Origin of the sequence: Vibrio pomeroyi (genome assembly GCF_024347595.1) — a bacterium.
Lineage (GTDB): Bacteria > Pseudomonadota > Gammaproteobacteria > Enterobacterales > Vibrionaceae > Vibrio > Vibrio pomeroyi.
Genome location: NZ_AP025506.1, coordinates 2,883,569 through 2,941,239, shown reverse-complemented (window position 1 = coordinate 2,941,239; position 57,671 = coordinate 2,883,569). Strand labels below are relative to the sequence as shown.

Annotated in this window: 41 protein-coding genes and 1 pseudogene (1 of these 42 cut by a window edge); 23 read left to right on the top strand and 19 right to left on the bottom strand. The window is 45.2% G+C overall.

The genetic code is table 11. The features are described from left to right. The 5 genes and pseudogenes from OCV12_RS12815 to OCV12_RS12795 form a co-directional block, all read left to right on the top strand. A protein-coding gene (locus tag OCV12_RS12815; protein ID WP_239848347.1) for an AAA family ATPase crosses the window boundary here: on the top strand, positions 1-233 show its final stretch. It extends 982 nt beyond the left edge of the window; only the last 233 of its 1,215 coding nucleotides appear in the window; its start codon lies off the left edge, out of view; it ends in the stop codon at positions 231-233. A gap of 174 nt (positions 234-407) precedes the next feature. Then, positions 408-1,718, top strand: a pseudogene (locus tag OCV12_RS12810) (CpaF family protein); the annotation flags it as partial. A gap of 10 nt (positions 1,719-1,728) precedes the next feature. Further along, entirely contained in the window at positions 1,729-2,694 is a 966-nt protein-coding gene (locus OCV12_RS12805; RefSeq protein ID WP_261884815.1) for a type II secretion system F family protein, read from the top strand. Positions 2,695-2,697: 3 nt separating this feature from the next. Next, entirely contained in the window at positions 2,698-3,669 is a 972-nt protein-coding gene (locus OCV12_RS12800; protein WP_261884814.1) for a type II secretion system F family protein, read from the top strand. After that, entirely contained in the window at positions 3,666-4,682 is a 1,017-nt protein-coding gene (locus OCV12_RS12795; RefSeq protein ID WP_261884813.1) for a tetratricopeptide repeat protein, read from the top strand. Before OCV12_RS12800 ends, OCV12_RS12795 begins: the two co-directional genes overlap by 4 nt. Positions 4,683-4,782: 100 nt before the next feature. Here OCV12_RS12795 and chrA read toward each other — a convergent pair whose 3' ends face one another. Beyond that, the gene (chrA, locus tag OCV12_RS12790) at positions 4,783-5,928 is read right to left on the bottom strand and encodes a chromate efflux transporter (protein ID WP_261884812.1); all 1,146 of its coding nucleotides are present in this window, start codon (positions 5,926-5,928) and stop codon (positions 4,783-4,785) included. Between the two features lie 101 nt (positions 5,929-6,029). Between chrA and OCV12_RS12785 the strand changes: the two genes are divergently transcribed. Next, on the top strand, positions 6,030-6,959 hold the full coding sequence (locus OCV12_RS12785; RefSeq protein ID WP_261884811.1) for a LysR family transcriptional regulator: 930 nt from the start codon (positions 6,030-6,032) through the stop codon (positions 6,957-6,959). On the opposite strand, the gene OCV12_RS12780 is transcribed toward OCV12_RS12785, so the two are convergent. Both OCV12_RS12780 and OCV12_RS12775 read right to left on the bottom strand, forming a co-directional pair. After that, positions 6,946-8,067 (bottom strand): phosphatase PAP2 family protein, encoded by a 1,122-nt coding sequence (locus OCV12_RS12780; RefSeq protein ID WP_261884810.1) that lies wholly within the window; start codon positions 8,065-8,067, stop codon positions 6,946-6,948. The two genes, OCV12_RS12785 and OCV12_RS12780, sit on opposite strands and share 14 nt — an antisense overlap. 274 nt (positions 8,068-8,341) lie before the next feature. After that, positions 8,342-9,415 (bottom strand): LacI family DNA-binding transcriptional regulator, encoded by a 1,074-nt coding sequence (locus OCV12_RS12775; protein WP_261884809.1) that lies wholly within the window; start codon positions 9,413-9,415, stop codon positions 8,342-8,344. Positions 9,416-9,663: 248 nt separating this feature from the next. Here OCV12_RS12775 and OCV12_RS12770 point away from each other — a divergent pair, with 248 nt between their 5' ends. Then, positions 9,664-11,787: an alpha-galactosidase gene (locus OCV12_RS12770; RefSeq protein WP_261884808.1), complete on the top strand. Its 2,124-nt coding sequence runs from the start codon at positions 9,664-9,666 to the stop codon at positions 11,785-11,787. Between the two features lie 102 nt (positions 11,788-11,889). Then, complete coding sequence (locus OCV12_RS12765; RefSeq protein WP_261884807.1) at positions 11,890-13,587, top strand: solute:sodium symporter family transporter; 1,698 nt, start codon at positions 11,890-11,892, stop codon at positions 13,585-13,587. A 191-nt stretch (positions 13,588-13,778) separates the two neighbouring features. Here OCV12_RS12765 and OCV12_RS12760 read toward each other — a convergent pair whose 3' ends face one another. From OCV12_RS12760 to OCV12_RS12750, 3 genes are all read right to left on the bottom strand, one after another. Continuing rightward, positions 13,779-14,081: a DUF1330 domain-containing protein gene (locus OCV12_RS12760; protein WP_017632557.1), complete on the bottom strand. Its 303-nt coding sequence runs from the start codon at positions 14,079-14,081 to the stop codon at positions 13,779-13,781. A gap of 374 nt (positions 14,082-14,455) precedes the next feature. Further along, complete coding sequence (locus OCV12_RS12755; protein WP_261884806.1) at positions 14,456-15,796, bottom strand: MATE family efflux transporter; 1,341 nt, start codon at positions 15,794-15,796, stop codon at positions 14,456-14,458. Between the two features lie 278 nt (positions 15,797-16,074). Next, a complete protein-coding gene (locus tag OCV12_RS12750; protein WP_261884805.1) occupies positions 16,075-17,157 on the bottom strand; it encodes an ABC transporter ATP-binding protein in 1,083 nt (360 codons plus the stop codon). Positions 17,158-17,453: 296 nt separating this feature from the next. Between OCV12_RS12750 and OCV12_RS12745 the strand changes: the two genes are divergently transcribed. The 4 genes from OCV12_RS12745 (at position 17,454) to OCV12_RS12730 (ending at position 23,878) form a co-directional block, all read left to right on the top strand. Continuing rightward, positions 17,454-18,374, top strand: coding sequence for a carbohydrate ABC transporter permease (locus tag OCV12_RS12745; RefSeq protein ID WP_261884804.1), 921 nt, complete (start codon positions 17,454-17,456; stop codon positions 18,372-18,374). Then, positions 18,374-19,225: a carbohydrate ABC transporter permease gene (locus OCV12_RS12740; protein ID WP_017632561.1), complete on the top strand. Its 852-nt coding sequence runs from the start codon at positions 18,374-18,376 to the stop codon at positions 19,223-19,225. Before OCV12_RS12745 ends, OCV12_RS12740 begins: the two co-directional genes overlap by 1 nt. Positions 19,226-19,379: 154 nt before the next feature. Continuing rightward, entirely contained in the window at positions 19,380-20,606 is a 1,227-nt protein-coding gene (locus tag OCV12_RS12735) for an ABC transporter substrate-binding protein (protein ID WP_261884803.1), read from the top strand. 164 nt (positions 20,607-20,770) lie between these two features. Then, positions 20,771-23,878, top strand: a complete 3,108-nt coding sequence (locus tag OCV12_RS12730) for a beta-galactosidase (RefSeq protein WP_261884802.1) — start codon at positions 20,771-20,773, stop codon at positions 23,876-23,878. 189 nt (positions 23,879-24,067) lie between these two features. On the opposite strand, the gene ygjK is transcribed toward OCV12_RS12730, so the two are convergent. From ygjK to ebgR, 7 genes are all read right to left on the bottom strand, one after another. Continuing rightward, complete coding sequence (gene ygjK / locus OCV12_RS12725) at positions 24,068-26,443, bottom strand: alpha-glucosidase (protein WP_261884801.1); 2,376 nt, start codon at positions 26,441-26,443, stop codon at positions 24,068-24,070. A gap of 15 nt (positions 26,444-26,458) precedes the next feature. Then, positions 26,459-27,523, bottom strand: a complete 1,065-nt coding sequence (gene ygjJ / locus OCV12_RS12720; protein WP_176680346.1) for a protein YgjJ — start codon at positions 27,521-27,523, stop codon at positions 26,459-26,461. 349 nt (positions 27,524-27,872) lie between these two features. Continuing rightward, entirely contained in the window at positions 27,873-29,306 is a 1,434-nt protein-coding gene (locus tag OCV12_RS12715; protein WP_239828679.1) for an amino acid permease, read from the bottom strand. Positions 29,307-29,882: 576 nt separating this feature from the next. Then, positions 29,883-31,307, bottom strand: a complete 1,425-nt coding sequence (locus OCV12_RS12710; RefSeq protein ID WP_161748948.1) for an amino acid permease — start codon at positions 31,305-31,307, stop codon at positions 29,883-29,885. Between the two features lie 140 nt (positions 31,308-31,447). Then, positions 31,448-31,900: a beta-galactosidase subunit beta gene (locus OCV12_RS12705; protein WP_161748949.1), complete on the bottom strand. Its 453-nt coding sequence runs from the start codon at positions 31,898-31,900 to the stop codon at positions 31,448-31,450. A 3-nt stretch (positions 31,901-31,903) separates the two neighbouring features. Next, positions 31,904-35,005 (bottom strand): beta-galactosidase subunit alpha, encoded by a 3,102-nt coding sequence (gene ebgA / locus OCV12_RS12700; protein ID WP_261884800.1) that lies wholly within the window; start codon positions 35,003-35,005, stop codon positions 31,904-31,906. A gap of 321 nt (positions 35,006-35,326) precedes the next feature. Beyond that, positions 35,327-36,310, bottom strand: coding sequence for a transcriptional regulator EbgR (ebgR, locus tag OCV12_RS12695; RefSeq protein ID WP_261884799.1), 984 nt, complete (start codon positions 36,308-36,310; stop codon positions 35,327-35,329). A gap of 394 nt (positions 36,311-36,704) precedes the next feature. Between ebgR and galE the strand changes: the two genes are divergently transcribed. From galE to galM, 4 genes are all read left to right on the top strand, one after another. Further along, positions 36,705-37,715: a UDP-glucose 4-epimerase GalE gene (gene galE, locus OCV12_RS12690; protein ID WP_261885958.1), complete on the top strand. Its 1,011-nt coding sequence runs from the start codon at positions 36,705-36,707 to the stop codon at positions 37,713-37,715. A gap of 274 nt (positions 37,716-37,989) precedes the next feature. After that, positions 37,990-39,042, top strand: coding sequence for a UDP-glucose--hexose-1-phosphate uridylyltransferase (locus OCV12_RS12685; protein WP_261884798.1), 1,053 nt, complete (start codon positions 37,990-37,992; stop codon positions 39,040-39,042). A gap of 195 nt (positions 39,043-39,237) precedes the next feature. Next, on the top strand, positions 39,238-40,398 hold the full coding sequence (gene galK, locus OCV12_RS12680; RefSeq protein ID WP_261884797.1) for a galactokinase: 1,161 nt from the start codon (positions 39,238-39,240) through the stop codon (positions 40,396-40,398). Between the two features lie 112 nt (positions 40,399-40,510). Then, positions 40,511-41,590 (top strand): galactose-1-epimerase, encoded by a 1,080-nt coding sequence (gene galM, locus OCV12_RS12675; protein ID WP_261884796.1) that lies wholly within the window; start codon positions 40,511-40,513, stop codon positions 41,588-41,590. A gap of 224 nt (positions 41,591-41,814) precedes the next feature. Here galM and OCV12_RS12670 read toward each other — a convergent pair whose 3' ends face one another. Together OCV12_RS12670 and ptsG are read right to left on the bottom strand one after the other, a co-directional pair. Beyond that, positions 41,815-42,813, bottom strand: coding sequence for a substrate-binding domain-containing protein (locus OCV12_RS12670; RefSeq protein ID WP_261884795.1), 999 nt, complete (start codon positions 42,811-42,813; stop codon positions 41,815-41,817). 263 nt (positions 42,814-43,076) lie between these two features. Next, on the bottom strand, positions 43,077-44,486 hold the full coding sequence (gene ptsG / locus OCV12_RS12665; RefSeq protein ID WP_239848369.1) for a PTS glucose transporter subunit IIBC: 1,410 nt from the start codon (positions 44,484-44,486) through the stop codon (positions 43,077-43,079). A 403-nt stretch (positions 44,487-44,889) separates the two neighbouring features. Here ptsG and OCV12_RS12660 point away from each other — a divergent pair, with 403 nt between their 5' ends. Then, the gene (locus OCV12_RS12660) at positions 44,890-46,674 is read left to right on the top strand and encodes an SgrR family transcriptional regulator (protein ID WP_261884794.1); all 1,785 of its coding nucleotides are present in this window, start codon (positions 44,890-44,892) and stop codon (positions 46,672-46,674) included. Between the two features lie 153 nt (positions 46,675-46,827). Next, positions 46,828-47,160 (top strand): tRNA-binding protein, encoded by a 333-nt coding sequence (locus OCV12_RS12655; protein WP_102437284.1) that lies wholly within the window; start codon positions 46,828-46,830, stop codon positions 47,158-47,160. A 139-nt stretch (positions 47,161-47,299) separates the two neighbouring features. On the opposite strand, the gene OCV12_RS12650 is transcribed toward OCV12_RS12655, so the two are convergent. Then, positions 47,300-47,854 (bottom strand): gamma-glutamylcyclotransferase family protein, encoded by a 555-nt coding sequence (locus tag OCV12_RS12650; RefSeq protein WP_239828687.1) that lies wholly within the window; start codon positions 47,852-47,854, stop codon positions 47,300-47,302. A 288-nt stretch (positions 47,855-48,142) separates the two neighbouring features. On the opposite strand from OCV12_RS12650, the gene OCV12_RS12645 reads away from it, so the two are divergent. Further along, positions 48,143-49,327, top strand: a complete 1,185-nt coding sequence (locus OCV12_RS12645) for an NnrS family protein (protein ID WP_261884793.1) — start codon at positions 48,143-48,145, stop codon at positions 49,325-49,327. Positions 49,328-49,411: 84 nt separating this feature from the next. On the opposite strand, the gene OCV12_RS12640 is transcribed toward OCV12_RS12645, so the two are convergent. Further along, positions 49,412-50,422, bottom strand: a complete 1,011-nt coding sequence (locus OCV12_RS12640) for an adenosine deaminase (protein WP_261884792.1) — start codon at positions 50,420-50,422, stop codon at positions 49,412-49,414. A 350-nt stretch (positions 50,423-50,772) separates the two neighbouring features. Here OCV12_RS12640 and OCV12_RS12635 point away from each other — a divergent pair, with 350 nt between their 5' ends. After that, positions 50,773-51,090 (top strand): DUF3622 domain-containing protein, encoded by a 318-nt coding sequence (locus OCV12_RS12635; RefSeq protein WP_017056240.1) that lies wholly within the window; start codon positions 50,773-50,775, stop codon positions 51,088-51,090. Positions 51,091-51,269: 179 nt separating this feature from the next. Here the strand turns inward: OCV12_RS12635 and OCV12_RS12630 are convergent, their stop codons facing one another. Beyond that, the gene (locus tag OCV12_RS12630; RefSeq protein ID WP_017633425.1) at positions 51,270-52,316 is read right to left on the bottom strand and encodes a succinylglutamate desuccinylase/aspartoacylase family protein; all 1,047 of its coding nucleotides are present in this window, start codon (positions 52,314-52,316) and stop codon (positions 51,270-51,272) included. Positions 52,317-52,587: 271 nt separating this feature from the next. Between OCV12_RS12630 and OCV12_RS12625 the strand changes: the two genes are divergently transcribed. Then, positions 52,588-53,127, top strand: a complete 540-nt coding sequence (locus tag OCV12_RS12625) for a DUF3332 family protein (protein WP_017066819.1) — start codon at positions 52,588-52,590, stop codon at positions 53,125-53,127. A gap of 125 nt (positions 53,128-53,252) precedes the next feature. On the opposite strand, the gene OCV12_RS12620 is transcribed toward OCV12_RS12625, so the two are convergent. Then, positions 53,253-54,725, bottom strand: coding sequence for an aminoacyl-histidine dipeptidase (locus OCV12_RS12620; protein ID WP_176680332.1), 1,473 nt, complete (start codon positions 54,723-54,725; stop codon positions 53,253-53,255). 1,064 nt (positions 54,726-55,789) lie between these two features. On the opposite strand from OCV12_RS12620, the gene OCV12_RS12615 reads away from it, so the two are divergent. Together OCV12_RS12615 and OCV12_RS12610 are read left to right on the top strand one after the other, a co-directional pair. Continuing rightward, positions 55,790-57,079 carry an NCS2 family permease gene (locus OCV12_RS12615; RefSeq protein WP_261884791.1) on the top strand — a complete coding sequence of 430 codons (1,290 nt, stop codon included), beginning with the start codon at positions 55,790-55,792 and terminating at the stop codon, positions 57,077-57,079. An 84-nt stretch (positions 57,080-57,163) separates the two neighbouring features. After that, the gene (locus OCV12_RS12610; protein ID WP_004741499.1) at positions 57,164-57,628 is read left to right on the top strand and encodes a xanthine phosphoribosyltransferase; all 465 of its coding nucleotides are present in this window, start codon (positions 57,164-57,166) and stop codon (positions 57,626-57,628) included. Positions 57,629-57,671 lie beyond the last annotated feature (43 nt).

Genomic DNA, 57,671 nt, shown 5'->3' with positions numbered 1-57,671 from the left:
ATGAGAAACGACAAACCATTAAGTTATCGGATATAGAACAAACCGTTGGAAAGCACGATATCCATTTAATGCCCAACGATTTTAAAGTGGCACTAGAGAGCGCCAATTTAGGACTGCCTTTGGTTGAGTCAAAGAAGAAGAGTTCGATTACGCGCTCGATCATCGATTTGTCTCATATCCTTTCTCCTCCCGAGCAGGAAGAGAAAGGCTGGCTCAAAAAGATATTTTCATAGGTTGTTTGTTTTAAGCATAGGTGAGGGATCGGTATGTTTTTTAAACGGAAAAATATAAACCCTGAGTTTGAAAAAAAAGTAGAACAATTTTCACAACAAGAAAGTGATAACACCGCGGCTTTTCCTATGGGTGTTGTTAATGAATCGACTGCTCCGCAAGGCTTAGATGCCAATGAGGAGCAGGAAAAATCAGTCAATGAAGCCAGAAAAGTCTTAGAGCAAGAGCTTTCTATTAAGCATTATTTTCATAAGCAGTTGCTCGAAACACTCGACCTTGGCTTGCTTTCGAGCCTTGATAAAGAACGTGCCAAGGTTGATCTTCATGAAGCCATTGTTCAATTAATGGCTGACGATCAAAGTCATGCTCTGAGTGCCGAGGGTCGGAAGAGAGTTATCAAGCAAATCGAAGATGAAGTTTTTGGTTTGGGGCCATTAGAACCGTTATTGGCAGATAAAACGGTATCCGATATTTTGGTGAACGGGCCTAAAAATGTGTTCGTTGAGCGTGGCGGTAAATTAGAAAAAACACCTTACACTTTTTTAGATGACCGACATCTTAGAAACATCATAGATCGCATTGTTAGCCAAGTTGGGCGTCGAATTGATGAAGCGTCGCCAATGGTTGATGCTCGATTAGTTGATGGTTCACGGGTTAATGCGATTATCCCTCCTCTGGCTTTAGATGGCCCATCAGTATCAATACGACGCTTTGCAGTCGATAGCTTAACGATGGACAACTTATTGGAATATAAGTCTGCGTCCCCACAGATGGCTAAGTTTGTTGAAGCCGCTGTAAAAGGTGAACTTAATATCTTGATTTCAGGTGGTACCGGGTCAGGAAAAACCACGACACTGAATATCTTTTCTGGTTTTATTCCTCGAGATCAACGAATCATTACGATTGAAGATTCCGCCGAACTCCAACTTCAACAGCCCCACGTTATTCGTTTAGAAACTCGCCCTGCAAACCTTGAAGGTAAAGGTGAGATCAGTCAGCGAGAGCTCGTCAAAAACACCTTACGTATGCGACCTGACCGTATTGTTGTTGGGGAGGTGCGTGGTAGTGAAGCGGTGGATATGCTAGCGGCGATGAACACGGGTCATGATGGTTCATTGGCAACTATTCACGCTAATACACCAAGAGATGCACTCAGTCGTGTCGAAAACATGTTCTCGATGGCTGGCTGGAATATTTCAACGAAAAACCTCAGAGCACAGATAGCTTCTGCGATTCATTTGGTGGTTCAAATGGAGCGCCAAGAAGATGGTAAGCGTCGCATGGTCAGTATCCAAGAGATCAATGGGATGGAAGGAGAGATGATTACCATGTCTGAGATCTTCCACTTCCAGCGTCAAGGTGTAGATGAGCATGGCAACATCTTAGGTTACTACACAGCAACAGGTGTGGTACCTCAGTCTCATGACCAGTTAGTTAAGCGCGGTCTTGACCTGCCGTTTGAGCTCTTTACTGAGTCACATAGCTGAGGAGCCGATTATGGATAATGTAACGGTATCGTTGGCCCTTTTGTTTGTCGCAGTGTTGTTTATCTCACAGGCCTTGTTATTGCCTGCTGCTGGTAAGAAAGCCAAGCACAAAGAGCTATCTCGTCGTTTAAAAGAGACGCAGAGGAATATCGATGAGGAGAGCTTGTCGCTCTTAAAAGAACATTACAACAAAGAGTTATCACCGCTCGATCGAAAATTGATCGTTATTCCTTTCTTTGCTGACCTGAAACGCATGCTTGAGTTAGCAGGCCTTAAACTCACATTGAGTCGTTTCTTGTTGATTGTATTTTTATGTGGAACGCTACTGGTTCTGATCGCTCTGGTTTTTAATCAGGTGTGGTTCATTTGTGTTGCCGCTTTTGTCTTTGTTTGGGTCATCGCTTATCTGTTTGTACAAAATAGAGTGACCTACAGAATGGCAAGATTTGAAGAACAGCTACCAGAAGCCTTGGATATTATCAGAAGGGCCTTACAAGCCGGCCAACCACTGGTTCAGTCTTTCAATGAGGTAGGCGAAGAGATGCCTGAGCCTATAGGGGTCGAATTTAAAAATACCTATAACTTACTCAACTATGGCTACGATTTAAGACTCGCTATTTTACAAATGTCAGAAAGGGTGCCGACCGTTTCAATGTTGGCTTTTTCCAGTGCGGTTATGCTGCAGAAAGAAACCGGGGGGAATCTCTCTGAGAACCTACAAAAAGTATCTGAAGTATTAAGAGCCCGCTTTAAATTAGAAAGGAAAGTTAAAACCCTTTCTGCCGAGAGTCGACTTTCAGCTTGGATACTGACTCTGTCTCCGTTTGCCCTTTTTTTCGGTCTTAAATTCGTAAACCCCGAATATATCGAACCTTTGTACAGTGACCCGAGAGGAATATCGATGGTCAGTGTTGGTGTGATTTTATTGGCTATTGGGGCCTTGTGGATAAGAAAAATCATAAATATCGAGATATAGATTATGGAATTCTTTGATTTGGAAGTATGGAAACAAGCACTCTCTGAGATCGGTATCAGCAGTCAAACCTTGCTGTATGGAATGATTCTGCTCACCACGATGTTACTTACTCTGACTTTAGGTTTTTTGTTTGTTGGTTCACGTTCGCCGTTGGAAAAAAAGTTAAAGCAGATCTCTGGGGGCAACCAAACGGGTAGCCGAAAACCTTATGATTTTACTAATACTTTGGAGTCTTTAACGCCATTTATTGGGAGAGGAAACACAAAGGACAACGAAACGTATTCCGAAAAATTAATGCATGCGGGATACCATGAAAAAAGTGCACTCTCGGTGTTTTACGCACTCAAAGTGCTTTCAGCATTAATAGGGTTTGTTTGTGCATTCGTTGTGTTTTATCTAGCCATTGGTGACAGTTACAACAATTTATTGATTGTGACTTGTATCTTTGTCGGTACGTTTTTACCTAACTTTGTGTTGAATAAAATGCAAAAAGAGAGACAAAGAAAAATTAGAAATGGGGTGCCGGATGCACTTGACCTACTTGTTGTGTGTACTGAATCAGGCCTTGGTTTTAATGCTGCTCTAGGGCGTGTTGCTAATGAGCTCTACATTTCTCAACCTGAACTTGCCGATGAACTAGATACGGTATTTGCCAAAATCCAAGCGGGTGTCACTATGCCAGATGCCCTTAGTCAACTGGTGGAGCGGACAGGACTTCGTGAGCTAGAAGGGCTTGTGTCTTTGCTTTCACATGCTTCAAGAATGGGCGGCAGTTTGGCGCAAACCTTACGTGATTACACCGAAGATTTCCGAGATAAACGCCAACAAGCTGCGGAAGAAATCGCAGCAAAAATTCCTACTAAAATGCTATTTCCTATGTTGTTGTTCATTTGGCCTTGCTTCTTTATCGTAGCTCTTGGGCCTGGGATGATGATTGTAATGGATGCACTGACATCTCCAGGAGCGAGTTTATGATACGAATGAATAGAATGGTTTTACTTATACTGCCGCTATTGATTCTCGGGTGTGCATCGTCTGATGAACCTACTAATCAGTTTGATGCCGAGCTGTATTCGGGCAAGCCAATAGATACATTAACCAGTGACGATCCACCCGTTAGTGAAAAAGAAGCCATCATGCGAGGTGATGTGGCATTAAGAGACAACAACATCGATTTAGCTCTCTATGAATACATCCGATCTCTGTCTTTTCCTGAACAAGAGTTTCACGATAAAACGCTCTTTACTATCGGTCGAATTCACTCATCAAGAGGCAATTATGCTCTCGCTGAAAAAGCGTATCTCGCTGCACTAGATTTTAACCCTGCACATACTGAAGTCTTAGAGCAATTAGGTGTTTTATATACCAAACAGCGTCGCACAGACGAAGGTCGCAGCTATTTCTTTAAAGCCGTTAATGCAGACCAAGTTCGTTTAAAAAGCAGTGAAACGACGAAAAATTACCAAGCATTAAGCCAAAGTGAAGTCGCTGGTTTGAAGGTTGATAGTATGTCTCCAGCATTGGCTTACATGGGGATTGGTGTGCTGGAAGATGTTGAAGGTAAACATCAGATCGCCCAAGAATATTTTAAGAAATCGCTGACTATCGATAAGACTTCGGTAAAAGCATTATTGAACATGGGCTATTCCCACTACATGTATGGTAACTACAAAGAAGCGTATCAGTACACGCGTTCGGCGTTAGAGATAGAACCTAACAACGAGAAAGCTCAAAACAACCTTGCACTTATCTATCTAGCATCAGGTGATGTGAAAAAGGCGATCAATGTTTTCATGCGCCATATGGATGCACCGGAAGCTCTCAACAATGTTGGGTACTTTCTGATCATTCAAGGAAGACCTGATGAAGCGATTCCCTATCTTCAACAAGCCATCGATAAAAAACCTTCTTACTACAAAATTGCCAATGAAAACCTAAATAGAGCGTTGGCAGAGGTAAGGGAAATGAAAGCAAGCACTCCCATATAACGCTTCTATCAAGTTAAACCATTATAAAGAAGATAGCCCCTGATGAGTTTCATTATCAGGGGCTATTATTTGTTAGTCAGTTTGGTATTTAAGCGCTTAATTACAAGTAGTTAAGAATTACACCTGCCGCGATAAAGGTACCAACTAACCCTACAATCGGCATCTTCATTGTTTTCAATAGCCACACACCAATAATGATCAGAGCGAAGTCTATGCCGCTGCTCACTGCGCTTGTGAAGATAGGTTGATACAGGGCTGCAAGTAGTAGACCTACAACTGCCGCATTCACACCAGTAAGAGCGCCAGCTACCAGAGGTTTGCTCGCAATTGCTTGCCAGTTTTTCAGTACACCTAGTAGTAATAAGAAGCCCGGTAAGAACACAGCAATCGTCGCTAACAGTGCGCCTGTGATCGGTGCTGATGGCATCAATACATAACCTAAGTAAGTCGCGAGTGTAAACATAGGCCCTGGTACTGCCTGTGCTGCTGCATATCCAGTAAGGAAGGCATCTTGCGATAGTTGGTCGCCAATACCATTTTGTAGCAATGGGAGTACCACATGGCCGCCACCGAATACTAAGCTGCCCGCTTGGTAGAACAAACCAAAGACTTCAATACCTTGAGAGTATGCACTGAACAGAGGAAGGCCAACCAAAAGCGCTACGAAAATAATGAGCGGTGTTATGGATATCTTGTGTGTCGATGGAACCGTCTTTAGCTCTTGTGAAGTCAAAAACGTGCTGCCAATGATAGCTGCAAACAGAAGTACGAAGATTTGCGGCCAGATCCCTGGAACTAACAGCAGGACAATCGCTGTCATCACACACAAGGCGGTCGCTATCTTTGATTGGCAAAAGTTTTTGTACATGCCGAACGTTGCATCAGCTACAACCACAACTGCGAGTAGCTTTAGTCCGTGGATGATTGAGTTGAACAACGGTGCTTCCAATAGTTGGTTGCTCACTAAAGCCAATATCAGCATAAGAATGACCGATGGGGATGTGAAGCCGATAAAAGCGGCAATCGCACCAGTTAAGCCACCTTTCTTGTAGCCAACTGCAAAGCCAACTTGGCTTGAGCCTGGACCCGGTAGGAACTGACTGAGAGCAACAATTTGCCCGTACTCTTCATCAGATAGCCAATTAAGCTTCTCAACAAAGGTTTTACGGAAGTAGCCGATGTGTGCAGCTGGCCCACCAAAGCTAATCCAGCCAAGCCAGAAAAAGGTTTTAAAAATTGAAAGCATGATCGATTCCAGATAAATGTTTAGCGTAATTTAGGTGGAGTTGAACTATGATTCAAATTAATTGTTTTAATTATAACTATTAATGAAATGGGTTATGATACATGGCTGATTTTAACTGGAAAGGAATCGATCTTAACTTACTGATTGCACTGCAGGCGCTGTATAAAACCAACAGTGTCAGCAAGGCTGCTGAGCGTTGTTATGTCAGTCAATCTGCGATGAGTCATAGCCTACAACGATTGCGAAAGCTGTTCGATGACCCTTTATTTGAGCGTGTTGGTAGCAAGATGGAAGCAACCGACAGAGCGATTGAATTATCAAGCACTGTTGAGGCTCTGCTTAATACCATTCAATCAGAAGTTCTTTTATCCAAAAGGTTTGAAGTTGATAATTATAAAGGCAGTTGGAAGATTGGGCTTACCGATTACGCAGAACAGATGTTTGGGCCAATGATATTCGACTTTATCAAACAAGCGTCGCCAAGCTCTCAAGTTGCGTTTTTCAACGTTAATCGAACCAATTACCAGCAGGTATTCGAAGAGGCAAAGCTAGATATTGCAATAGGTAGTTTCGGTGAGGCTCCTAAATTGTATGGTATTGAACACCTCTACACTGAGCAGCATGTCTGCTTGCTTGATGAATCGGTTATGGATGTAGACCTTCCGATGTCACTAAAATCGTTTGTCTCTGTAGAGCATGCCTTGGTGTCGCCTAACGGATCGCTAGAAACAGCAGTTGATATTAAACTTGCGGAGTTGGGCTACACAAGAAAAGTGGCAATTGCATCGAGTAACTTCTTAACGGTTAAACGGTTGATCAGTGGAAGAAAGCTATTGTGCATTGTGCCTAAGCTAGTTGCTAGAAATGCCCCTAATGTAGATAGTTCATTGATAGCAGTTGCTCCGCCGATAGATGTCCCAGACTTCGATATACAGCTTGTTTATCGCAAGGGAAAACAATTGGACGACAAGAATACTCATTTGAGAAAGATAATTTCTCAAGCGGTGGAGATTGTTATTACTGCCGAGTAATTGAGGGCGCGTTCTTTCGGAGTAAGTAACCGATCAAGTGCCAGAGAGCAACAACAAGTATTGCGCCGAAATAGCCATCTATTGCGTAATGCCATGCCAAATGTACTGAACCAACCTGAATAAAAAACGCATAAATCCAAGCTAAGTAACCAAGTTTTCTGCTTAGTCTGAATGATGCCATCGCAATCAGCACAGATATTGTTACATGCATACTCGGCATGGCTGATATGCCCGTTCCTATATCACCAACACCCCCAACATAACTGGCCCACAGCGCATCTTGGGTACTCAGTGCCCACAAAGACATCATGCCATGTTCTGTGAGTTCAGCGCTTTGCATGTCTAGTCTTTGCATTAAAGGGAGGTATAAATCTTGATGGTTGAAATGGCTAATAAAAACAGGGCCTGCCGATGAAAGTAGGGTGGCCATAATGTTCCCGATGATAAACCATGAACTTAAAAATGTGAGCAAAAACTGGTTACGAAGTTGGTCATCTTTTCGATGAATTACAAAGTAAAGTAGCATCCCCCACATGATAAAAAACCATAAGTTATACAAGATATTGATGGTGAGTGAAGCTATTGCATTAGGCAGGAAAAAGTGGGTAATTTCCCAAGGTGAAATGCCAAAGTGTAGCCATTTATCTAGATGATAGAAATCGAGATCTAAAAAGTATGGATTAAGGTAAGGGATTACCGATTTTAGGAAGGTGTAGCTAGAGAATGAGATATTCAAAACGAGCATCAACAGAACAAAATAGATCGGCTTTGATACAGGAAACAACAACGTTTTTATCTTGTTGATAAACTGTTTTGTCGGTCTTTTTTCTCGATTAAACAACAGGTAGCAGTAGTAGTATGTTGCCCATAATATAAAGGTGACATAGCAGACTGTCGCCAAAATCTCTAAGTAGGTATAGATGTTGTACCGAACTTCGTGAGGTACGAAATAATTTACAATCAGTGTTACCGGAGTTGTGAATGCAATATAATACAAAATCAGTTTGTTTCTTCTGAATTCATGAAGTAAAGACGATAACAAGCTTGATTTATCTTTTTGAGGAACGGGTTTAGCGGTTGTCGTCTCTGGATCCATATAACCCTTCATCAAGATTTCCTATCATGATTAAAGGTTAGTTCATTTAAGCTGCTTTGCTACTTTAGCTTTATTCGCTTTAGCAAAAATAAACGAAATAATTCCTTCCATTTTTCACAACCCGACTATACTTAATTTACGACTCAAAGCAGTCGTAAAGAATAGGCTTTTTGATTTACCTAAGTAAAAAAATTGGTTATATCCCCATGATATAGCTCAAAAACCTACCAGGCTAAACGGACTTAGTTGGTCTTAAAGCGCTAGCTCCCCCTAGCGCTTTTTCTTTTCATCTAGATTCAGGCAGAAGGGTTTGAATCCGTTGCAGCAGTCGCTCTATCTCTTGTTTCTCATAATGAGTAGCCACCTTAGGTTGGCTGCTTTCTCTTGTGAGTAATGAAGTTACGATATGGTGCTGTAGCAAAGCATCTTGTGAATTAGCGTTGAGCTTCTCTGCAAGTACCACAGCTTGTCGACCAATCGTGGTGAAGTCCTGTTTGATGGTGGTCAATGGTGGGTTAAAGAAAGCGCTGTCTTCGATGCCATCAAAACCGACGACTGCGACCTTGTCAGGCACTGGAATTTGCAGTTCTTGCAGGGCGCGTAATACTCCTAATGCCATCTGATCGCTTGCCACCAACACAGCATCAAATGTTGCTTGCTTTGCGACAGCATCGCGAACACCAAGGTAACCACTTTCTGCTTGCCAGTTCCCTTGGTGTTGATACTGCACTTTGCAATCGGTATCTGATAACGCTGCTAACCAACTTTGATGGCGAATCTGTGAGGCACTGGATTCATTCGGACCTGTGATCAATAGGTAGTTAGTTCGCCCACTCTCTATCAGATGTTGAGCTGCAAGTTTTGCTCCTTCTGCGTGATCACCGCAAACATAGTTCACTTGGCTGTTGGAGGGGACATCAATGAAGATAAGATTTAAGTGTTGGTACTGTTCGACTAATAACTCTGCATCGTCACTTTTTAAAGGCACATTCAGAATGATGCTGTCGACCTGTTGAGCCATTAATTCACGGATAGCTTCACGCGTATTAGCGAGGTTGGGCTCTGATACAACAGAAAAAGCGATACCATAATTCAAATCATGTGCTTGCATTCGCACACCATTGGCGATCATCGCAGCGCCATGCAATGCCATATCGAGAGTCACCAACCCAACGCTGGTGGATTTAGCTCGACTGAGCATTTGCGCGCCCTTGTTTGGTACATACCCCAATTGCTTAATGGCCGCATTAACCTTGTTACGTGTTAATTCGGCGACGCTCTCTGAACCATTTGTCACTCGAGAAACGGTTTGGGTAGAGACACCCGCTAACTTTGCGACATCTTTAAAGGTGACACTCATTATTCTGCTCATCAGACTTTTACAATGAAATAAGCCTAACCAATCTTGATGAAATAAACCTTGTACACCTTCAAATAAATGTCATTTGAAACACTATTTATGTTTCCGAAAACAGTCGATCTTGTGCAAATTTTCATAAGGAATAACTGCTTTTAGATCACGTTATTTGTTCGATTTAGTATTAATTATAGTCTCTAGGTTCACTATTAATCTCAAGTTATGTTTACGAAAACAATATGAGATTGGCTATGAGCGAGTTTATTCATCTAACAAGTAAAAACCACAGTTTGATCATCAAATCAGGGCGTGTTCCAGAGATCCTGCACTGGGGAGCGAAGATCGCCAGCATTGATGAAGATCTGCTGTTATCAACTGAGAGACCGATTTCTCAAGCGCGCCTTGATGTCGATGTGCCACTTTCTCTATGTCCTGAACTGGGCAGTGGTCACTTTAACGCGCCGGGCGTTGAAGGGCATCGTGATGGCTTGGATTGGGCGCCTGTATTCAATACCACGCGTGTTGAAGCTGGTACGACAGACGGTGAAGCTAACGTGCAGCAAGCGACATTTATTCTTGAAGACACGGTAGCCAAGCTTGAACTGACCGTCGAAATTAAGCTTGAATACCAATCTGATGTGGTTCAAAAGCGTGTCACGATTACCAATAAAGGCGACAGTAAATACTACCTCAACAAATTGTCCTCAACACTGCCACTTCCGAATCATGCTAATGAGCTGATGACGTTCCATGGTCGTTGGTGTCATGAATTCCAAACACAGCGTCAGCGCTTTGAGCACGGTGGTTTCATGCAAGAGAACCGCCGCGGTCGAACTTCTCATGAAAACTTTCCGGGTATGTTTGCCGGCACTCAAGGCTTCTCTGAGCAGCAAGGCTTGGTGTGGGGCTTCCATTTAGGTTGGAGTGGCAACCACCAAATGCGTGCTGACGTTCGTAGTGATGGTCGTCGTTTTGTGCAAGCTGGCGAGTTATTGCTAGCGGGCGAATCCATTCTTGAACCTCAAGCAAGCTATCAAACACCTTGGCTATTTGGCTGTTACAGCAATTCAGGGCTGAATGGTATCGCTCAGCGTTTTCAGCAATTTGTTCGCGATAACATCATCAACTTTCCAACCGATAAGCCACGTCCTGTTCACTTAAATACTTGGGAAGGGATCTACTTCGATCATAAACCTGAATACATCATGCAGATGGCGACGGAAGCCGGTGTGATGGGCGTTGAGCGTTTCATTATTGATGATGGTTGGTTCGTTGGGCGTGACGGTGAACGTGCAGCGCTGGGGGACTGGTATCTTGATGAAGCGAAATACCCGAATGGTTTAGAGCCTGTTATTGACCATGTGAACCAACAAGGTATGGAGTTTGGCCTTTGGGTTGAGCCTGAAATGGTGAGCCAAGATTCAAATCTATACCGCAACCATCCCGATTGGGTGCTTGGTTTGCAAGGTTATCATCAGCCTTCTGGTCGTTGGCAGTATGTTTTAGACCTGCAAAATTCAGAGTGCTTTGATTACCTGTTCTCACGTTTAGATGATCTGCTCACTCGCTACAACATCACCTACCTCAAGTGGGACATGAACCGCGAATTGGTTCAACCTGGCCATAATGGCAAAGCTGCAGTGCACGGTCAAACTCAGGCTTTGTATCGTTTAGTTGACCAACTTAACGAGGCACACCCAGAGGTTGAGATTGAATCTTGCTCGTCTGGTGGTGGTCGTATCGATTTTGAAATTCTTAAGCGTACCCATCGCTTTTGGGCATCGGATTGTAATGATGCGCTTGAGCGTCAAGCGATTCAAAAGGGCATGAGTTACTTCTTTCCACCAGAAGTGATGGGCGCACACATTGGCCCAGCTGAGTGCCACTCAACGAATCGTCGTCATAGTATCAATATGCGCGGTGTAACGGCATTAATGGGACACATGGGCGTTGAGCTAGACCCAGTAAAAGAGTCCCAAGAAGAGAAGCAAGCCTTCTCTCACTATATCGCTCTACATAAACAGTTCCGCCATATTCTGCACTCTGGTCGTAGCTTCCGTATGGATCCTGCGGATAAGAATCAGAACATTTATGGTGTGCAAAATGATGACGAGATGTTGATTACGGTGTGCCAATTAGCCATGCCAGATCATGCTCTGCCGTCACCCCTTCGAATCAGTTGTGTCGAAGACAACGCTCAATACAAAGTGAAGCTGGTGGAGATGCCGCAGACCAGTTTCCAACTGATGAAGCAACGCCCTCAATGGCTGGATAAAACACTGACGTTAAGCGGTGACAACCTCAAAGAAATTGGATTGACCTTACCTATTTTAGACCCGGAGTCAGCCTTAATTGTGCATCTAAAAAAGATGTGAATTGCTAACTCTGAGTACCCCTACAAATAAAAATCTAAATATAAAAATTATAATCGGCAGCGAGGTAGTGCTGCCGCAATAACTAAACGAAAGGAAAACAAAATGTCTATTACAGTTCTGCTGTCATTTTTGTTGTTTACTGGTTTTGTTGTCGCGTATACCTACAACAAAGTTAAGAACGATAAAAACACCTCACAAGATGGATTCTTTCTTGGCGGAAGAAGCCTGACCGGTGGTCTGATCGCCAGTTCACTGATCTTAACCAACCTAAGCGCTACCAGTTTTGTGGGCATGAGTGCCCAATCTTACACGCACAATATGAGTGTGATGGGATGGGAAGTCGCATCGGGTGTGACGCTGGTCATCATCGCATTGATGCTTGTTCCTCGCTATTTGAAGCAAGGCATTACCACCATTCCAGATTTCTTGGAAAGCCGCTACGACATGTCTGTGAAGAAGTTCGTGACACTGCTTTTCTTGTGCCAGTACGTTATCAATATTTTGCCGACCACACTTTACGCTGGTGCCGTTGTTCTGGGAGAAATCTTCGATGTTCAAGCCTTACTTAATATCTCTGAATTTAGCTCAATAGCGTTAATTTCGGCGACAATCGGGCTACTTGGCTTCTTTTACGCCATTTATGGCGGCCTTAAGGCTGTAGTAATCGCAGATACCATCAACGGTATCGGTCTGATTGTCGGCGGCATGATGATTCCAGTATTTGGTTTGATGGTTCTGGGTGAGGGCAGCTTTGGTGCGGGTCTAGATATTCTGCTGTATGCGGCGCCAGAGAAGCTTCAATCTGTCGGTACAGAAAGCGATCCACTGCCGTTCTCGACATTGTTCACTGGTCTACTGTTGGTGAACTTGTATTACTGGGGTACTGACCAATCGATCATCCAACGTGCATTGGGTGCTAAGAACCTAAAAGAAGGCCAGAAAGGTGTCATCCTTGCCGGTGCAATTAAGGTTATCTCTCCGCTGTTCCTGATCATTCCAGGTATTATTGCATTCCACATGTTTGGTGCTGATGCGGGCAACCCAGATACCATGTATACCCGTTTAGTTAACGAAGTATTGCCTAAACCGTTAGTTGGCTTCTTCGTTGCCGTGATGTTTGGTGCGATTCTGAGTACCTTCAACGGTGTGTTGAACAGCTCTACTACCTTGTTTGCATTGAACGTGTATAAGCCGCTGTTTGGTCAAGGTAAAACGGATGAAGAGTTGGTCGGTAAAGGACGTATCTTTGGTGTTGTGATTGCGATTATCTCTGTATGTATTGCTCCTTTCATCATGTATGCACCTGAAGGCTTGTTCCAGTACCTGCAAATGGTGGCTGGTTTCTTTAGTGTGCCAATCTTTACCATCGTATTTGTTGGTTACATCTCTAAACGTGTGCCTGCTCTAGCAGCTAAAGTAGCGCTGGTGGTGTTCGTAAGTTCTTATGCGGCAATGCAGCTAATCTTCAAAACACCGATTCACTTCCTACACCAATTGGCGATTCTGTTCGTGGTATGTACCACGCTGATGTTCATCATTGGTCACTTTATGCCTCGCGAATCTGAATACGAGATGCCAGTAAACGAAAATATCGATGTGACGCCGTGGGAGTTCCGCTTCGAGGCTTCAGCTATTATTCTTTACATGGTGCTTGGTGCTTACGTTATGTTCTCTGATGTTGGTTTTGTATCGGACGATCCAACCATCATGCAAGTTTATGGCGTGTGTGGCATTGTTATGTTGCTTGGTATTTTTGGACGACTAGCAAAACGAAAGAAGGGCGTTGAAGCGACGGTTTGATGCTCTAAGATAACTTATTAACTATCTAATTATTCGTTAATTAATAGTTGGTTGAGTGAAAAGATCATTATAGGCTAAATGCTTTAGAGCGAACAATAAAAAGCCGCACCATCACAATGATGGTGCGGCTTTTCTACTTTTGGAAATAGTCATGTTTAATCATAGCCATTAACCAAGAATTGGACTCTTGATTACGCTAGGTCGTCTTTACCTTCGATAAGCGCATGGTGGCTAACTGAACCTGCAGTGCGTGCTGCTAGGTGTGGAACATAACCAGGATCGTTCATGAAATCGACCGCAGCTTGCTTTGATGGCCACTCGATGATGATGCGAAGTGCAGGCTGTTCTGCGTCGCCTTCAAGGCGTTCGTGGCTAGAAGTACGCGCTAGGTATTTACCGCCGTATTGAGCAACCAGTTTGTTTGCAGGGCCAATGTAATCAGCAACCCATGCGTCTGTTGTTGGTGTTACTTCTAGTACTGAATAGTAAGACATAATGATGTTCTCCACGTTGTGCGCTCTGAATGAGTATGTGCACTTTAGTTATTGGTTAGCTGTCTTGCTAACGTCTTGGCTAGCGGACGAAATAATAGTAGTTCGAGTGATTCTGTTTGATAATCCCTACGATTGAATAATCTTTATATAGAAAATGTTGATAATGCTTTCCTCAGGTACACTTTCTATATTGGATTGAAGGTAATGAAGAGTAGAGGTGTGATTAGAAATAAGAGGGGATTGAACGAGTAGGGTATGGAGGCCGTACAGCTAATAAACGGGAAGGAACATCATAGGCCAAATACTATGAAAGGCAGCCCAGTAGCGATAACTGAGATGCCTAACGTGTTGTGTAGAGGATTGTTTTTATTGGATTATAAAGAGAAGCGAGTCCATTTTTTTGCTCGCCAGCGGCGAACCATGATTAACCCGCGGAACCATTCATCCATCGCGATCGCCATCCAAGCACCAAATACGCCATAACCCCAATGCACACCAAGTAGATAGCTCATTGCGACGCCAATTCCCCACATGCTAACAATGCCCATTTTCACTGGGAACTTGATGTCGCCAGCGGCTTTCAAACAAGAGATGAAGATCAGGTTAAACACGCGACCCGCTTCTAAAATAATAGAGCCTGCAATCAGAGAGGCCGTCAGCGCTAGAATTTCAGGGTCTTGTGTGAACACGTCCAGAATCTCGAAACGGAACAGATAGATCACGCAGGTAATGGTGGTCGAGGCGATAAAGCCAACCACAAAATAACGCTGCACTCGGCTGGCGATTTCATCAATCCAACCTTTGCCGATGTAGTAGCCGGTTTGAATTTGGCTGCCTTGACCAATCGCCAGTGCAAATGCAAAAGAGAGGCGAGCGATGTTTTGTGCATAGGTGAATGCTGCCAACGAAGCCGTGCCCATTTGCACGACAAAGAACATGATGGTGATCTGAGCCATGTTGTAAGACAGCACTTCTCCGGCGTTCATCGAGCCAATCTTAATGATCTTCTGGTAGATGGCTTTAGGTACCGACTTAAACTGTTTCAGTGGTAGATCAATGCTCTTACTTCTCACGACACCAATCAAGATAAACATCCCGATTACTTGGCTAATGACGGTCGCAATCGCTACGCCTTGCACGCCGTAAACCGGCAAGCCAAAAGGTTGGTAGAGTGCGCAGTAGTTGCCGAACACGTTAATAACACCCGCAATCATATTGATGACCATGGGTGATTTTGAATAGCCATGACTGCGTAGGATCGTGGTGAGCACCACACCTATCGTGACGTTAAAGGTCAGCGCACCACTGATGAACAGGTACTCTTGAGCGTATTGTTCGACTTGAGGTTCAAGTTGATAGAGCGGAATAAAGTATTCAGCGCCTAGCACAGCGAAAATACTCAGCAATACACCCGTAACAATCGCCAATATGATGCTAGCAACGCCGACCTGAGCGCTTTCTTGATCGCGAGAGGCGCCGTTATATTGGGCGATTAGAATGCCTGTACCACTGCTGACCATAGTCGATACGATGATTAGGAAAAAGGATATCTGAGAGATAACACCAACGGCAGACACGGCTTTGTCTGAGTATCCCGATAACATGAATACATCACTGGTGTTGAGTGCCGTTCTTAAAAGAACTTCGATAAAAATTGGCCAGGTGAGCGCAACGATTCCCATACGTTTGTTTAGGGTGGAATCAGCATTAGGCATTTAGGTTTTCTCAAAAAAAGGGGTAGGCGACACTATAGTTTAGCGATTATTTAGTAAACGACTATCAAATTAATGTCCGGATAGCTATTAAGGGTAAAGAAAATACCAATAAGGTCGTTAGAGCCAAAAACTAAGCGGGGTACATGAAACTTTTTGAATGGTTTCATAGAGAGATAAGAAGTAAAGAAGGGAGGTAATCACTGAAGAATAAGATGATAACGGTGGATGAATCATGAGGTAAAGCTAGCGTTTCGAGCCAGCTCTACCGTTTGAAAAAGCTAGTTAATACGTTGACCTTCAGCATCAAATAGATGGCAGTTAATGGATGCGAAATTTAAATTGAGAGACTGATAACGAGTGACTTCTTGATCTCCGGGGAGGTGAACTTTAAAGCTATCAACGCCACATGATTGGCCAAACATATAAGTACTGTTGCCCAATCGTTCTACCACTTCGCTTTGGAACTCAATCGTGATGTCCGACTCGCCATTGATCTCTAGATGTTCTGGTCGAATACCAAGAGTCAGCTTTTGTCCTTCAGCAAGGCCGTCACTTGGCAGAGGCAGATTAATTTTACTAAGGCCATTAACGGTCAGTTGAGCATGAGTCTCAGAGGTACTATTGACCAAACAAGGTAAGAAGTTCATTTTCGGAGAACCGATAAAACCTGCCACAAATTCATTTTGAGGAGAATGGTACAGTTCTAGAGGTGAGCCGACTTGCTCCACTCGACCGTCTCTAAGCACGACGATTTTGTCCGCAAGTGTCATTGCTTCGACTTGATCGTGAGTTACGTAAATCATGGTGTTTTGCAGATCTTGATGCAATTTAGCGATTTGTAAGCGCATATCGACACGAAGTTCTGCATCTAAGTTAGACAAGGGTTCGTCGAACAAGAACACTCTTGGGTTACGAACTATTGCTCGACCGATAGCGACACGTTGACGTTGTCCGCCCGATAACTCTTTAGGTTTACGTTTCAATAGAGGTTCTAGCTGAAGTGTTTTCGCAGCACTGGTGACCTGTTTCTCTACGGTTTCTTTGGCGACGCCATTCATCTTCAGGCCAAAGCCCATGTTCTCTTCAACAGTCATGTGAGGGTAGAGTGCATAAGACTGAAACACCATCGCGACACCACGTTCAGCGGGATCAACATCATTGACTAGGTCGTCGCCAATATGGATCTCACCTTCCGTGATCTCTTCTAGGCCTGCCACTAAGCGTAGGAGGGTTGATTTACCACAACCAGACGGGCCAACAAATACGACAAACTCGCCATTATTTATCTCTAGATCAACACCATGGATGGTTTGTATATCACCGTAACGTTTGATGACCTGTTTTAAGCTGATATCAGCCATGCTTTCTCCTTGCCTCGTTGGACTACATCACTTTGCCTTTAAAACATACGCTTTCATCAGAAATTTGTTAGATGCCTCGCATGAATTATTGATCCTCGTCATACAAATTTTACAAATCATATTGTTTTTTGTGGAAACGTTTACAGAAATGAAACATAACTGTGCGTAATGTTATCAATAAGCCTAATATTTGAACGTGATTACTATAAACGCTGAGCTGCTTGATTGAATTTACGAAAATGACTGGTAATTCATCAAATAGAAAATAAAGCTTTGAAGACAAGGAATTTCGGGAAATGGAGCAATCTGTGAAAACGATATACCCAGAAAATCGTACCCCATCAGCCAATAAAAAGCGGCGTATTAGTTCCAAGGTATCCCCTTGGTTATTCTTAGCGCCCGCTATCGCAATCTTTTCGCTCTATGTCATCTACCCCATCTTAGACAGTATCTGGTTGAGCTTCTTTGAATGGGATGGCTTAGGTGAAAAAGAGTGGGTGGGGCTTGAGAACTATCGTGAGCTTTTTGATTCAGATGCTTTTTATACTTCGTTAACGAATAACTTCCTTTGGTTGATCTTCTTTATGCTCGCGCCACCGTGTGGCTTGGCCATTGCCCTTTTTCTCAACCAACAAGTGAAGGGCATTCGTGTCGTAAAATCTCTGTTTTTCTTCCCGTTTGTTATCTCTCAAGTGGTGGTCGGTCTCGTATTTTCTTGGTTCTACGATCCCTCTTTTGGTCTTTTTAATATCGCTCTTGGATCGCTTGGCTTCGAGCCTGTTTCGATACTTGCAGATGAGGACTATGTGACTTACGGAATCATCGCTGCGGGCTTATGGCCGCAGATCTCTTATTGCATGATCTTATATTTAACGGGGCTGAATAACCTCGACCCTGAACAGTTAGAAGCGGCTCGCCTCGATGGTGCGAAGAAGTGGCGCATGTTGTGGTATGTGGTGTTGCCTCAACTAAGGCCTGCCACCTTTATCGCGGTCGTAGTTACCGTGATCGGTGCACTGCGTTCATTCGATCTAGTGGCGACTATGACTGCTGGTGGCCCTTGGGGTAGCTCAACCGTTCTGGCGTATCAAATGTATGAAGAGTCTATCTTCAACTACCGCATGGGTTACGGTGCCGCGGTGTCTGTAGTGCTATTCCTGATCATGGATATCTATATCGCTTACTTCTTGTGGCGTATGTTAAGGAGTGAAAAATAATGTATCCGCAACCAATTCAAAAAGCTGGCCGCTTTACTAATATCAGTTATCGCGTTGCTCTACCGCTCTCGATCGTGATGTGGTTATTGCCATTGATCGCGGTGATGATGACGTCGATCCGTTCGATGGAAGACATCAACAAAGGTAACTACTGGGGCTGGCCGAGCGAGATTCAGTTCATTGAAAACTATACCCAAGTTTTTACCTCGACTTCGATGGGACAATACTTAATCAACAGTTTGATCATCACTTTACCTGCTGTCGCAGGGGCTGTGGCGTTGTCGACACTGGCTGGCTACGCTTTGGCGAAGTACAACTTCAAAGCCAATGTATGGATCTTTGCGATGTTCATCGCGGGTAACTTTGTACCATTCCAAATCCTGATGATCCCAGTACGTGACCTTACGATTGGCCTTGGTCTCTACGATACGCACTGGGCTCTGATTTTCTTCCATATCGCTTTCCAAGCCGGGTTTTGTACCTTGTTTATGCGTAATTTCATTGTTGGAATTCCGGATGCATTGATTGAAGCGGCACGTGTTGAAGGGGTGAGTGAATGGAGAATATTTTGGCATGTGGTGTTGCCACTGGTTCGCCCTGCGCTTGCGGCACTGTCGGTACTGGTGTTTACCTTCATCTGGAATGACTTCTTCTGGGCGTTAGTTTTGGTTCAGAGTGACGAAGTTCGCCCTGTGACTGCGGGTCTAAGCTCTCTGCAAGGGCAGTGGTTAGCGTCTTGGCAATTTATGTCAGCAGGTGCGGTTGTCGCTGCGATTCCTCCAGTGGTCTTGTTCTTTACCATGCAAAGACACTTCATTGCTGGCCTCACATTAGGCGCAACGAAAGGATAGAAACAATGTAAAGGCGCTGATGTAACGGGTGCCTTTATTGAACCCAATCCATCGTGGATTAATACAAAAAGAGTAACCAAGCACGACAAACTCTACGCAACACAATAATAAAAATTGGACTTAGTGAGCTTAGCTCCACAACAAGGACCTTAATATGAAATACGTGAAACATATCGCTGCTTCTGCAGTGCTTGCTGCCTCTCTGACGACCACTGCTTTTGCTGGCACGTTAGTCATTAACTCAGATGCGTCCGATCCTGCACCCAAAGAGGCGTGGGGAAAGATCATCAGTCGCTTTGAGAAAGAGAACCCTGATATTACGGTGAAGTACAACCTATATGACCATGAGTCGTATAAGACTACGATCCGTAACTGGCTGGTGACTTCGCCGCCGGATGTGGTGTTCTGGTATGCGGGTAACCGAATGAAAGCCTTCGTTGACCGTGGTTTGTTTGAAGATGTGAGTGACATTTGGGCAGACAAAAACATGAAGCAAGACTTTGCAGCCGCCGCTCCAGCGATGACAGTTCAAGGCAAGCAATATGGTGTGCCATACACGTATTACCAATGGGGTATCTATTACCGCAAAGACATTTTTGAACAGTACGGCATTGGTGAGCCGAAAACGTGGGAAGACCTAAAATCAGCGTCTGCAACGTTGAAAGAGAATGGTGTTGCGCCATTCGCGATAGGCACTAAATACCTATGGACTGCGGCAGGGTGGTTTGACTACATCAACATGCGCACCAATGGCCTTGATTTCCATATCCAGTTGATGGATGGCAAGGTGCCTTACTCGGATGAACGTGTGAAGAAAACCTTCGCTAACTGGGCAGAATTAGTTGAGCCAGGCTACTTCCTGGAGAATCACGCGTCATACTCTTGGCAAGAAGCACAGCCTTTCTTGTATAACGGCAAAGCGGCGATGTACCTGATGGGTAACTTCATCACGCCAAACTTCCCGGAAGAGTTGGATGGCAAGATGGATTTCTTCCAATTCCCAGTGATCGACCCAAGTATTCCTATGTCTGAAGATGCGCCAATGGATACGCTACACATCCCTTCAAAAGCGAAGAACAAAGAAGATGCTCGTAAGTTCCTTGAATTTGTTGCTCGCGCTGAAAACCAACAACTGATCAATGAGATGTTGCTGCAGATCCCAACCAACAACAAAGCCAAAGCGAAATCTGACCCGTTCTTAGACAAAGGCGTAGCGATGTTAGCGTCAAGTGCTGGTACTGCTCAGTTCTACGACCGTGACACCAACCCAGCAATGGCCAAAGAGGGCATGAAAGGGTTCCAAGAGTTTATGGTTCACCCTGAACGAATCGATAAGATCTTGAAAAAACTGGATAAGGTGAGTAAACGCGCCTTCAAGTAATACTCATAAGCCGCAACTATTTTGGTTGCGGCTTTTCTTTTCTCGTTTGTCATTGCCAATGCTTTTGTTTAGCTCGCTAGCGCTTGTTTAGTTCTCTAGCGCTTGTGTCACTCAGTCGCACTCGCAATGATTCACGTTACACGGTTTATAGTAAGGAATGCTCCATGAGAAACTTTTCTCAAATCATCTCGGCTCGCGAGTGGGAAAACCAACACGTTACTCACCACAATGTTATTGAGGCTCACGCGCCTTTGAACGGCTACCTTTCAGGTGCCGACGCACTCGCTAAACGTTCTGAGCGTAAGCTGTTTCTAAACGGAAAGTGGCGCTTTCAGTTGTTTTCTGCCCCCGAGCTAGTGACGGAGGAATCGGTATCTCAAGACTTTGATGACTCACAATGGGCGCAGATAGATGTCCCAAGTAATTGGCAAATGCAGGGCTTCGATAAACCTATCTACACCAACGTGAAATACCCTTTTGCTGATCAACCGCCTTTTGTGCCAAGTGATAACCCAACAGGGCTATATCGAACTCGTTTTGAATGTACCGAAGAAGCGTTATTGGATACCCATAGGCTAGCCTTTGATGGCGTCAATTCTGCTTTTCATATGTGGTGTAACGGTAAATGGGTGGGCTATTCGCAAGACAGCCGATTACAAGCCGAGTTTGATCTGTCTGAGTATCTTAGTGTGGGGGAAAATACACTTGCGGTGATGGTATTGCGTTGGTCGGATGGCTCGTACCTTGAAGACCAAGATATGTGGTGGCTGAGCGGTATATTCCGCGATGTCACTTTGCTCACCAAGCCAAAAACAGCGATCGAAGATGTAAGAATTGAAACTCAATTAGATGGTGCTTATCGCGATGCGCAGCTCAATGTAGATGTCAAAATATCAAAAAATGGTCACGAGAGTAACGGTGCTTATCAGGTAAAGGTTGAGCTGTATGATGCTCAAGGTCATCGAGTGAGCGAGCCTGATGTGGTTGGTTTTGGGCAAAGATATGTCGATGAAAAAGGACCTTGGCAGGAAGTGGCACACAGTCAACACTCAGTCGCCAACCCACACAAGTGGAGCGCTGAATCTCCTTATCTCTATCGTTGTGTTATCTCGTTGGAGAATGAACAAGGCGAATTGATCGATTGTGAGGCTTACGATGTTGGCTTCCGCTGTGTTGAAATTACAGATGGTCTGCTAAAAGTGAACGGTAAGCCTCTGCTTATTCGAGGCGTGAATCGACATGAGCATCATCCTGAGCTCGGTCATACCATGACTCGAGAAGGGATGATTGAGGACATCAAGTTGCTCAAACAGAACAATTTTAATGCCGTCAGAACCGCGCACTATCCGAATCACCCGATGTGGTATGAGTTGTGTGATGAATATGGTCTGTACTTGGTCGATGAAGCAAACATTGAAACTCATGGACAAGTCCCGATGTGTCGCTTGTCGGACGATGCTTCTTGGCTCAATGCCTATATGCGTCGCATGACTCGTTTGGTGGAGCGCGATAAGAACCACGCCAGTATCATCATTTGGTCGCTGGGTAATGAGTCGGGGATTGGTCGTAATCATCACGCGATGTACCAATGGGTGAAGCTGGCCGATCCAACTCGCCCCGTTCAGTATGAGGGCGGTGGCGCAAACACTGCTGCCACTGATATTTTGTGTCCAATGTATGCTCGTGTCGATTGGGATTTGCCTGTGGTTGAGCATCAACCTGAGGTTACGCCGCGTATCGGTATTCGTAAAGCCATCGCCTTGCCTAATGAACAGCGCCCGCTGATCTTGTGCGAATACGCGCATGCGATGGGCAATAGCTTAGGGAGCTTTGATAAATACTGGCAAGCCTTTCGTGATAACCCAAGGCTGCAAGGTGGTTTTATTTGGGATTGGGTCGATCAGGGCATCACCAAACAAGATAAAAACGGTCAGCCTTATTGGGCGTACGGTGGTGATTTTGGTGACGACATCAATGACCGCCAATTCTGCATCAACGGCTTGGTTTTCCCAGACAGGACGGTTCATCCAACCCTGCATGAAGTGAAGAAAGCGCAGCAGTTTTATCAGTTCACTCTCATTTCTGCGTTACCTTTGGTCATTGAGGTACGCAGTGAGCATTTATTCCATGTAAGTCAGGTTGAAACCTTGAACTGGAGTATCACCCAAGATGGTGATGTGCAGAGTCAAGGCTGTATTGAGCTGCTAATTGAACCGGATTCTTGCACACGTTTAGAGCTGGATGGCGTCGACGTGACGCCTTCAATTAATGCGCTCAATCACTTGAACTTAGAGGTGGTATTGAGTGCCAAAACCTCATGGGCTAATGAGGGGCACGTTACCGCGAGTGAACAATTACTTCTACCTGCTGCACCGCAACTGTTGCTCGATATGAACCTTTCCGCGAAACCTCCTAAAGTTCAAGAAATGGGAACCACACTGACGATTAGAGGAGACGATTATCAGATCGAATTTAATCGACTCACAGGTACTCTCGAGAGCTGGCAGTTAAGAGGTGTCGAGCAATTAGCGAGTGGTCTTCGAGACCATTTCTATCGTGCGCCATTAGATAACGATATTGGTGTTAGTGAAGCCAATCGAATTGACCCCAACTCTTGGATGGCGCGTTGGCAAGCCATGGGGCTGGATAAACTGTCTCCAGAATGTATTGAGTTTACCTTTGGCACTCCCGGCAATTGTGCCGTGGTGACTTCAAAAATTGCACACGTTGTTTCCGGGCAAGTGCGATTGCTATCAACATGGCGCTATCAGTTATTTTCCGATGGTGAGGTGAAGGTTGATGTACATGTTGAAGCGGCGAAAGGGTTGCCATCATTACCACGTGTTGGGCTTACGTTTGCTTTAGCTGATGTACCTGAGAATGTGGCATGGTTTGGTCGAGGCCCGCATGAAAACTATCCTGATCGTAAATTAGCTGCGCATATGGGGTTGTATCAACAGAGTATCGAGCAGATGCATACTCCTTATATTTTCCCCTCTGACTGCGGATTGCGCTGTGATGTGCGTGAAGCCGTGATTGGTGGGTTTGAGCTACAAGGCGATTTCCAGTTCTCTGTCAGTCGTTTTGGTCAACAGCAATTACAACAAGCGAAGCATACTTGTGACCTAACCGAGCAAGACCAGTTGTTTGTCTATGTCGATGGTTTTCATATGGGTGTAGGCGGTGATGATTCATGGACGCCAAGTGTCCATGATGAATTCAAGTTGCAACGAGAACATTACCACTATCAAGTACGGTTATTTCCTAGCTAGTTGATAATAATGGTTTTATATAGGTTAGATAGTAAAAGGATCATAGTAGGCCAAATACTCTGATGGCCTGTTTTTCGCTTACGTTACTTCAGATATAAAAAAGGCACTCAGCGAGAAACTGAGTGCCAAAACCTGAAATTTATGAGGTTAGACTTTCATTGGATTTCAGAAGACAGGTATAGGTTTTACTTACTCTGCGTCAGTAAAGAAATCGTTGTACAACATGTATAGGTGAGCCGCACTCCAAGAGAAGTTTGGTGCACCTTGCTGTTCACCGTTTAACGGGTTGTAGTTCTCACGGATAGGACCGTCTTGTACCAAGCCATCGGCGTGGTCGAAGAATGCGCCTGCCATTTCAATCGCATCATCACGGTAGCCGTAGCTGTCCATACCTTTTAGGCCAAAGTAGAACTGGTCTACCCATACACGTCCACGCCAGTAAATATCTGGGCCAAATGCTGGGCTAGAAAGTGCTGCTGTGCCCAGTGGAACGTAGGTGTTGAACTCTCCTGTATCTTTCATCACAGAAACAACCGCATCAGCGTGAGCTTGTGTTGCTGCGCCGTTGAACAGTGGTGACCAACCCTCAGGGCCTTTGCCACGTTCTACAATCGGCTTACCTGCACAGCCATTGGCTAAAGGCTTGTCTTCAATACGAATGTCGTAGTAGAAGTTCGTGCTTTCATCGAACATACAGGTGTTGATGTAGTTCGATAGATGCTCTGCTTTTTCACGGAACTCTTTCGCTTCAGCATCTTTACCTAGAATGTCAGCCATTTCCGCTAGGTACTTGTTATCGCTGTACATGTAGCTTGCTTGGTCAACCGACTCTTGCAGCAGTGAGTAGCCTAACAGTGTGCCGTCTTCCGCGCGGTTTTGAGCGAATTCAACATCCCAATCGCTACGCTTACCACCGTTCGCGACATACGCGTCTAGCTGATCTTTATCGATGAATCCAAAGGCTGCAGCATCGTCACGACCTGATTCCCAAGATGCAGCGGTTTGAGCTGGGCTTTCGATGTAATCGTAGTTACCTTCAGCCACGACTTTATCCAGTGCTGCTTGGCCTACGACGGTTTCATGCTTGTCGCCACGAACCACAGTGAAGTACATTTCACCTTCAGGAGTGTTGTGTGCTTTGTCACGCGCAGCGCCGTACTCTGGAACGCCATTGCCGTTGTTATCACGGTTACGTAGCCACCAGTCGTGGTATGCCACTAGCTTGGGATACATTTCTTCTAGCCAAGCTTCGTCGCTGGTGGTCTTGTAGACTTCCATTACTGCCCATGCCGCTAGGCTAGGTTTAGTATTACGTTCATTCCAGTTACCACCGTCGCCACCACGTTCTGGGCTTAGGTTGTAAGCGAGTAGATCTGGCACGTAACCTTCGTCCCATGGGCGAACCGCATCGTCAGCCTGAATCTGGTAAGCGAACATCGCGCGGATGTTATCTTTCGCCACATCTGGGTTGAAGTGAGCCATAGCGTAAGCTTGTTTCCATGTGTCCCACGGCCATGTTTGGTTGCCCGAGAACCAACGTGCTGTAACTGATGGTGTGACTGAGTCAAATTCCATAGCACCTGCAGCGCCACGCCAGTTGCCGTTCAGGGTTTCCATCGCTTTAACTGCAACACGCTCTTGCTCTGGTGTTGCGTTCGGGTTGGTTAAGCCCATCTCAAGGTAGCCTTCCCAACGTTCTGCTGCTGCCGCTAAGAAGTCAGTCGGGTTTGCCATGATCTTTTTGATTTCAGGCTGTTCAGCTTGTGCTTCTTCTGCCGTTAGCACATGCGAGTATGTGGTGTAGATGGTGGTCGATTCTTCAATGTTTGCCGTTGAAGTAAACGCTAGGCCATCAACTGTGGTTTGGGTTGGAATCGATTTGTGAACTTGGTACTCAGACTCACCTGAAGTCAGCAGATCCCATGTTGAACGTACCTTACCGAAAGTTACCTTCAAGCCATCGTCAGTTGCAACGATTTGACGATCGTACTCAGGGTAGGTTTCAGCGATTGTTTTGTCGGTTTGTGCCACGCCTTCTTTCGCATGGGTCTTTTCTAGCAGTTCACCATCCCACACCAATTTAACAGGAGAGTCGGTAGTGATTTTAGTTTCTAGCAGAGAGGTACGGTTTGAAGCAAAACGCATTGTCATCTCTACCGTCACATCGTCAGATTTTAGTGTCTGAACCAGTGCTCCTGGCAGGCTGTAAGCTTCCATGGTGAACGCGACTTTTTTGCCATCTTTGAACACCCTCAGGCGGTCAAAGTTGTCAGCCATGAAGTTGATGTACTCTTCGGTAAGCAGCGCCGTTCCTGGGAAACCGCCCATGCCTTCAGCTGTATCTGGTAGTAAGTGACCGTGCCATGCACCTAAATCGAAGAATGGGTTGAAACGCTGGTGGTCATCAAAGTCGTAATCACGCATGTATTCTGGTGAGCCAGTACGGTCGATAACGTTCTTAAATTGGTTGGCTTGAAGTTCTTCAGAGCCTGTATTTGATGTACAGCCAGTAACAACAAGTGCTGCGCCAATAGCGAGAGCTGCGAATGATTTGTTCAGTTTCATAGTGAGTTCCTGTTATTACCAGTAGAAGTATTGCATTGCGAACACTTGTGCGTCGCCAATTTCAGTGTCGCTGCCTACGCCAAAGCGGCTATCGAAAGCAGTCGCAAACGCACCGTTGCCGTATTCGTACCAAACACCTGCGTTGATGTAAGAGGTGATCTCTTTTTCGCCATTGTCGCCGTCAAAGTTTGCGTAGTTGTACGCTGCTGATAGGTAAACGCCTTGTGCCGCTTCGTACCAAGCACTGGTTTGAATACCAGATTCACTACCGAAAGACTCTTGGTTGCCTTTGTCGGTGTCGTGCCAAACACGTGTTGCGAAGTTCTTGTACTCAGCACCTAATAGTAGAAGTTCACCACCGTCGTTATTACGAACTTCACCGCCACCCATTAGGGTTAGGTCGTCAGTCAGATCGTATTGGAGGTAACCGTTGACCATGGCATTTTTGTCTTTCCATTGATCTGCGAAGTTGTCGTACTTACCGAAGTGAAGTAGGGCATCGTCTTCAGAGAAGTCTGATTCAGGCGCGAAGGAAACGCTGTAGCGTAGCTTGCCTTCTAGGTTTTGGATCTTCACACCAACATGCACGTCACGCGTGTTTGAGATCGCGTAGCCGTACTCGACGGTAGGGTCACCCCACCATTGAACGTCATCCAGTGACGAGTCCATACGACCAACAATAAATTCTGTTTTTGCGTCGGTGCGGTAACCTGCGTAAAAGCGGTTAAAACCCCCTTCGAAGCCGCCCCAGCCGTGGCCAGTTGCCCATGCATTGCCTTCGTCATCGGCTTGTACCGTCCAGCCTTCCATGTAAGCAAGACCAAACCAATTGCCATGCTCGATAGCCAAGCCAGCTTCAATGTAAGTGCCGTCTGCGTAGCGGCCTTTGTCGTCGCCTTCTAGCGCAACGTGACCACCAAGGCCAAGCTCACCATAGAAGTTAAATAGCGTTTCAGATTCTGTTTTAGGGGGCTGAGTGTCGCTATGGTTAGCGGCTGTTTCATCAGCGTGGGCATTAGCCGTTAGAGCAGCAAGGATACAGCTTGTAATAAGAGTGGTTTTAGTAAAACTACGTTTCATTTTATTCACTTCTGTTTCGGGTTGATAAATGAAGCTTCGCAGGCTGTTCTGACTTCTAATATTGGGGTGCTCTTCAAGGCGTATATGGTCAGGTTACTTACGATCGCAAAACCGATATTAATGATTATTTTTGTGTTTAAAATTAAATCGATCTAAAAGTGTGATCTATTTTTAGTAAATATTTACTTTTAATTTATTTTGGTTTTTAGTTGAATTTGTACGCTAATGCTTGGGGTGGGAGGTATTTGGGGTGTGAATCGAATTTTGAACCAATAAACAGGCTTGTAAATAAAAAGGCACTCACCAAACGGAGAGTGCCTTAGACTTTTAATGAGAGTATCAAGCCAAATTAAGCGTTAGCAGGTTCTGGCTTTGCTTCCAACTTCTTCTCTTCAGGAGACAAGCTTTTCTCGTATTGACCGTACTTCCACCACGCGTAGCCAAGGAAGATCACAATGCCACCCACGTTGTAGAAGATGATAGTCATGATGTCTGCGCCCGTTGGGAACGTCGATGCAAAGAACCCAACCGTGAAGATACCGATAAGAATCGACACTGCGGTAATGCCTACTCGGCGTGAGCCCATACGGAAGTCGCGAGGTAGATGATCAAGTTTCACACGCAGGTGCAGGTAAGCAATCATGATGAACAGTGGCGGCAGCATAGAGGCTGCGGCTGTCATGTTGATGATGGTGCTCATTAGATCTTGTACTGTGTCCGACGCCAGTGTTGGGATGAACATCAGTGGAATTACGATGAAGAACTGAACCCAAGCTGCGCGCTCTGGCACGCCTTGTTTGTTGAGCGCGACAGTTTTCTCACCGAAGATGCCTTTAGGGATTTCAGAGAAGAAGATCTTAACTGGTGTTGCTGTCCACATCAGTAGCGAGCCCAGCATCGCAGTGAATGAAACCACACCCACAAAGCGATTCATTAGGATCTCAGACAATCCAAAGTGTCTTGCTAGCCCTTCAAATACCTGTACTGACCCGCCGGTAAACTTCAACTCTTCACGAGCAACAAACACGTTAGCAAGCACAGAGCCAACGGAGTAAAGCGCACCGATAAAGATACCGGCAATGATGATTACCTTAACGAAAGATTTGTGACCACCTTTGATGTCGTTTACGTAAACCGCGACCGATTCTGCACCGCCAGCCGCCATGAAGATCCAAGTGATTACGCCAAGGAATGCCCAGTTAAAGCTTGGTGTCATTGCCTCAATCGTGATTGGGTCAGCCGGTTCGATGCCACCAACCAATGCGCCACCTGATAACAGGATGTAAGACATAGTCAGCAATAGCATCAGTGACGAAGTTAAAGAGGTGATAGGACCCAGTAGCTTCGCGCCGTTGTTCGAGATGTGAGTCGCGACCGCAAACAAAATGGTACTTAGGATTGCCGTGGTCATTGGCGTGAAGATGTACTCGAAACCTAAGAACGCATACGACGCGTAAGCGATGATTCTAGGTAACAGAGACGTGAAGAAGAATAGGTTAACAAACCAGTATGTGTAAGCCGAAATAAACGCCCAGCGACCGCCTAGCGAGCTTTTAACCCAAGAATAAACACCCGCTTCAGAGTCTTTATTCAGTGACACAAATTCAGCGACTATCAGGCAGAAAGGAACAAAATAAAAGATGGTTGCTAAAAAGAACATCGGAGCCGAAGAGAGGCCGATTTCGATGTTGTTATTAATGATGTTATTGAAGCTATATACCGCCGCGAAGGTCATAGACAGTAGGGCAAACTTGCCTATCGTACTGCGTTTATTATCGGACATGATGTTCTCCGGTGAATCACGTTGATGATCGTTATAACTTGGTCCTAGAGAGGGAAGATCTAGGCCGCACTTTTATTGTTATGTTGGTTTGGCAAACACCCGCTCAGATCAATCAGGGTTGGCTCAGATATTATTTTTATAGATTTACGATCGGACTTCTTAGTGATTTACCTTTGCTGTTTTCAGTAAATTTATTACCCAAACAACAGGTTAACGACTCAGAAGTTCTGTAAGGAGATTAGCTGTTTCATGTGCGACGTTTGATAAGGCTTGTAGGGGCTTTGTGTCGTTTTTTTATATGGAACAGCTTGTCTCTTCAGCAAGAAGATTAAAGATTAAGCGACGGGAAGTTAATCAAAATTGATCAATTATGTGACCTTGAGTAAATAAATTTAGTTAATATTTTACCTTGGTTTTTATTCGAGTTTTATTACCGATTAATTGGTGTTTTTCGTGAAGTGGAACCTTGACGGAACGGCGTTTTTATTTTTGAGGTTGTTATTTCAATTATCTGATTTAAAACAAAAAAAGCGCCGTGTTGGGCGCTTTTTTATAAATACTAAAGGTTAGCTAAGGTTATGACTGCTTAGCCGTTTCTAGCTTTGCTTCTTTACCTGCTTGCTTCTTTTCAAAGCGAGAGATCCACCACCATGCAATACCAGAGAATACCGCTGTCATGAAGACGTTGATGAAGAAGGCTTGAACAAGGTCAACACCTGTAGGGAATGCCGATGCTGTCATGCTCACAACGAAGATACCAATCAGTACCGATACAACCGCCATACCTTGAACTCGAGTACCCATACGGAAATCACGCGGTGTGTCGTCGTGTTTCAAGCGGAATACAAAGTAAGCCACCATGATGAAGATTGGCGGTAACATTGCGGTACCTGCTGTTAGGTTGATCGCCGTGTTCATCATGTCTTGTACAGATTCAGAGCCGAAACCGTTAACTACAAGCATCACGAATACGAACGCAAATTGCCACCATGCTGCACGAACAGGAACACCGTGCTCGTTCAGTTCTGTTGTCTTCTCGCCGTAAACACCTTTAGGGATTTCGGAGAAGTGAATTTTTACAGGAGCCGCAGTCCACATCATCATCGAGCCGAACATTGCAACGAACAGTACGATACCAACGAAGCGACCCGTTAGAGATTGTGAAATGTCGAAGTAGTTCGCCATGCCTGTGAAGATTTCAACCATACCGCCAGCGTAAGTGAGTTCATCACGTGCGACGAATACGTTTACCAGTAGAGAGCCGACAGCGTACATCGCACCAATCGCGATACCTGCACCAATGATGACTTTGATGAAAGACTTATGACCACCTTTCACATCGTTTAGGTATGCCGCTGCTGTTTCTGCACCGCCAGCTGCTTGGAAGATCCAACACATAATACCCAGCGTTGCCCAGTTGATGGTTGGTGTCATCGCTTCTAGCGTGATTGGTTCAACCGGTTCGTGATTACCGCCTAACGCCATAAGTGCACCGATAACGTAAATCGCGAACAGAGCAAATACACCGTATGCCACGATCTCTGCAATCTTACCTAACCAGCTCGCGCCTTTGGTTGAGATGTGCGTTGCTGCAGCAAATAGACCAATCGAGATGGCCGATGTCACGACAGGAGAGAAGGCGTATTCGTAGCCAAGCATTGCGTAAGATGCGTAGGCGATAACGTTTGGTAGCAACGATACAAACCAGAAAAGGTTCACGAACCAGTACAAGAACGAACCTAGGTAGGCCGCTTTAGTACCTAGCGGTTTTTTAAGCCAGTCGTACATGCCTGACTCAGAATTTTTGTTTGCTGATACGAATTCAGCAATGATGAACACGAATGGAATGAAGTAAATAAGGGTCGCAAGCAAAAAGATAGGAGCAGAACTCAATCCCAATTCGATGTTGTTATTTACGATGTTGCGAACGTTAAATACCGCTGCAAATGTCATGGAGAGCAAGGCAAATTTGCCCAACTTACCGCGTACAGATTCAGACATAGTGTCCTCCGGGGAATCACATAATTATAGTCGTTATTTCTCTATGCTTCTTTGTAGGGAAGAAGCATAGAGGGTTTGTTCAGTCTATTTGAACCTTGAACGGCAAGGCTCAAATGCGCTGTGAGTTAATAGGGTTTTACTTACTTATTAAGGAAGTAACCGTCTTCAATAGTCACTTTCAAAACCACCTTGCGAACTCGGTTATCACCGTGAAAACGGTAAGCTTTGCTGTTGTCAAAGATCGCCACTTGGCCTTCAGCTAACTCACGAGTTTCACCGTTACCCAGTAGGTGTTCACGGTCGGTTTCATCGCTGTAAGCTTGGATTTGTTCTAGCTCTGATTTGGCTGCGAACTCAACCGTTTCACGACCTTCTAGGTAGTAATGCACGTCGAAGTAACGACGGTTGCCAGTAAAGTTTTCGGTGTTACGAGCCACGCCGTCTTCAATCATGTAAGCCAGTGAGTCACCAATTGAATACATCACGCCATCTTTGATGTTGCCGATGTTTTCAATCGCTTCTACACAGCGTTGCCATTTACGACCGTCGCGGTAAACGACTTTAAATTGTTCTAAGTTCTCTAAAACGATCATCGCTTATGCCTCGTTCTGTTGTGGTTGAGTCGCTGGCGTATTTGCCGTGAAGAACTCATCACCAAAGTTATGATTGATTAGGTGCTGCGCGTCGCAATCGCCTGCTTGGAATGGAATCAGAGTTAAGCCGTAGCGGAACTCGTCCATGTACACGCGGTAAGAGTCGAGCACTTCGCTGCCCCAAGAGTTAGAGCCTAAGCCCATCACTTGGTGGTCTAGGTTTAGCGTGATGTAACCGCTCTTCTCTAGCTCAATAGTGTGTTGTGCTTGATGTAGGTTTTGGTTGGTGTAGAACCATGCGCTGAAGTTGATTTCTTGCTGTGGTTTCACCGCAATACCATTACCCGCGCGGCTTGAAAGCGCAGCCCAACGAACGTGTTGGCGGTTGCCATTGTTCTGTGGGAACGGGTAGTTCTCGAACATGTCTGCAACCGTCGACTGGTACACATCAATCATGTTGGCTTGCTTGCTGTCTTGGTAGTTCTCTTCTGGGCCGCGGCCGTAGTATTGAACTTGGTCGAAGTCGCCGTTGATGCCCATATCGAAACCAATCACTGGAATCACATGAGGATAATCACCGTAGCGCTCACCGCTTAGCTCAACGTTCAGTTGGCCTTCAGCACTGATTTGGTAGCGATATTCACAACGCATGCCGAAATCGAACACTGGCGGAGCAATGATGCTGGTAGTGGTGATCTCTACCTTACCGTTTACCTGTTCAATATTAAGCGTGCGGAAGTGCTCCTGCATGATCTGTAGGTGTGCTGGCTCCCAGTAACCATCGTGCTCTTGTTTGTGGTTATCGATCATTGGCTTGAAGAAGTTGAGTCTTGGTTCTGACTTAATCAGCTCTTCGCCATTGACTAGCCATGAGGTCAGCTTGCCGTTCACTTTCGAGAAGTTCAGTGCAAAGTTGTGGCCTTTGATTAGGTAAGCGAGACGAGACTCTTCAACATTCAGTGCTGTCGCATTGTTGTTAGAGAAGGCTTCTAGCTGCGCCGTGTTCTCTTTTACTTGGAATTGGTAAACCGCGATATCGTGGTTCGCTTCGCTGTAAGGCGTGCGGGAATCTTTGCGAACAGTAAAGTTCACAAACACTTCGCGCTCATCAAGTTGTGGCAAGTTAAGTGTTAGTTCACGGCTAGAGTTCTCTGCCAGCTCTTCAACCTTGATGTGTTGCACAACAATGGTTTCACCTTCAGCGCGAATTTCTGCAGTGATGGTGTAGTCATCAATGTTTGAGAACCACAGTTTGTTATCAACGGTGAAGGTGCCAGTTTTCGCATCGAAATCGCGAAGCTTCACTGGGGCAATCACTTGCTTGTACTCTTTCAAACCTGGGCCTGGTGTTTGGTCTGGGTAGATCAAACCGTCCATGCAGAAGTTGTAGTTGTTCGGGTAGTCACCGTAGTCGCCACCGTACTTGTAGAACTCGGTACCTGCTTCATCACGCGCTAGAATGCCGTGGTCACACCATTCCCAAACATAGTGACCTTGAATCGAATCGTGCTTGTAGAACACGTTTTGGTACTCGGTTAAACCGCCCGGGCCGTTACCCATTGCGTGTGCGTATTCACAGATGATGCGTGGTTTTTCGTGTGGGAATTCACCGAAGGCATTCATCAATTGAGCACGTGAGTACATGGTTGAAATGATGTCGACCACTTCAGCATCACGGTCTTCTTCATAGTGAACCAGACGTGTGTCATCAATCGCTTTAGCTGCATCGTACATAGAACGAATGTTGCAGCCGTAGCCTGACTCGTTACCTAAAGACCACATGATGATAGAAGGGTGGTTCTTTTGAGCGTGAATATGACGTTCGATACGCTCAACAAACACCGCTTCCCATGCTGCATCGTTAGTAATGCGGCTTAGGTCGCCAACGTTAGCAAAGCCGTGTGTTTCAACGTCGGTTTCACCCATTACGAATAGACCGTAGATGTCACACAATTCGTAGAAGCGTGGGTCGTTCGGGTAGTGTGCAGTGCGGACTGAGTTGATGTTGTGTTGCTTCATCAGTACCAAGTCTTTCTCTACGCGATCCATGCCAACTGCGCGACCTTTTAGGTGGTCGTTGTCGTGGCGGTTTACGCCATGCAGCATCACGTATTTGTTATTGATGTAGAACAGACCATCGCGAACTTTAATGTCACGGAAACCAACGCGTTGTGGGATCACTTCTAACACTTTGCCGTCAGCGTCTTTCAGTGTAAGCAGCAGTTGGTAAAGGTACGGATTTTCAGCATTCCATTGAATAGGGTTCACCACATCGATAGAGAATTGAGTATTCGCGTTGCCATCGACACTTAAGTTCTCTAGTGAGCCTTGCGAGATAACTTGGCTGCCATCAAGCAATGCGTACTCAAGGGTTGCGTTGGTCGCTGCTGCTAAATTTTCTAGAGCAACATTGCACGAAAGGGTCGCGCTTTGGTAAGCATCGTCAAAATCAGTACGAACCGTTAGATCTTGAACGTGCAGTTGTTCTTTGCCAACAAGGTAAACATCACGGAAGATACCGCCCGTCCACCACATGTCTTGGTCTTCAATGTAGGTGGAATCTGCCCACTGCATCACGCGAATAGAAAGTAGGTTGTTGCCCGCTTTTACGTGGCTAGAGATATCGAACTCAGCGGTTAGGCGACTGCCCTTGCTGAAACCAACGTACTCACCGTTTACGTAAACTTCGAAGTAGGTTTCTACGCCATCGAATTTAATAATGGTTTGTTTCTCGTCCCAGCTTTCGCCAAGGAAGAAAGAGCGTTGGTATGCGCCTGTTGGGTTGTCTGATGGTACGAAAGGCACATCAATTGGGAATGGGAAACCTTCATCTGTGTATTGAAGATCGCCGTGGCCTTCCATTTGCCACATGTTTGGAACCGTAATGTGGCCCCAGTCGCTCATCTCTTGAGAGTAAAACTCTTCAGGAACCAGTAACGGGTTAGTGAAGTAGCTGAAATTCCATTGACCACTTAACAGTTGAAAGTGGCTGCTTAATTCACGTTGAAATGTCTTAGCTGTTTTTTCTGATGCGTATGAGAAGAAGTAAGCACGTGGTGCCATACGGTTCTCATGTAAGTTCAGGAAGTTTTCCCAGTTGTTCACGTTGCCTCTCTCTCGGCCTGTTTGAATGCTGGCCGACGTTCTTATGCGTAATTGGGTCGTAGTGAATACGAGTATTTTTGGACTGAGGTAATTATTAGTAAAAGTTTTACTAAATGAAATTAGTGAAAACGTTTTACTTTAACTCCATCACGTTTTTTGTGGGCTTTTTACGGTGCTGTGTGATCCACTTAAAAGAATGCTATTTGGTGTTTTATACAGCAGATTGGAAGAGGCGATATGTGATTGGAGAGGGAGATAACAGGTACAAAAAAGGCCACCTATAGTAGAGGTGACCTTTCGTTATCTATTTGAAATATAGTGCTATTTTGTTGTGTCGCGCAGCTTGAGTTTACTTGGTACGTAAACTCTTAGTGGGATAGTACGGCCATCGCGTGCCTTCTCAATCAGAAGGTTAACACCTTGAATTCCCATCAGTTCAGAGTGAATACGAACGGTTGATAAACTTGGGAAGGTAAATTTAGCGGTTGGGATGTCATTGACACTGATCAGCGCAATGTCTTCTGGAATGCTTAATCCGTGTTCATGAACGGCGCGTAGAACACCAATTGCAATCGAATCTGATGCAATAAACATCGCTTTCGGGTAATCGCCGCTCTCTAGCATCTTCTTCGTCAGTTTGTAGCCAGATGAACTAGAGAAGTCACCGCGGTAGATATCTTGTTCGCTGACCACGTTCTTCAAACCACCGTATTCTGCAAAGGCGACTTCGCGAATATCAGAGGTGTTAATGTCGTCTTGGCCACCGATGAAACCAATGCGTTCGTAGCCCTGGTTGATGAAGAAGTTGGTGATCTCTTTGCTGATGCGAGCCAGGTCAATATCAACTGAATCATAAGGTTCAGAGTGATCGGTAAAGTCGACATAGCAGATATTATCGGTGAGCTTTTTCGCTTGTGCGATAACTTCTTGCGTCATTCTACCAACCAGTAAAATACCGGTTATCTGGCTAGAGTTTGTCTGTATTTTACTTTCGTAACAGTTGGTTAGGTTAACTTCCATCTTTTCGCACTGAGTCTCAATACCGTGGCGAATCGATAGATAATAAGGGTCGTTAACTTCCGCTTCTTGCTTGTAGTTGTACAGAGCAAGGAAGTGGTGGTTCTGCTTTTTACCGCTAACCGATTTACGTGAGCTGCTGGTTTTGTATTCCAACTTCTCGGCAATTTCAAAGATACGCCTTTTGGTCTCTTCCTTGACGCTTAATGTAGGATCTTCATTGAGAACCCGAGAAACGGTAGCTAATGAAACATTTGCTTCCGTCGCGATATCTTTTAACGTTGCCATACTCACTTCCTGTTCTTGGAACATTGCGCTGCTTTGAAATTCGTCTTTAGTAAAAAAAGCAATGCACCTCTTTATTCTACTGACCTATTGTAATCAAACTGAAAGCCAATGCATTAACTTTTAGTAAAATAAATGCTCAACTCCTCTGTGATGTCGCAAATCTAACTATCTATAAAGATCTCATTTAATTTCAATGGATTAGCACTATCTATCTATTCGTCAACTCTATGTTGATATCAATATGTCTCGTGTAACCTTGTGTAAACGTTTACACTTCGTGGTTCTGATCACAGAATTATAGTCAGATTGGCTGCTACTATTTCTGTAACAATGAACTAATACACAGAGTATCGGTTCAGATTTCATCATGAATGACAGTGAAGAGAGGTTGATTGTGAAAGTACTGGTAACGGGCGGCATGGGTTACATCGGAAGTCACACATGTATTCAAATGATGCTGGCGGGCATAGAGCCAATCATTGTAGACAACCTTTGCAACAGCAAAGAGCTAGTACTGGAGCGAATCAATGCGCTAACCGGTCAAACGCCAACATTTTACCTTGGCGATATTCGTGATGAATCTTTCTTAGATGGCGTGTTTGCTAAGCATGACATTCAAGCCGTAATTCATTTCGCTGGCCTAAAAGCGGTCGGCGAATCAGTCGCTAAGCCTTTGGAGTACTACGATAACAACGTCAATGGTTCATTGGTTCTAGTGCGTAGCATGAAGAAAGCAGGCGTGAAAAGCATCGTGTTTAGCTCTTCAGCAACCGTGTACGGCGACCCAGAGATTGTGCCGATCACTGAAAGCTCACCAACGGGCGATACCACGAACCCTTATGGTCGTAGTAAGTACATGGTCGAAGAGTGTTTGAGTGATTTGTTCAACGCTGAAAACGACTGGAGCGTGACTTTACTGCGCTACTTTAACCCTGTTGGCGCACACCCATCAGGCACCATGGGCGAAGATCCGCAAGGCATTCCAAACAACCTAATGCCGTTCATCGCACAGGTTGCCGTTGGCCGTAGAGAGAAGCTTTCTATCTTTGGAAACGATTACCCAACACCGGATGGAACAGGTGTTCGTGACTACATCCACGTAATGGATTTAGCTGATGGCCACGTAGCAGCATTAAAAGCCGTGGGCGAGAAAGCGGGTTTGCACATCTACAACCTAGGTACAGGTAAAGGCTCAAGCGTACTTGAGATGGTTGAAGCCTTTACACACGCATCGGGCAAGCCTGTTCCTTACGAACTATGTCCGCGCCGTGCTGGTGATATTGCCGAATGTTGGGCAAGCACAGAAAAGGCGGAGCGTGAATTGGGCTGGAAGGCGACACGCAGCGTGATGGAAATGACGGCGGATACGTGGAATTGGCAGTCGAACAATCCCAACGGCTACTAGCCTGTGTAATTGAAGTCTCAGCGTTGTTGGCTGTAACTCCAATTTCACTGGGAATGCAGAGATAAGAAAAGAGAGATTCCAGATATCTCGTACCTCGATTCTGGAATGACGGATGAGCATAAGGCAATGAAGCGGTCGCCTTTGCACAAATAGCACAACGAGATTACACGTCATTCCCTACAGCGAGGAACGAGCGTGATAGGGAATCTCCTTGTAGAAGAATTATTCGTCTTGGTGAATTGACCAAGACACAAAAATTAAGAGCAATGTAAGTATGTCAAAAGTTGAGTTTAACCCAGTAGACCACCCGCATCGTCGTTATAACCCATTAACGGGTCAGTGGATCTTAGTATCACCGCACCGTGCTAAACGCCCGTGGAGCGGTCAAGACGAGAAGCCATCGACTGAACAACTTCCTGAGTACGAGAAAGAGTGTTTCTTGTGCCCGACCAACACACGTATCTCGGGTGACGAAAACCCAGATTACGACGGTACTTATGTGTTCAGTAATGATTTCGCGGCGTTGATGCCTGATTCGCCTGACGCTCCAGAGTCTGACAACCCTCTATTTAAGACTCAAGGTGTTCGTGGGTTGAGCCGCGTTATCTGTTTCTCTCCAGACCACAGCAAGACGCTGCCAGAGTTGCCGGTTAATAAAATCCGCGGCGTGATCGATACCTGGAACGAGCAGATTGAAGAGTTAGGTAAAGATTACCTATGGGTTCAAGCGTTTGAAAACAAGGGCGAGACCATGGGCTGTTCTCAGCCTCACCCACACGGTCAAATCTGGGCGAATAGCTTTCTACCAAACGAGATTGAACGTAAAGAAAAGCTTCTAAAAGAATACTTCGAGCAACAGGGTTCAAACCTATTAGTGGATTACGTTGAAGCTGAAATGAAAGATGGCTCACGCACTGTGGTTGAAACCGAGCACTGGATTGCTGTCGTTCCTTATTGGGCAGCGTGGCCGTTTGAAACCATGTTGCTACCTAAAATGCACATTCGCCGCATGAGTGAACTGACTGACGAACAACGTGATGACTTGGCACTTGCGATCAAGAAGCTAACCAGCCGCTACGACAACTTGTTCCAGTGTTCATTCCCATACTCGATGGGTTGGCACTATGCGCCGTTCTTTGAAGAAGGCACCGACATCGACCATTGGCAACTGCACGCGCTTTTCTACCCGCCACTACTACGCAGCGCATCGGTTCGTAAGTTCATGGTGGGCTACGAAATGTTGGCGGAATCGCAACGTGATTTGACCGCAGAACAAGCAGCGCAACGTCTTCGCGATTTGAGTGACGTTCACTACAAAGAGCAGTAATACGCAGCTTCTTAACTAACAAGCGAGATTCCTGATATCTCGTCCCTCGATTCTGGAATGACAGTTTCATTGAAACTTTTAGCGTCAATTCCCTACCGTGAGGGACAAACGAGATAGGGAATCTCAAAGAATTAAAGTGGTGCCATGAAGGGGCCATAACCAATTGAACAAAGAGTTTAAGCAGAGAGTTTACTTATGTCTGATCTAATCCAAAACGTGAAAGCATCTTTTGAGCAAGTCCTTGGTTACCAAGCGACTCACATCGTTCAAGCGCCAGGTCGTGTGAACCTGATTGGTGAGCACACGGACTACAATGACGGTTTTGTTCTACCGTGTGCCATTAACTACCAAACCGTTGTAGCAGCAGCAAAGCGCGATGACAACATGGTGCGTGTTGTGTCTGTTGACTACGATAATGCGGTAGACGAATTCGACATTACGCAAGAGATTATCTTCCAACAAGACAAGATGTGGGCGAACTACATTCGTGGCGTGGTGAAGTGCTTAATTGGTCGTGGCTACCAGTTTAAAGGTGCGGATATTTCTGTCTCTGGCAACGTACCTCAAGGTGCGGGTTTGAGCTCATCGGCGGCACTAGAAGTGGTAATTGGTCAGACATTCAAGGTGCTTTACAACCTAGAGATCACTCAAGCGGAAGTCGCATTGAATGGTCAGCAAGCAGAGAACGAATTTGTGGGCTGTAACTGCGGCATCATGGATCAAATGATCTCGGCTGAAGGCCTAGCGAACCACGCGATGCTTTTGGATTGTCGTAGCCTAGAAACTCAAGCGGTTTCAATGCCAGAAGACATGGCGGTGGTGATCATCAATTCAAACAAGAAACGTGGCTTGGTCGACAGTGAATACAACACACGCCGTGAGCAGTGTGAAGAAGCGGCTCGCTTGTTTGGTGTGCCTGCACTGCGTGATGTAACGATTGAGCAATTCAAAGCGAAAGAGTCTGAATTGGACGAGATGGTTGCTAAGCGCGCTCGCCACGTGATTACCGAAAATGACCGTACAGTAGAAGCGGCTCAAGCTCTGCGTACTCATGACATGAAGCGCATGGGCGAGTTGATGGCAGAATCGCATGCATCAATGCGTGATGATTTTGAAATCACAGTTAAAGAGATCGATACGCTGGTGGACATGGTTAAAGAAGTGATTGGCGATCAAGGCGGCGTTCGTATGACGGGCGGTGGCTTTGGTGGTTGTATCGTGGCGTTGGTTCCGCCCGCATTGGTTGATGAAATTAAAACAACTGTTGAGCAGAAATATCAAGCAGCGACGGGTCTAAAAGAATCAATTTATGTGTGCCAAGCGAAAGACGGCGCCGGCCTAATTGAAGTAATCTAACTGCTTCGAGACTTAAGATAGTGCTTACCGAGTAAAAAGATCATGGTAGGCCAAATACTAAAGCCTTTACCTCAACGTAGAGGCTTTTTACTGGCAGTAGAAGGAATTTAGAATGACACAAGCGCAGAACCAGCATAAATCCATGACAGAAACTGCAGCCTATGATGGCCAACCTGCTCAGCTTGTCACGCTGTCGAATGCACACGGCATGGAAGTGACATTCATGGATATTGGCGCAACGTGGTTGAGCTGTATCTTGCCAGTAAAAGGAACCAGACGAGAAGTGCTATTGGGTGTGAATTCAATGGAGAACTTCGAGAAGCAAGCCAGTTATATGGGGGCGACAGTTGGTCGTTATGCCAACCGTATTGCCAATGGTCGTTTCAAGATTGATGGTAAGAGTTACAAGCTGGAAACTAACCAAGCCGGAAACACCTTACACGGTGGGCCGAATGGTTTTGATAAACGCCGTTGGAACATTGCTGAGCAAACTGAAACATCGGTTGTGTTTAGCTTAGTCTCAGCAGATGGCGACCAAGGTTTTCCGGGTAATTTGAACGTGTCGGTTCGTTATGAAATCACCGAAGATAATCGAGTCTCTATCGATTACACAGCCAACACTGATAAACCTACGGTAGTTAATCTGACCAATCACGCCTACTTTAACCTGCTCGGTGCAGAAGCAGCGCATGATTGCTTGTCTCACATTGTGAGTATCAACGCGTCTCAGTTCTTACCAACCAACTCTGTCGGCATTCCATTAGGCAACTTGAAATCGGTGAAATCGACCAGCTTTGACTTTACTCAGCCTATGATGATCTCAGAGCGTTTATTAGGTGATGAACAACAGAAAGCCGCCAAGGGTTACGATCACTCTTTCTTATTGGCTGACGGCTGTAAACGCACTCAATGTGCCGCGACTGTGACTTCACCAGATGCGCTCGTCACCTTAAAAGTATTTTCAACCAAACCTGCGATGCAGCTGTACACAGGAAACTGGCTTGGTGGCACACCAAACCGAAGTGGTGGCAGCTATGAAGATTACGCAGGTTTGGCATTAGAAACCCAGTTCTTACCTGACTCTCCTAACCACCCAGAGTGGAAGCAGGACAGTTGTATTCTCCAGCCTGAACAAGAATACCACTACCGTACCTGCTACCAGTTTGAATTTTCGGGGGATTCTTCAAACTAGTACGCTCTAGCTCAAAGCGGTGATGTCAAGTTCTTTTGTTGATTTATGAATGGAGCGGTGTGATTGATTGCGCTGCTCTTGGGGGGATGAACAAAAGTGGCACCTAGCAATCGATGACCTAATAAGGGAGTAATTGTTGGGTACGAGAGTAAGGTAGGAAAGCCCTAACAGAAGCGATTCTGTTAGGGCTTTTTTTCGTTTGCTGTTTGGTCTGAGAACAGAACTTAGATTTTCTCTACCGAATTACGGCGCACCAAAGTTGGCGAGAACATCATTGGTTCTGCCGAGGTGTCTTCACCTTTGGCTAGGTTCAAAGCAAGTCGTGTTGCTTTCTCAGCCATCATTTGAATGGGGTAACGTATCGTAGTCAGCTTTGGATGAACATAGCGGGCAATCAAGCCATCATCGAATCCGATGATCGACATCTTTTCTGGCGCTTGGATTCCGTTCTCATCGAGTACCGACAAAGCACCTGCCGCCATGTAATCGTTGTAAGCCACAATGCCTGTAATTGGCAGTGACTTAGTGAGCAGGTTCGTCATCGCATATTCGCCACCATCACTGGTTGGCAGAGCCTGTTCAACATAGCTTTCAGACAACTCAATACCATACTCTTTCAGCGCGGCTTGGTAGCCTTCAACACGTTCGTTGGCATCTTCAATGCTTGAAGAGGAGGCGATACATGCAATATTTTTATGACCATGTCGGATTAAGTATTCAGTCGCGAGGAAGGCGCCTTTCTTGTTATCTAGGAAGATACAGCGATTGGCAATTTCTTCGATGTAACGGTTGATCAGCACTAAGCCTTTCACTTCTTTAGAGTAAGCGATCAGTTCTTCGTCAGTTAGGCCTTTAGAGTGGATGATCAGTGCATCACAGCGACTGTTGATCAGCAACTCAATCGCTTGTTGTTCTTCTTCACGATTGTGAGAACCATTGCCCACCAAGATGTGTTTACCGTTCTCTCTTGCAACGTTGTCGACCGATTTAACTAGCGTGCCGAAGAAAGGATCAGAAATATCACCCACCAACACACCGACGGTATTAGTGCTTTGGCTTACAAGCGCGCGGGCATTGGCATTTGGGCGATAGCCGAGTTTTGACATCGCTTTCGTTACCGACTCAATAGAGCTCGCACTGGCCTTCGGAGATTTGTTGATCACCCGAGATACGGTTGCGACTGATACACCGGATTCTTTTGCGACATCCTTAATTGTTGCCATGAGAGACCTTTCTGGGCTGAAAAATGTTAACCAAAGTATTAAACACGGATTGTGTAATAAGTGCAATTGGTGTTGATTCTATATTTCTAGATAAGCCTCTTAATATCTGAATTTATTAGGAAAATTAGATGTGTAAACGTTGTCCTAATTTATCAGAACAATTCAGGAGAATTCGGTAAGAAATAAAAATCGCGGCCAAAGTTTAGGCCGCGATTCCAGAGAACAAATGATAGATTTGCTCTGTTAACAGGATGACTCTCGAACTAGTTATTGTTCATCCAATCAAGCATTTGAGTTTTGTACACGTCACTGTTGCCACCAAAGATAGCTTGAACGCCTGTGCCTACTCGTACAACACCTGCGGCACCAAGTTGCTTCAGTTTTGCTTCGTCTACCTTGTCTTGTTCAGACACTTGGATTCTTAAACGTGTGATGCATGCGTCTGTGCTTAAGATGTTCTGCTTACCACCAAATGCACTTACCAATTCACTGGCGAATTCAGAGCTGGTGTCATTGATGACTTTACCGTTGTCTTGATCTTCACGGCCTGGTGTTTTCAAGTTGAACGTCTTGATAAACCAAGTAAACACAACATAGTAAAGTGCTGCATATGCCAGACCGAGTGGAATGATCATCCAACCTTTGGTCGAGATACCGAAGAAGGTCACATAGTCGATCAAACCCGCACTAAAGCTGTAGCCGTGTTTTACACCCAACAGAATACACAGTGGGTAAGCAAGACCAGCAATGATCGCGTGAATCACGTAAAGCACAGGCGAGATGAACATGAAAGCAAACTCGATTGGCTCTGTGATGCCGGTTAGGAAGGAAGTCAGTGCTGCTGAAATCATGATGCCCATAACCTTGGTGCGGTTCTCGGGTTTTGCTGCACGACCAATTGCGATAGCTGCGGCAGGAAGACCAAACATCTTAAATAGGAAGCCACCCGCTAGATTTCCGGCATTTGGATCGCCAGCGAAGAAGCGTGGGATTTCACCATGGAATACTTGCCCAGCCGAATTAATGAATTCGCCCGCTTGCAGTTGAATAATCACGTTAATCACATGATGAAGACCAAATGGGATCAGCGCACGTTCCGCGGTGCCATAAGCCCAAAATGCCATCAGTGGGTTTTGTTCTGTTGCCCAAGCACCGAACCAATCGATGCCTGCGCCAATCGGCTGCCAGATAAAGGCAATCGCGATACCCAAGAACAGCATCGAAAATGATGTCACGATTGGGACAAAGCGCTTACCCGCAAAGAAGGCCAAATAAGCGGGCATCTTAATGGTGTAAAAGCGGTTAAACATATAAGCGCCGACCGCACCCGAGATGATGCCGCCCAATACGCCGGTATCAATATGGTCAACACCCAGTACGCCCGCCATTACCTTCAGTGTTGCCACCAAAACGTAATAACCGATACCTGCCGCTACTGCACCCACGCCGTCATTATTGGTGAATGAAATCGCGACGCCTAATGCAAAAATCAGTGGTAGGTTACCAAATACGGCGCCACCGGCTTCGGCCATTAACTCGGAAACCACAGGCGGGATAAACCCAAATTGCGCCGAGCCAATACCCAACAAAATACCCGCCGCAGGCATTGAGGCTATGGGCAACATTAAGGCTTTACCGACCTTAGACAGGTTGGCAAAAAAGTTAGCAAACATAAATATACTCCAATTTGTTATATAAAATTTGGGGCGCGCATCATCGGTGAGTAATGGCAAAAGGGGGACTAGCGATAGCAGCGAGATTATGGTTTGCAGGGGGTAGGAGCATAAACATAAAGTAGGTTGCTATCGCTAAAGCTTTTAAAGTGTGGATTTGCCGATGCTGGAAAGAGGCTTTTCTTGTGAATGCTTTTTTCACTCAATAACCGATGAGTTGTCTTCAGCTGAATTACTCAACCGTAGAGCTGCGCTAGAATCTATGGTTATTTTTGCTAAAAATGAGGTAGGGAAAAAGAGCGTGATTTTTAGGTTTTAAGTTCCCTATAACGAAGTTTTTAGACTTTTTTACTTGAGTTAGGTACTGGTGAGCTAATATAAGGAACTCAAACTTAGTTTTGGAGTGCCTGTTTTGGAAAGCATTAACCTTTTTCGATACTACGAACGCCTAGAAGAATTTGAATTGCTGGTCGAGCATGCCGTCACGCTTGCTGAGACCTCAGACAAGATGTGTACCAGCCCACGACACGCACGTGCGATTCTCAAGCAGATGAGTGAACTCAAGTGGATTGCTTGGATACCACGAGTCGGGCGAAATCAGCGTTCAACTCTGATTCGTCGTATTGACCGCACCGAGGTAAAACGTGCGATTGCCTTAGAGTGGATCAAAGAGAGCAAGTACGACCGAGCTCTGGAGTTTCTCGACTACAACCAAGTGGTGTTCGAACAGCTGCTCAAGCAAACCTCAGGAACGCAGGTGAAGGAGGGAAAGGTCAGTGTTCAGCTTACTTATAATCGACCATTTGCTTCTCTTAACCCGACAACGCCACATCGAAACAGCGAACGCTACCTGATTCGTCAGATCCACTCTTGCTTAGTATCAATGACCCCAGAAGGCGAACTGATTCCGAACATCGCACACCACTGGGAAGCAAACCAAGATTGGACTGTATGGACGTTCTATCTTCGTCCTTCTGTGAGTTTTCATTCGGGCGGTAAAGTTGATGCGGAGGTTGTCGCGCAGCTGTTACTTGAGCTGCAAGGGCTTCCTTATTACCAAAACGAACTCGAACATCTAGAGTCGATTACGGTTGAAACTCCTTATCGATTTTCCGTTCAGCTCAATCGCCGAGACAAAGGCTTTGCGGCATTAATGAGTGATTTAAAGTACTCACTTCAACCTCCGGAACAACTCAAAAACTCATCGTCTAACGTGGTTGGCTGCGGCATCTTCGCCCTTGAACTGCATTCAGACAGCAAGCTTATCTTGGCGGCCAACGAGCACTTTCATGGCTTTCGTTCTCTGACGGATAAAGTGACGATTTGGTCTTTGAATGCAGCAACGGCGAACCATGACCAAACCTCTGGCGATTTACAGACGCTTCCTGACACAGAGCAGTACTCTAAGAAGATCATCACCAACGCGACTAGTGAGCCGAGTGAAAGTGCTTTGGACACTGGAAATACTGCTGACATGCCACACACCGCATTAAGAGCTCGGATTGAGGAAGGGTGTCTGTTTGTTATTTTCAACCAGAATAACTCGAGCTTGTCATACCCTCAGCGTCGTTGGTTGAGTGAACGACTCAATGGAGAGCAGATTTGGCGTCAGCTTGAATTAAATGAAACGACTTTTGGCGCCGAAATCGCCCATAATTTCTTTCCTTTCTGGCACAACGTCAAACACATCAGGAGCCAACCGATCGAATTGCCTCGCTCGGTTGAGATTGCCTGTTATTCCCACTTAGGTGTTCAACGAAGTGCCAAAGCCGCTGTGCAAATATTGGCGAAAGAGGGGATTGAAGCGCAGATTAATCTTTATTCATTTGAAGCCTTTATAGAGAAAGCGCAGGGCGATGGTTTCAGTGAAGAGATTGTTTTAAGCAGCCTTAACCTTGATGACAACCGCCAAGTATCGGCGCTGTTGTTCTTTCTGAGTGATCCGGTTTTGCATGCCACGATTGGCTCTGAAGTGAGTGAATGGCTGGTGGCCGAGCTCAATCGCACTCGAGAAGATTTCTCACCCAATGAATATCTTAATCAACTTGAGCAGCTCGGGTCTGTTCTTATCTATGAAGGCTTGATTTGCCCAATGCTTCATCACAGGCAAACGCTCAGCTTTCTCGATGTTTTTAAAGGCGTTGAAATCACGGCTTGGGGTTGGCCCAAATTAAGTGAGATTTGGTAACTGTCGCTGACAAATTTTATGATCTTTACTTATCAGAATGAGATCTTTACCGCTTGTAATTATTAGGCTTACTGCTAATGTTAGATTTTAGTTTTACTTAGTTTTAGTAAATTATTTGATAAGTGAAAAATCAATCAATATAGGAAGTGAGAAATGGATACTGTCTCTTATGGCGACTTTGCTAAGTTAGAAATGCGTGTGGGTAAGATTATCGAGGTTGTGCGTCATGAAAATGCAGACAAGCTATACATCGTGCAAGTGGATGTGGGAGAGAAGACGCTACAAACAGTGACCAGCCTAGTCCCTTATTACACAGAAGAAGAGTTGATGGGCAAGCAGGTTGTTGTGCTGTGTAATTTAGCGAAGGCTAAGATGAGAGGCCACACTTCTGAATGCATGCTGCTGTGTGCAGAAACGGATGATGAATCTGAAAGCGTATTGCTGACACCAGAACGTGCGATGCCAGCTGGTATTCGAGTGGTTTAAGCTGTCTATTTTAGTCGGTGAGCCTATTCGTTATAAGCTCATCGACTTTTCTGTTCTCAAAGCTCCAAACTTATCAAAGATCCAAAATACCAAAACTCCAAAATTATCACAGTTCCAAACTTACCAGCGGCCTCAAAGACTAGCTGCGAACACTCAGTATCAAACCATCAATCACACTGTGGTGGTGATCAGAAACGCCAGCAAGGTTGCCGTATTTTGGCTGGTGGCGATCATTTTCTAATGGGTGGTGCCAGCCTTGTGTGTGTTCCACAAAGTGCGCGGCAAAGCTTTCAGATACCTCTAAACATCCTGCCATAACGGTATCGACATAGGTTTGAACGATAGGGCTGTTTTCACAAGGCGCTTGAATCTCGTCTTTGATGTATACCCAGATCGATTGATCCGTTTTAAAGTCAGTTTGGCTCTCTATCTGATCAGCTTTCAATTCGATTCGGTGATAGCCGCGTTCACGACGATCAAATTCCGCCAATGCCACATCATCCACTTCAAGCAAAACACCGTTCACTTGCCCTTCACCAAGGTTGACGATCAAAGGGGATAACACGTAACTGTCATCGATCTTACTCCAATGGCGCACTAAGCCATGAACAATCGCTGGGATCGCTTGACCTGTTTGACCGGTAAGTTGACGTGAAGATGAGTTGATCAAGCTGCCATAACCAAAAATATACATCGCGTTCCTTGTCTGTTCTTTTGTATTTGAGACTAGTCTTACTATATGTGGCGAGATGGCAAAAGTCAGTAAGTTTCTATTTACACACCTATATGTCTTTATGACTCTTTTGGTTGTGTTTTTTTGACTTGTTTATTGGCTAGTCAATCTCGTGAGTGGCTGTTTTTACTGGCTTTATCTAATTGGCGCGTTTCATGCAATATGATCTGTATATTGCATCGAATTTGATGCACACCAAATTTGGTTTAGGTAATACCTTGGCCGCTTATCTGAGAATTAGGAGCGAGTTTGTTAAATATCACAGATAAAAGTGTAGAAGATGCGATTCCAGCCTACCTGCGTTTAGGCTTTCGACCTTTCTTCTTTTTGGGCAGTCTCTATGCCGTGATTGCGATTGTGGCTTGGGTCATCATGTTCCAAAACGGTCAGCCTGAGATTTTAAACGTTCCCGCACTGTGGTGGCACGTGCATGAGATGCTGTTTGGTTTTTCGATGGCGATTGTTGTCGGCTTTGTGCTTACAGCCGTGCAAACTTGGACAGGGGTCAATGGCACCAAGCATTATCGATTAGCTGTGCTCGTCGGATTGTGGTTGGCGCCTCGTATTCTGTTTTGGACTCCGGCCCCGCTGTGGCTGATCTCTTCGATTGAAGCGCTGTTCTTAATCTTCGCGGCTTACGAGATCGGTTTCCGTGTCGTGAAGTCGAAAGGTTGGAAGAACTTGTTCTTCGTACCGCTGTTTATATTGGCTATCGTGGCGAACTTTGCGAGCTACGCGACCATTAAAGGTATGCCTCCGTTTCCATCATCAGCGGTATGGCAAGCGATGTTGTGGTGGTTTACGTTGTTGCTGTCTGTAATGGGCGGACGAGTGATTCCATTCTTTACCGCTCGTCGCTTCGACTTTGAGAAAGCGCAGCCATTGGTGTGGTTGGAATGGTTGGCAAACTTGCCTTTGGTAGGGCTGTTTGTTCTGAGCTTCTTCCCACTCACCTTTGCTCAAGTAGGTAATGAGTTAATGGTGTTTGCTGGCGTGACTCAGTTAGTCCGCTTTATCCGTTGGAAGCCTTGGACAACCTTGTCTGAGCCTTTGGTGTGGTCACTGCACGCGGCTTACTTGTGTATTCCTCTATGCTTACTGCTACGTGGTTTGTTAGATAACCCATTTGCGAGTCATAACATGCTGCACCTGTTTGCGATTGGTGGCTTGAGCGGTTTGATTCTTGCGATGATTACCCGTGTGACAATGGGGCACACCGGTCGTGCGATTTACAAAGGACCAAGCATGGCGCTAGCTTTCTCAGCGATATTTATTGCCGCACTAGTTCGTAGTTTAGGCGTGACTTTCTTCCCTGCTTATCTGTTTGAGATGGTTAACATCAGCGCGGGCTTATGGACGTTGGCATTCGGTCTGTTTATCTGGAAATTTGGCATGATGCTATTAACTCCACGAGTGGATGGTCATCCGGGCTAAGTTAATTTCAGCCTATTGATTAAAAAGGGAAGCGTTGAGCTTCCCTTTTTTGAGCGTGTTGAAAAGTGCGGTCATTCCAATAAATCATTCACTATGCGCTGCAAGGTATTGGCGTATTTGGGTGATGAGGTCTTCTTTGGCGTGAGGGGAGATAAAGCTCGCCTCGACGGCGTTAATGCTGAACTGCGCTAACTCTTGATGAGTGAGTGGGTGTGCATTGGCGACGGCTAGGAAGTTGTCATTCATGTAGCCACCAAAGTAAGCGGGATCATCGGAATTGATGGTGACACAAAGCCCTTTTCGTAGCAGTTCAACAATGTTGTGGTCTTGCATGGTGTCGAAGACTTTTAGCTTGGTATTCGATAGCGGACAGACCGTTAGTGGAATACGTTTCGCTGCCAACTCTTCTACTAATTCAGCGTCATCGATACAGCGAACGCCATGGTCAATTCGAGTGATGCCCAACAAGCTCAACGCATCGATAATGTTTTGCGCGGGGCCTTCTTCCCCCGCGTGCGCGACGGTCAGAAAACCTTGGTTGATGGCTTCTTGGAATACATGTTTAAACTTCTCAGGCGGGTTGCCTTGCTCGGATGAATCTAGCCCAACCGCAATGATTTTGTCTTTGTAGGGAAGGGCTTGTTGGAGTGTCTCGAACGCGCTGTCTTCATCAAGATGACGTAGAAAACACATGATAAGTTGGCTGCTGATCCCGAGTTCCAGTGAGGCTTGCTCTAGTGCTTGGGTAATGCCACCTACAATCGTGTCAAAGGCGATGCCTTGTTCAGTGTGGGTTTGAGGGTCGAAGAATATCTCAGTGTGAACCACGTTATCTTGTTGGCATTTCAACAGGTAAGCCCACGTCAGATCGTAGAAATCTTGCTGGTGGATCAGCACGTTGGCGCCTTGATAATAGATGTCGAGAAACGATTGAAGATTGTGGAATTGGTATGCGTCTCGCACTTGGTCTGGGGTTTCAAAAGGAATTGACACGTTATTACGCTTGGCGAGCTCAAACATCAGCTCTGGTTCTAATGTGCCTTCTATGTGTAAGTGCAGCTCAACCTTCGGTAAATTTTTGATGAAGCTATCCATAGCAACTCCTTAGCTATTTTAATTATGGGCGGAGTAGGTGAGATGTGAGCGCCTATCAATAGGAAGCCTTAGGCGATTCATTCATCTCTGTTTGAGCATAGTTCATTTCATTGTGGTCGATAAAACAGTGCTTAAATTGGTGGTGAATAGAGGCTAACCAAAGAATTGAAATGAGCCGCAAACGATTTGCTGCATAGGAGTGTGATCCGCTGCAAATATTTGCAGCAATATTCATTGATTTGTGCTCTAATACCGCGCTTACCAAGGGATGGTGTTAAAAGATGCTCACTTAGATGGAGTTATCAAAGTTGACCGATCCCTTAATGATCTCCCTTAGGAAAAAATAGAACATGTCTAAGAACAAAAAATTTGATATCCGCCTTACAGAAAAACGCAACGGTTGGTGTGCAGAGATTACTCGTCAAGTTACGTCTCGCAGCACAACAGTATCTAAGCGTGAGTCTGGTTTCGAAACTGAAGCTCTTGCACAAGAGTGGGCTGAGAAAGAGCTAGCATCTTTCATCGCAAACCAAGCTGAACGTAACGAGCGTAAATCAGAACAGCGTAAAGAGCGTGACGAACTACGTCACACTAAAGAGCTTAAAGCTGAGCAAGCACGTGAAGCACGCGCTAAAGCTCGTGCAGAAGAGCAAGAAGACGCTGAGTAATTCGGTGCACGATTAACTTATAGGTCCCTTAATTTTAAGATAAGGAACTTATAAAAAAAGCCCCAATATAGTCACCTATATTGGGGCTTTTTCGTTTGTGGAGTTCGTTTCTATTTTGTTTAAGATCGACGTTTTTAGCTTTAGCTTGTCGCTTTTGACGTCGATCTCTTAATCTTTAATCAGTTGTTTAGAGCTGTTAGCCAATCGTCTTCTGCTACTTCTTCAATGTAGCTCTCTACTGATTGCCCCACTTCTTCATCGTCTTGCTTGAAGTAAGCGATGTGGAACACAGCATCACCTTCGTTTACCAAAGGCAGAGTCTGCTGACCAATCACGATACCGCCTTTGGTCGTGATCACTTGGCCTTCTTGGTGACCTAGCGGAGAGCTGATGTAAGCCAGAGTTTGTCCTGCTTCAACTTGTTCGCCCAGTCTTACCATATTACGCAAGATGCCGTCTGATTCAGCGCGGATCCAGCTGGTTGATTTACTCAATACAGGCTCTGGCAACTTCTTACGGTTCGGGCGCAGCATACCGATTTCTTTCATTACTTGGTGAATACCCAAGTAACCAGCACGAATCGCTAGATGATCGAAACGCAGCGCTTCACCACCTTCGTAAGTTAATACAGGAATACCAAGTTTTTCTGCTTCGCTACGCAGTGAACCGTCACGCAGTGGAGAGTCAATAATCACTGGTGTTGCGAATGCTTTCGCAATACGCATTGTTTCTGGGTTCGATAGGTTTGCACGAATCTGTGGCAGATTGGTACGGTGAATCGCGCCCGTGTGAAGATCTAAGATGTAATCACAGTGCTTCGCCACGTTCTCGAAGAAAGTGTAAGCGATACGTGATGTTAGCGATCCTTTCTCACTACCTGGGAAGCAACGGTTTAGGTCGCGACGGTCTGGTAGGTAACGAGACTTATGGATGAAGCCGAACACGTTAACGATAGGCACGACAATCAAGGTACCTTTCAGTTTCTTTGGATCGATAGCGTTCGTCAGTTGTCGAGCAATCTCAACACCGTTTAGCTCATCGCCGTGGATCGCTGCGTTTACCATCAGTGTTGGGCCCGCTTGGCGACCGTGAATGATTTCAATCGGGATCGAAAGTGGAGAGTGCGTGTAAAGCTGAGCTGCTTGCAGTTCAATCTCCATTCGTTGTCCTGGCTGAACAGTATAACCAAGTAATTCGAATGGTTGATTAGGTTTTAGTCTTGCCATTTAGGTTGTTCTCAACATGGTGATAATTCGTTAACACGGAATGTATCAATCGTTGATTTTTAGTACGAATCAATCACTTTACGGTGACGACAAAAGTTTTTTATGATGGGGCTTCAGAATTGGTTTCTGTTTTTGATTTGGTGAATTGGAGGGTGTTTCAAATTGTGAATTTCCTGACAATACATTGATTTAACTCTGATATTTTTTGTTTGCTTGCTTGGTATTATCCATCGCCATTTTTTGGCGGCCAAATTCAAATATCGAGATAAAAATGAAAAAAACAATTTCAAAAGTCGTTGCACTGGCGGTGGTTTCTGTCGCTTTATCTGGCTGTGTTGGTAGTAACGCAGTAACGGGTTACCTAATGAAGTTCAACGTTAAGGCTGTTGATAACCGTTACGCACGTGGTGGTTTGAACATGCTACTTGCACCTGCTTACGGCCTAACGGTTGCTGCTGATTACCTGGTATTCAACTCACTAGAGTTTTGGACTGGTAGCAACCCACTGACTGGTTCTCCTCACATCTTTGATACAAAGACTGATACTTACCTAGACATTAACCATCAGTTGGATCCGTCTCTAACGGAAGCGCCTGTTGGTCCTATCACGAGTGCAGATGTGATCGAGAAGGGGCAAATGCAGCAGATTGATGAAAACACGATCCAAATGGACATTACTTACCAATCAGGTGAGCGTGCGACGTTGATTGGTGTTCGTGATGGCGAGATGGTGACGTACTTCATCGATGGAGAAGTTGTAGCACAAACTTCAATTGATGAGCTAGAGAGCTACGCGGCTTCACGCGCTTAGTTGCTCCTTTAGTCACAAAGATTAGATAAAAAAACAGGTACTCATTGAGTACCTGTTTTATTTTGTTTCGAATAAAAGATGCTTACTGAAAAGCACCTTTTACTGAACAAACATAGCTGATCGAATTAAGCTTTTTCTGGGATTGCTTCAAGCAGTGCAACCATTTGGTTCCAGAATAGCTCAACGGTGTCGATCTTCACTTTCTCATCTGGAGAGTGAGGGAACTTGATCGTTGGGCCGAAAGAAACCATATCCATGTTCGGGTAAGGTTCTTTGAATAGACCACACTCAAGACCAGCATGGATAACCATGATGTTTGGCTTGTGACCGTAGATGCCTTCGTACATGTCGCGGAAGATGTGCATGATTTCTGAATCAGCGTCTGGCTTCCAACCTGGGTAAGCGCCAGAGAACGCGATGTTCGCGCCTGCTAGTTCAGCAACAGAGTTCAGCATGCCTTCAACTTGCTTACGACCAGAGTCGATCAGAGAACGAATCAGGCAAAGTACAGTGATTGAGTTCTCTTCTGTAGTGATAACACCAACGTTTAGAGACGTTTCAACAACACCTTCGATCTCGTCACTCATACGAATCACGCCGTTTGGCGCCGCGTTTAGTGCAGCGATAAAGCGAGCTTGGTCTGCTGCTGCTAGAGCGCCCATTTCAACCGAAGCTTCTTCGTTGAAAGTAACAATGCTGTCTTCTACTTTACCTAGCTCTGTTGAAAGAAGCTCTGTGTAGTAGTTGTATAGCGAAGCCAGTTTCTCTTGGTTTGCAGCAGGTACAGCAACTGTTACGAAGCCTTCACGAGGAATCGCGTTACGAAGGCTACCACCTTTGAATTCTACAATGCGTAGGTCTAGCTCTTTCGCGTGACCCGCTAAGAAGCGAGCAAGCAGTTTGTTCGCGTTTGCACGACCAGTGTGGATGTCACAACCAGAGTGACCGCCTTTAAGGCCTTTTAGCGTTAGCTTGCGTGTTACGAAGTCAGCAGGAATTGCGTTACGTGCCACATCAAATGTCATTGCGCCGTCGATACCGCCAGCACAACCCATGTACACTTCGCCTTCTTGCTCAGAATCGGTGTTAAGAAGGATGTCACCTTCTAACCAACCCGCTTCAAGACCGAAAGCACCTGTCATGCCTGCTTCTTCGTCTACTGTTAGTAGAACTTCGATAGGGCCGTGCTTGATTTCGTTTGAAGCCAGAACTGCCAAACAAGAAGCCATGCCCATGCCGTTATCAGCGCCAAGCGTTGTGCCTTTTGCTGTAACCCACTCACCATCAATGTATGGTTGGATTGGATCTTTAGCGAAGTCATGAACGGTGTCTTCGTTCTTTTGTGGAACCATATCGATGTGAGCTTGTAGCACCACACCTTTTTTGTTTTCCATACCCGGCGTTGCTGGCTTCTTGATGAATACGTTGCCCGTTGGGTCACGACGTACATCTAGGCCTTGCTCTGTTGCCCAAGCAATAATGTATTGAGCAAGCTCTTCTTCATGCTTTGAAGGGTGTGGGATTGAGCAAATCTTATCGAAGAACTGCCAAATAGGGGCAGGGGATAATTTACTGATCTCAGAATGGAATTCAGACACGGATGACTCCTTTTTTATTTGATAACCATATATTTAGGATTTTTATAGGTAAAAACTTAGAACAAAAATCTAAAATATGGGTCTGTTTTGATGGCAACAGCATACCACTAGAGTGTTTTGACGAGTAGCGCTTCTAAACCTGAAATGCCTCAAATTTTGAACGCCATCTTGTTCATTTGATCTTGAATAAGTGTATTGATGCTTATAAATGGTGCAAGCAAACGTTTGTTTAAGTCTATTTTGTAATTTAATTACGAAATTAAGTTTGCAAAATAACCACAAATGGCAAAAAGTGTGACCTGTAGCAAAAAATACTTGTAATCTTTTTTCTTTGAGGTATATTAATAACCAACTTCTGAAGTGAAGAGTAAATGCTCAAAGGATGAGTCCGTTTTATCGCCTCCAAGGAACCGAGAAATCAAATTCGTTTTTTATTGATTTATTAAGGTGATAGTTATGAAAGGTTTACCATCTGCAATGTTCTGGCTTAACAGCTCTGTTTACACTAGCAACTTTGCATACCCTACAAGCTTCGGTTACTAATACCGTAAGCATGTAACTCGAACAGTTTTGTTCACCCCTATATATTGGAATTCTTTTACAGCCCTTTTGGTTGACAGATTCTACCGCCACTCAGTTTTGAGTGGCGTTTTTTTTGCCTGCTACTTTTCCACACCGCTTTATCTTGTCATTTTCCCTGCTGTTCTGCGTGGTTGTTTTTTAAACGCCAAAATATCAATTTGCGCCTTATTACTGATCCTGTTGAAAAATACACAACTCTTGTGGGTTTGAGTTCAGAATTTAATGGCTAGATTCTCTATCAAAATAACCGATGGTCGAAAAAGTAACCAAGATTTTTTATTGGGCTGAATGGCTTTAATTGACTGTTTATTATGGTTATTTATTGGGGATCACTTCGCTTTTAATCGCTTTGTTTCATACGGCATTCTGATAAATATCGATTAGAGCCTTAATTCTATCTGGAATTTGTTATTTGATAACTTTATAATCCACAGCCAATCGATTACGCAACCGTTTACTTTTTACCCTTATAGGATTCGATAATGTTCGAAAAGCTATTCAAACTCAGTGAAAACGGCACCAATGTGCGCACTGAAATCATCGCAGGTCTAACAACCTTCCTAACAATGGCTTACATCATTTTTGTAAACCCAATGATTCTAGCTGATGCTGGTATGGACCATGGCGCTGTATTTGTAGCAACCTGTTTAGCGGCTGCTATTGGCTGTTTCATCATGGGCTTTGTTGCTAACTACCCAATCGCTCAAGCACCAGGTATGGGTTTGAACGCATTCTTTACCTACGCAGTAGTTATGGGTATGGGTTATACGTGGCAAGTTGCTCTGGCAGCGGTTTTCGTATCAGGCGTAATTTTCATTTTCTTAAGTATCTTTAAGATCCGTGAATGGATTATCAACTCGATTCCTATGTCTCTACGTGTTGGTATCTCTGCGGGTATCGGTCTTTTCCTAGCGTTTATTGCACTGAGCAATGCTGGCGTCGTTGTTTCTAACCCAGCAACTAAAGTATCTCTGGGCGATATTACGGCGATTGCTCCTATCCTAGGTTCATTAGGCTTCTTCCTTACTATTGCTCTTGTTCACCGTGGTGTGAAAGGCGCAGTAATGATTGCTATTCTAGCGATCACAGCTCTTGGTATTATTATTGGTGACGTTCAATACGGCGGCATCATGTCTACACCACCAAGCCTAGCTCCTACGTTCATGCAGCTTGATTTCTCTGCTGTATTTGAAATCGGTATGATTTCAGTAGTATTCGCATTCTTGTTCGTCGATTTGTTCGATACAGCGGGTACGCTAGTGGGTGTTGCAACGAAAGCAAACCTAATCAAAGAAGACGGTAAACTACCTCGTCTAAACAAAGCACTGCTTGCTGACTCTACAGCAACGTCTATTGGTGCATTGCTAGGTACATCAAACACGACTTCTTATGTAGAGAGTGTTGCCGGTGTCGCTGAAGGTGGTCGTACAGGTCTAACAGCGGTTGTTGTTGGTATCTTATTCCTATTGGCTCTTTTCTTCTCGCCACTTGCAGGTATGATTCCGGCTTACGCAACATCAGGCGCGCTTTTCTATGTAGCAATTCTGATGATGTCTGGCCTAGTTGGCATTGATTGGCGTGATCTTACGGAAGCTGCACCAGTCGTGGTAACATGTCTGCTAATGCCGCTGACGTACTCTATCGCTGAGGGTATCTCACTAGGTTTCATCGCTTACGCTGCAATTAAGCTGCTAAGTGGTAAAGGTCGCGACGTTTCGCCTGCTGTGTGGGTAATGTCGGCTATCTTTATTCTTAAATACATTTTCGCTTAATCGTCTAGATTTCTGCTTAATCGCTGAAGGGGCTATGCACGACATAGCCTCTAATAACATGACAAAATTATTAGGTTTTATACTATGAGCAACAAATTCGTTATCACTTGGGACAACATGCAGACTTACTGCCGTCAACTAGCTGAAAAGCAAATGCCAGCAGAACAGTGGAAAGGCATCTGGGCAGTAAGCCGTGGTGGTTTGGTTCCTGGTGCAATCTTGGCTCGTGAGCTAGGTATTCGTCACGTAGATACGATTTGTATTTCTAGCTACGACCACGATCACCAACGTGATATGACAGTAGTTAAAGCACCTGAAGGTGACGGCGAAGGCTTCCTAATCGTTGAAGACCTAGTGGACAGTGGTGACACTGCACGCAAGCTTCGCGAAATGTACCCGAAAGCGAAACTAATCGCAGTATGTGCAAAGCCATCTGGCGCACACCTACTAGACGAGTACATCGTAGATATCGCTCAAGACACATGGATTGAGCAACCTTGGGATACTAGCCTAAGCTACGTTGAGCCAGTAAATCGCAAGTCAAAATAAGCGTAAACTTAGTTTTTTGAGAAATGACCCTTTATAGGGTCAT

Bases quoted from the DNA above. Each gene is read 5' to 3' on its own strand.
- galK (WP_261884797.1), top strand. From the start codon at position 39,238: ATGTCTGATCTAATCCAAAACGTGAAAGCATCTTTTGAGCAAGTCCTT.
- OCV12_RS12710 (WP_161748948.1), bottom strand. From the start codon at position 31,307: ATGTCTGAATCTGTACGCGGTAAGTTGGGCAAATTTGCCTTGCTCTCC.
- chrA (WP_261884812.1), bottom strand. From the start codon at position 5,928: ATGCTTTCAATTTTTAAAACCTTTTTCTGGCTTGGCTGGATTAGCTTT.
- ygjK (WP_261884801.1), bottom strand. From the start codon at position 26,443: ATGAAACTGAACAAATCATTCGCAGCTCTCGCTATTGGCGCAGCACTT.
- ebgR (WP_261884799.1), bottom strand. From the start codon at position 36,310: ATGGCAACGTTAAAAGATATCGCGACGGAAGCAAATGTTTCATTAGCT.
- OCV12_RS12610 (WP_004741499.1), top strand. From the start codon at position 57,164: ATGAGCAACAAATTCGTTATCACTTGGGACAACATGCAGACTTACTGC.
- ygjJ (WP_176680346.1), bottom strand. From the start codon at position 27,523: ATGAAACGTAGTTTTACTAAAACCACTCTTATTACAAGCTGTATCCTT.
- OCV12_RS12785 (WP_261884811.1), top strand. From the start codon at position 6,030: ATGGCTGATTTTAACTGGAAAGGAATCGATCTTAACTTACTGATTGCA.
- OCV12_RS12705 (WP_161748949.1), bottom strand. From the start codon at position 31,900: ATGATCGTTTTAGAGAACTTAGAACAATTTAAAGTCGTTTACCGCGAC.
- OCV12_RS12750 (WP_261884805.1), bottom strand. From the start codon at position 17,157: ATGGCTGATATCAGCTTAAAACAGGTCATCAAACGTTACGGTGATATA.
- OCV12_RS12745 (WP_261884804.1), top strand. From the start codon at position 17,454: ATGGAGCAATCTGTGAAAACGATATACCCAGAAAATCGTACCCCATCA.
- OCV12_RS12730 (WP_261884802.1), top strand. From the start codon at position 20,771: ATGAGAAACTTTTCTCAAATCATCTCGGCTCGCGAGTGGGAAAACCAA.
- OCV12_RS12640 (WP_261884792.1), bottom strand. From the start codon at position 50,422: ATGGATAGCTTCATCAAAAATTTACCGAAGGTTGAGCTGCACTTACAC.
- OCV12_RS12615 (WP_261884791.1), top strand. From the start codon at position 55,790: ATGTTCGAAAAGCTATTCAAACTCAGTGAAAACGGCACCAATGTGCGC.
- OCV12_RS12685 (WP_261884798.1), top strand. From the start codon at position 37,990: ATGTCAAAAGTTGAGTTTAACCCAGTAGACCACCCGCATCGTCGTTAT.
- OCV12_RS12775 (WP_261884809.1), bottom strand. From the start codon at position 9,415: ATGAGTGTCACCTTTAAAGATGTCGCAAAGTTAGCGGGTGTCTCTACC.
- OCV12_RS12715 (WP_239828679.1), bottom strand. From the start codon at position 29,306: ATGTCCGATAATAAACGCAGTACGATAGGCAAGTTTGCCCTACTGTCT.
- OCV12_RS12655 (WP_102437284.1), top strand. From the start codon at position 46,828: ATGGATACTGTCTCTTATGGCGACTTTGCTAAGTTAGAAATGCGTGTG.
- OCV12_RS12760 (WP_017632557.1), bottom strand. From the start codon at position 14,081: ATGTCTTACTATTCAGTACTAGAAGTAACACCAACAACAGACGCATGG.
- OCV12_RS12670 (WP_261884795.1), bottom strand. From the start codon at position 42,813: ATGGCAACAATTAAGGATGTCGCAAAAGAATCCGGTGTATCAGTCGCA.
- OCV12_RS12740 (WP_017632561.1), top strand. From the start codon at position 18,374: ATGTATCCGCAACCAATTCAAAAAGCTGGCCGCTTTACTAATATCAGT.
- OCV12_RS12650 (WP_239828687.1), bottom strand. From the start codon at position 47,854: ATGTATATTTTTGGTTATGGCAGCTTGATCAACTCATCTTCACGTCAA.
- OCV12_RS12755 (WP_261884806.1), bottom strand. From the start codon at position 15,796: ATGCCTAATGCTGATTCCACCCTAAACAAACGTATGGGAATCGTTGCG.
- OCV12_RS12800 (WP_261884814.1), top strand. From the start codon at position 2,698: ATGGAATTCTTTGATTTGGAAGTATGGAAACAAGCACTCTCTGAGATC.
- OCV12_RS12635 (WP_017056240.1), top strand. From the start codon at position 50,773: ATGTCTAAGAACAAAAAATTTGATATCCGCCTTACAGAAAAACGCAAC.
- OCV12_RS12735 (WP_261884803.1), top strand. From the start codon at position 19,380: ATGAAATACGTGAAACATATCGCTGCTTCTGCAGTGCTTGCTGCCTCT.
- ptsG (WP_239848369.1), bottom strand. From the start codon at position 44,486: ATGTTTGCTAACTTTTTTGCCAACCTGTCTAAGGTCGGTAAAGCCTTA.
- OCV12_RS12795 (WP_261884813.1), top strand. From the start codon at position 3,666: ATGATACGAATGAATAGAATGGTTTTACTTATACTGCCGCTATTGATT.
- galM (WP_261884796.1), top strand. From the start codon at position 40,511: ATGACACAAGCGCAGAACCAGCATAAATCCATGACAGAAACTGCAGCC.
- OCV12_RS12805 (WP_261884815.1), top strand. From the start codon at position 1,729: ATGGATAATGTAACGGTATCGTTGGCCCTTTTGTTTGTCGCAGTGTTG.
- OCV12_RS12780 (WP_261884810.1), bottom strand. From the start codon at position 8,067: ATGAAGGGTTATATGGATCCAGAGACGACAACCGCTAAACCCGTTCCT.
- OCV12_RS12770 (WP_261884808.1), top strand. From the start codon at position 9,664: ATGAGCGAGTTTATTCATCTAACAAGTAAAAACCACAGTTTGATCATC.
- OCV12_RS12625 (WP_017066819.1), top strand. From the start codon at position 52,588: ATGAAAAAAACAATTTCAAAAGTCGTTGCACTGGCGGTGGTTTCTGTC.
- OCV12_RS12765 (WP_261884807.1), top strand. From the start codon at position 11,890: ATGTCTATTACAGTTCTGCTGTCATTTTTGTTGTTTACTGGTTTTGTT.
- OCV12_RS12630 (WP_017633425.1), bottom strand. From the start codon at position 52,316: ATGGCAAGACTAAAACCTAATCAACCATTCGAATTACTTGGTTATACT.